Source organism: Streptomyces sp. NPDC127092, from assembly GCF_042722475.1.
In the GTDB taxonomy this organism is placed as follows: domain Bacteria; phylum Actinomycetota; class Actinomycetes; order Streptomycetales; family Streptomycetaceae; genus Streptomyces.
Window position 1 is genome coordinate 20,892 of the sequence record NZ_JBHXFE010000031.1, and the last position, 57,671, is coordinate 78,562.

At 73.3% G+C, this 57,671-nt stretch carries 42 protein-coding genes and 1 pseudogene (1 of these 43 only partly in view); 21 read left to right on the plus strand and 22 right to left on the minus strand.

Features of this window, described 5'->3' with window-relative positions:
• The coding region (locus ACFWJO_RS24455; protein WP_386868287.1) for a TetR/AcrR family transcriptional regulator at positions 1-617 on the minus strand (617 nt) is incomplete at its 3' end.
• A gap of 274 nt (positions 618-891) precedes the next feature.
• Between ACFWJO_RS24455 and ACFWJO_RS24460 the strand changes: the two genes are divergently transcribed.
• The 4 genes from ACFWJO_RS24460 (at position 892) to ACFWJO_RS24475 (ending at position 5,100) form a co-directional block, all read left to right on the plus strand.
• On the plus strand, positions 892-1,857 hold the full coding sequence (locus ACFWJO_RS24460; protein WP_386868289.1) for a tetratricopeptide repeat protein: 966 nt from the start codon (positions 892-894) through the stop codon (positions 1,855-1,857).
• 617 nt (positions 1,858-2,474) lie between these two features.
• Positions 2,475-3,119 (plus strand): DUF6230 family protein, encoded by a 645-nt coding sequence (locus ACFWJO_RS24465; RefSeq protein WP_386868291.1) that lies wholly within the window; start codon positions 2,475-2,477, stop codon positions 3,117-3,119.
• 126 nt (positions 3,120-3,245) lie between these two features.
• Positions 3,246-3,863, plus strand: coding sequence for a DUF6114 domain-containing protein (locus tag ACFWJO_RS24470; protein WP_386868293.1), 618 nt, complete (start codon positions 3,246-3,248; stop codon positions 3,861-3,863).
• The gene (locus ACFWJO_RS24475; protein ID WP_386868295.1) at positions 3,853-5,100 is read left to right on the plus strand and encodes a hypothetical protein; all 1,248 of its coding nucleotides are present in this window, start codon (positions 3,853-3,855) and stop codon (positions 5,098-5,100) included. The genes ACFWJO_RS24470 and ACFWJO_RS24475 overlap by 11 nt, the downstream gene beginning before the upstream one ends.
• An 81-nt stretch (positions 5,101-5,181) precedes the next feature.
• Here ACFWJO_RS24475 and pyk read toward each other — a convergent pair whose 3' ends face one another.
• The 3 genes from pyk to pta all read right to left on the minus strand — a co-directional run bounded on the left by pyk (position 5,182) and on the right by pta (position 10,050).
• Entirely contained in the window at positions 5,182-6,612 is a 1,431-nt protein-coding gene (gene pyk / locus ACFWJO_RS24480; protein WP_386868296.1) for a pyruvate kinase, read from the minus strand.
• A gap of 106 nt (positions 6,613-6,718) precedes the next feature.
• Entirely contained in the window at positions 6,719-7,960 is a 1,242-nt protein-coding gene (locus tag ACFWJO_RS24485) for an acetate kinase (protein WP_386868298.1), read from the minus strand.
• A complete protein-coding gene (pta, locus tag ACFWJO_RS24490) occupies positions 7,957-10,050 on the minus strand; it encodes a phosphate acetyltransferase (RefSeq protein ID WP_384413521.1) in 2,094 nt (697 codons plus the stop codon). Before pta ends, ACFWJO_RS24485 begins: the two co-directional genes overlap by 4 nt.
• A 269-nt stretch (positions 10,051-10,319) precedes the next feature.
• Between pta and ACFWJO_RS24495 the strand changes: the two genes are divergently transcribed.
• Complete coding sequence (locus tag ACFWJO_RS24495; RefSeq protein ID WP_384413518.1) at positions 10,320-11,345, plus strand: 6-phosphofructokinase; 1,026 nt, start codon at positions 10,320-10,322, stop codon at positions 11,343-11,345.
• Positions 11,346-11,677: 332 nt separating this feature from the next.
• A complete protein-coding gene (locus tag ACFWJO_RS24500; RefSeq protein WP_386868301.1) occupies positions 11,678-12,847 on the plus strand; it encodes a helix-turn-helix domain-containing protein in 1,170 nt (389 codons plus the stop codon).
• On the opposite strand, the gene ACFWJO_RS24505 is transcribed toward ACFWJO_RS24500, so the two are convergent.
• From ACFWJO_RS24505 to ACFWJO_RS24520, 4 genes are all read right to left on the minus strand, one after another.
• On the minus strand, positions 12,844-13,293 hold the full coding sequence (locus tag ACFWJO_RS24505) for an ester cyclase (protein WP_386868303.1): 450 nt from the start codon (positions 13,291-13,293) through the stop codon (positions 12,844-12,846). The genes ACFWJO_RS24500 and ACFWJO_RS24505 overlap by 4 nt on opposite strands.
• A 71-nt stretch (positions 13,294-13,364) precedes the next feature.
• Positions 13,365-13,973 (minus strand): XRE family transcriptional regulator, encoded by a 609-nt coding sequence (locus ACFWJO_RS24510; RefSeq protein ID WP_386868411.1) that lies wholly within the window; start codon positions 13,971-13,973, stop codon positions 13,365-13,367.
• A gap of 163 nt (positions 13,974-14,136) precedes the next feature.
• Positions 14,137-14,844, minus strand: a complete 708-nt coding sequence (locus ACFWJO_RS24515; RefSeq protein ID WP_386868304.1) for a response regulator — start codon at positions 14,842-14,844, stop codon at positions 14,137-14,139.
• Positions 14,841-16,712 (minus strand): ATP-binding protein, encoded by a 1,872-nt coding sequence (locus tag ACFWJO_RS24520; protein ID WP_386868306.1) that lies wholly within the window; start codon positions 16,710-16,712, stop codon positions 14,841-14,843. Before ACFWJO_RS24520 ends, ACFWJO_RS24515 begins: the two co-directional genes overlap by 4 nt.
• A 225-nt stretch (positions 16,713-16,937) precedes the next feature.
• Between ACFWJO_RS24520 and ACFWJO_RS24525 the strand changes: the two genes are divergently transcribed.
• A complete protein-coding gene (locus tag ACFWJO_RS24525) occupies positions 16,938-18,353 on the plus strand; it encodes a cation:dicarboxylate symporter family transporter (RefSeq protein WP_386868308.1) in 1,416 nt (471 codons plus the stop codon).
• 187 nt (positions 18,354-18,540) lie between these two features.
• Here the strand turns inward: ACFWJO_RS24525 and ACFWJO_RS24530 are convergent, their stop codons facing one another.
• Both ACFWJO_RS24530 and ACFWJO_RS24535 read right to left on the minus strand, forming a co-directional pair.
• A complete protein-coding gene (locus ACFWJO_RS24530) occupies positions 18,541-19,422 on the minus strand; it encodes an aldo/keto reductase (protein WP_386868309.1) in 882 nt (293 codons plus the stop codon).
• Positions 19,422-20,339, minus strand: coding sequence for an NAD-dependent epimerase/dehydratase family protein (locus tag ACFWJO_RS24535; RefSeq protein WP_386868311.1), 918 nt, complete (start codon positions 20,337-20,339; stop codon positions 19,422-19,424). Before ACFWJO_RS24535 ends, ACFWJO_RS24530 begins: the two co-directional genes overlap by 1 nt.
• A gap of 44 nt (positions 20,340-20,383) precedes the next feature.
• On the opposite strand from ACFWJO_RS24535, the gene ACFWJO_RS24540 reads away from it, so the two are divergent.
• From ACFWJO_RS24540 to ACFWJO_RS24560, 5 genes are all read left to right on the plus strand, one after another.
• A complete protein-coding gene (locus ACFWJO_RS24540) occupies positions 20,384-20,905 on the plus strand; it encodes an Lrp/AsnC family transcriptional regulator (RefSeq protein ID WP_386868313.1) in 522 nt (173 codons plus the stop codon).
• Between the two features lie 78 nt (positions 20,906-20,983).
• Positions 20,984-21,406: a MerR family transcriptional regulator gene (locus ACFWJO_RS24545; protein WP_386868315.1), complete on the plus strand. Its 423-nt coding sequence runs from the start codon at positions 20,984-20,986 to the stop codon at positions 21,404-21,406.
• A 5-nt stretch (positions 21,407-21,411) separates the two neighbouring features.
• Positions 21,412-21,744, plus strand: a complete 333-nt coding sequence (gene trxA / locus ACFWJO_RS24550) for a thioredoxin (RefSeq protein ID WP_386868317.1) — start codon at positions 21,412-21,414, stop codon at positions 21,742-21,744.
• Positions 21,745-21,793: 49 nt separating this feature from the next.
• Positions 21,794-22,369 (plus strand): hypothetical protein, encoded by a 576-nt coding sequence (locus ACFWJO_RS24555; protein ID WP_386868319.1) that lies wholly within the window; start codon positions 21,794-21,796, stop codon positions 22,367-22,369.
• Positions 22,326-23,363 (plus strand): nucleotidyl transferase AbiEii/AbiGii toxin family protein, encoded by a 1,038-nt coding sequence (locus ACFWJO_RS24560; protein ID WP_386868321.1) that lies wholly within the window; start codon positions 22,326-22,328, stop codon positions 23,361-23,363. The genes ACFWJO_RS24555 and ACFWJO_RS24560 overlap by 44 nt, the downstream gene beginning before the upstream one ends.
• Here the strand turns inward: ACFWJO_RS24560 and thrS are convergent.
• Both thrS and ACFWJO_RS24570 read right to left on the minus strand, forming a co-directional pair.
• On the minus strand, positions 23,360-24,595 hold the full coding sequence (gene thrS, locus ACFWJO_RS24565) for a threonine--tRNA ligase (RefSeq protein WP_386868323.1): 1,236 nt from the start codon (positions 24,593-24,595) through the stop codon (positions 23,360-23,362). The genes ACFWJO_RS24560 and thrS overlap by 4 nt on opposite strands.
• Positions 24,596-24,780: 185 nt before the next feature.
• Entirely contained in the window at positions 24,781-25,335 is a 555-nt protein-coding gene (locus tag ACFWJO_RS24570; RefSeq protein ID WP_386868325.1) for a DUF6817 domain-containing protein, read from the minus strand.
• A 134-nt stretch (positions 25,336-25,469) separates the two neighbouring features.
• Here ACFWJO_RS24570 and ACFWJO_RS24575 point away from each other — a divergent pair, with 134 nt between their 5' ends.
• The gene (locus tag ACFWJO_RS24575; protein WP_386868327.1) at positions 25,470-27,710 is read left to right on the plus strand and encodes a HelD family protein; all 2,241 of its coding nucleotides are present in this window, start codon (positions 25,470-25,472) and stop codon (positions 27,708-27,710) included.
• A gap of 3 nt (positions 27,711-27,713) precedes the next feature.
• Here ACFWJO_RS24575 and glgB read toward each other — a convergent pair whose 3' ends face one another.
• The 5 genes from glgB to ACFWJO_RS24600 form a co-directional block, all read right to left on the minus strand.
• Entirely contained in the window at positions 27,714-29,996 is a 2,283-nt protein-coding gene (gene glgB / locus ACFWJO_RS24580; RefSeq protein ID WP_386868329.1) for a 1,4-alpha-glucan branching enzyme, read from the minus strand.
• Between the two features lie 231 nt (positions 29,997-30,227).
• Entirely contained in the window at positions 30,228-31,577 is a 1,350-nt protein-coding gene (locus tag ACFWJO_RS24585; RefSeq protein ID WP_386868331.1) for a maltokinase, read from the minus strand.
• A 243-nt stretch (positions 31,578-31,820) separates the two neighbouring features.
• Positions 31,821-33,515: a maltose alpha-D-glucosyltransferase gene (treS, locus tag ACFWJO_RS24590; protein ID WP_386868333.1), complete on the minus strand. Its 1,695-nt coding sequence runs from the start codon at positions 33,513-33,515 to the stop codon at positions 31,821-31,823.
• Positions 33,512-35,506 carry an alpha-1,4-glucan--maltose-1-phosphate maltosyltransferase gene (locus ACFWJO_RS24595; RefSeq protein ID WP_386868335.1) on the minus strand — a complete coding sequence of 665 codons (1,995 nt, stop codon included), beginning with the start codon at positions 35,504-35,506 and terminating at the stop codon, positions 33,512-33,514. Before ACFWJO_RS24595 ends, treS begins: the two co-directional genes overlap by 4 nt.
• A 444-nt stretch (positions 35,507-35,950) precedes the next feature.
• A complete protein-coding gene (locus tag ACFWJO_RS24600; RefSeq protein WP_386868337.1) occupies positions 35,951-36,880 on the minus strand; it encodes an SDR family oxidoreductase in 930 nt (309 codons plus the stop codon).
• Between the two features lie 127 nt (positions 36,881-37,007).
• Here ACFWJO_RS24600 and ACFWJO_RS24605 point away from each other — a divergent pair, with 127 nt between their 5' ends.
• The 7 genes and pseudogenes from ACFWJO_RS24605 to ACFWJO_RS24635 all read left to right on the plus strand — a co-directional run bounded on the left by ACFWJO_RS24605 (position 37,008) and on the right by ACFWJO_RS24635 (position 47,608).
• Entirely contained in the window at positions 37,008-38,006 is a 999-nt protein-coding gene (locus ACFWJO_RS24605) for an AraC family transcriptional regulator (protein ID WP_386868412.1), read from the plus strand.
• A gap of 172 nt (positions 38,007-38,178) precedes the next feature.
• Positions 38,179-39,609: a 4-hydroxyphenylacetate 3-hydroxylase family protein gene (locus ACFWJO_RS24610; protein ID WP_386868339.1), complete on the plus strand. Its 1,431-nt coding sequence runs from the start codon at positions 38,179-38,181 to the stop codon at positions 39,607-39,609.
• Positions 39,606-41,075 carry an MFS transporter gene (locus tag ACFWJO_RS24615; protein ID WP_386868341.1) on the plus strand — a complete coding sequence of 490 codons (1,470 nt, stop codon included), beginning with the start codon at positions 39,606-39,608 and terminating at the stop codon, positions 41,073-41,075. Before ACFWJO_RS24610 ends, ACFWJO_RS24615 begins: the two co-directional genes overlap by 4 nt.
• Before the next feature lie 62 nt (positions 41,076-41,137).
• Complete coding sequence (locus ACFWJO_RS24620) at positions 41,138-42,235, plus strand: monodechloroaminopyrrolnitrin synthase PrnB family protein (protein WP_386868343.1); 1,098 nt, start codon at positions 41,138-41,140, stop codon at positions 42,233-42,235.
• A 16-nt stretch (positions 42,236-42,251) separates the two neighbouring features.
• Positions 42,252-43,580, plus strand: coding sequence for an FAD-dependent monooxygenase (locus ACFWJO_RS24625; RefSeq protein WP_386868345.1), 1,329 nt, complete (start codon positions 42,252-42,254; stop codon positions 43,578-43,580).
• 75 nt (positions 43,581-43,655) lie between these two features.
• Positions 43,656-46,229 (plus strand): alpha-glucan family phosphorylase, encoded by a 2,574-nt coding sequence (gene glgP, locus ACFWJO_RS24630; RefSeq protein ID WP_386868347.1) that lies wholly within the window; start codon positions 43,656-43,658, stop codon positions 46,227-46,229.
• Between the two features lie 150 nt (positions 46,230-46,379).
• Positions 46,380-47,608: pseudogene (locus tag ACFWJO_RS24635) on the plus strand (alginate lyase family protein).
• 13 nt (positions 47,609-47,621) lie between these two features.
• Here ACFWJO_RS24635 and ACFWJO_RS24640 read toward each other — a convergent pair.
• The 5 genes from ACFWJO_RS24640 to ACFWJO_RS24660 all read right to left on the minus strand — a co-directional run bounded on the left by ACFWJO_RS24640 (position 47,622) and on the right by ACFWJO_RS24660 (position 56,412).
• Entirely contained in the window at positions 47,622-49,286 is a 1,665-nt protein-coding gene (locus ACFWJO_RS24640) for a histidine kinase (RefSeq protein ID WP_386868349.1), read from the minus strand.
• Positions 49,279-49,935: a response regulator gene (locus tag ACFWJO_RS24645; protein WP_386868351.1), complete on the minus strand. Its 657-nt coding sequence runs from the start codon at positions 49,933-49,935 to the stop codon at positions 49,279-49,281. The genes ACFWJO_RS24640 and ACFWJO_RS24645 overlap by 8 nt, the downstream gene beginning before the upstream one ends.
• An 86-nt stretch (positions 49,936-50,021) precedes the next feature.
• Complete coding sequence (locus ACFWJO_RS24650; RefSeq protein ID WP_386868353.1) at positions 50,022-52,043, minus strand: M4 family metallopeptidase; 2,022 nt, start codon at positions 52,041-52,043, stop codon at positions 50,022-50,024.
• 530 nt (positions 52,044-52,573) lie between these two features.
• Positions 52,574-54,586 carry an ATP-binding cassette domain-containing protein gene (locus tag ACFWJO_RS24655; protein WP_386868355.1) on the minus strand — a complete coding sequence of 671 codons (2,013 nt, stop codon included), beginning with the start codon at positions 54,584-54,586 and terminating at the stop codon, positions 52,574-52,576.
• Positions 54,583-56,412, minus strand: a complete 1,830-nt coding sequence (locus ACFWJO_RS24660) for an ABC transporter ATP-binding protein (RefSeq protein WP_386868357.1) — start codon at positions 56,410-56,412, stop codon at positions 54,583-54,585. Before ACFWJO_RS24660 ends, ACFWJO_RS24655 begins: the two co-directional genes overlap by 4 nt.
• A gap of 78 nt (positions 56,413-56,490) precedes the next feature.
• Here ACFWJO_RS24660 and ACFWJO_RS24665 point away from each other — a divergent pair, with 78 nt between their 5' ends.
• On the plus strand, positions 56,491-57,671 hold the 5' portion of the coding sequence (locus tag ACFWJO_RS24665) for a hypothetical protein (protein ID WP_386868359.1). Its footprint extends 88 nt past the window's final position; 1,181 of the gene's 1,269 nt are visible here — the first part of the coding sequence; its start codon is at positions 56,491-56,493; its stop codon lies beyond the right edge, outside the window.

The window sequence follows — 57,671 nt, forward strand, 5'->3', positions numbered from 1 at the left end:
CCCACCCTTCTCGCGCCCCAGAAGACGGTTCCTTTCACCCCCCCCCCCCCCCCCTTCTCCCCCTCCTCGCCCCCCCCAGGTGGGCTGCGCCCCCCCCCCCCCGCGACCACGTCGAAGATGAGGTCGTCGACGGCCGCCACGGTGGCCGGATCGCGCTTGTCGGGGAGCTCGCCCCGCTCCTGTGCGCGCTGGCGGCCCTCCAGGACCAGGCGCTTCTGGCGGTCCACGATCGAGGCGCGGATGCGCTCGCGCAGCGGCTCGTCGCGGGTGGACTCGGCGACCACCGCCATCAGGGCCGTCCTGGTCTCGGGGCGTTCGAGGAGCGCGCCGAACTGCAGCACGACGTTTTCGATGTCGGCCTGGAGGGAACCCAGATCGGGCAGCTCGAGTTCGTCGAAGAGGACGGCGACGGCGTCCACCACGAGTTCGTTCTTGTTGGCCCAGCGCCGGTAGAGCGTGGTCTTGGCGACTCCGGCCCTGGTCGCCACGTCGCCCATGCTCAGCTTGGACCAGCCCAGCTCCACGAGAACCGCCCGGGTCGCCTCCAGGATGGCCGTGTCGGCCTCCGCGGAGCGCGGTCGTCCGGTGCGGTTGCGGGAACGGGTGCGGCTACACATGGACGTCGACCATACCCGCCGGTAGGTATTGCGCCAGAGGCCAGTGATGTGAGGCAGTTCACGGCCCGACTCTCCCCGCGGGGCGGGGCTCACCATTACGCTACGACCCGTAGCGAAAGGCATGAGCAGCCCTCGCGACAACCACTGCGCCAGGTGGGGACCCGGCGCACAAGAACAGCGGAACACGCAGGCGGAACCGTGCTGTCCGGCCACCGGGCGGCACGGTTCGGCCATGGCTTACCGGTTACGCGCGCGGAGGGGGGAGGATGTAGGCATGCAGCCCCGAAACATGTCCATGAGCGGCGTCGTCGACCTCGCCGCGGTGAAGGCGGCCGGCGAGGCCAAGGCGAAGGCCGAGGCGGCGCGCGCCGAGGCCGCCCGGCACGGCGGTACGGCCGCCGTCGCCCCCTCTGCCCTGGTGATCGACGTCGACGAGGCGGGCTTCGAGCGCGACGTGCTCCAGCGCTCCGCCGAGGTCCCGGTCGTCATCGACTTCTGGGCCGAGTGGTGCGAGCCGTGCAAGCAGCTCGGCCCGCTCCTCGAGCGCCTGGCCGTCGAGTACAACGGCCGCTTCCTGCTGGCCAAGGTCGACGTCGACGCCAACCAGATGCTGATGCAGCAGTTCGGCATCCAGGGAATTCCGGCCGTTTTCGCGGTGGTCGCCGGTCAGGCGCTGCCGCTCTTCCAGGGCGCGGCCCCCGAGGCGCAGATCCGCCAGACCCTCGACCAGCTGGTCCAGGTCGCCGAGGAGCGCTTCGGCCTCACCGGCATCCAGGTCGACCCCGACGCCGAGGGCGCGCCGAGCGCCGGCGTCCCGGCCGGCCCGTACGACGCCCTCCTGGAGGCGGCCATGTCCGCGCTCGACGCGGGCGACCTGGCCGGCGCCGTCCAGGCGTACAAGAACGTGCTCGTCGACGACCCGGAGCACCCCGAGGCCAAGCTGGGGCTCGCCCAGGCGGAGCTGCTGTCCCGGGTGCAGGGCGTGGACCCGCAGGCGGTGCGGAAGAACGCGGCCGACAACCCGGCGGACGTCGCCGCGCAGATCGCCGCCGCCGACCTCGACCTGGTGGGCGGTCACGTCCAGGACGCCTTCGGGCGACTGGTGGACGCGGTGCGCCGCACGTCCGGCGAGGACCGGGACACGGTGCGGCTCCGGCTGCTGGAGCTCTTCGAGGTGATCGGCCCCGAGGACCCGCGCGTGACGGCCGCCCGGCAGGCCCTGGCGAGCGCCCTCTTCTGAGCCGACCGCCGCTTCCCGTACGGGCTCCTGAGGGGCCCGCGGAACGGGACGATTTGGCGACACGGTGACATTCGGCGGCCGCGTTTTACCAAAACTTGGTAATCGCGGCCGCTGTTACTTGCAGTAAATCGAACCCGGAAATCTGTCCGTATTTCTCCGTCCTCATCATCCTTTGTCGCGTCACGCGGCGGCACCCTGCGTTGCCGGACGGTACCGGCCTGTCGTGCCGTGGTTATCAGGCCGTTACTAGCCAGTAACGAACCCCCTTGTGCGGGCGCCGGGAATGGACCACGATCGGCGACGCTCGGTCCGACACCGCACCAGCCCGGCCCACCCGCCGGCTGCGCGCGGCGGAGGGTCCCCACCGGGCGGGCCGGCGGCGACGTCGCCGGTCGTGGACAGGGGGGTTCCTGCTCTCATCGGCAGGGCCTGTCCAATCCGGCCGCGCGGACCGCGCGGCCAGTGGTTGTCGCTCGGGGGTGATCGCCGGTGATTCGGACGCGCGTCGTGCCGCCTGAGCCCTCGGCGCTCTCCTTCCCGAGGACGTAGCACTTCTCCCATCCCAGGACGGGCCCTGGGCCCATCCGGAGATGTACGTCCGAGAAGGAGGAATTCTCATGAAGTCCCAGGTTCGTGGCGGGACCAGATGGAAGCGGTTCGCCGTCGTCATGGTGCCGAGCGTGGCCGCGACGGCCGCCATCGGTGTCGGCCTGGCCCAGGGCGCGCTCGCCGCGTCCTTCAGCATCTCCGGCCAGGAGTTCAAGGTGAAGGCCGACAGCCTCGTCGGCAACGACTTCGTGCAGTACGGAAGCGTTGACGTCGGCAAGGACCTGGAGGGCAAGGACTTCGCCGCTCCGGTCGCCGTGTCCGGCTTCTCCGAGGCCTGGATCACCAAGATGTGCCAGTCCGTCGTGACGCCGAACGTCCCGTTCATCGGTGACGTGACGCTGCAGCTGACGGCCGGCACGGGCGAGGAAAAGGTCTACGCGAAGAACATCTACCTGGATGTCTCCTCGCTGAAGACCGACGCCGAGTTCGGCAACATCGACATCGGCGTGGCCGCCGGCAACCTGGCGAAGGCCCCGGGCAAGCCGGGCATCCAGCCGGGCACCAAGGCCAACCCGTACGGCTTCGGCCAGCGCGCCGAGACCGCGAAGCTCTCCAACGTCGAGCAGAAGGCGTGGGCGACCACCGCCGGCACCTTCAAGCTGCCCGACCTCAACCTGTCCCTGCACCGGGGCAAGTCGGCCGAGTGCTTCTAAGGCAGACGTCCCTCCAGGACTGACGCCCCCAGGGTGAGGGGCCGTCGAGTGCGGCCCCCACCCGCTCCGGCTGTACGCCCTTTTCACCACTTCTCTCAGCAACACCGCTTTCAGGGAGCTGTTTCCATGAGCGCCGAGACCACTGCTTCCAGCGGAGTCCCCCACGAGAACCGGTTCCGGGTCTGGCGGCAGTCCCGGCCCTTCTGGGCGGGCCTGTTCACCATCATCGGCGGCATCCCGATCGCCTACCTCCCGTACGGGGACATGCGCCTCGGCAACGTCACGCTCGCCATGAAGACCACCGCCGGAGCCGGTGCGCTGATCATCGGCGTCCTGCTCATCACGCTCGGGCTCACGATGTGGTTCCAGCCCATCGTCCGGGTCTTCGCGGGTGTCGCGGCGATCGTGCTCGGGCTCATCTCCATCCCCGTATCGAACTTCGGCGGCCTGGTCGTCGGCTTCCTCTTCGCGCTCGTCGGCGGAGGCATGTCCGTCTCGTGGGCACCGGCCGATCCGGCCGCGGCAGAGGCCGAGGCCGAGGAGCACGCCGGGGCGGCCGTGCCGGAGCAGGCCCTGGCGGCGGGCCCGGTGGACGGCGACGGGCAGCCGGAGACCGACCCGGGCGAGCACATGCACGACGGCACGACCGGCACGACGCAGCCCCTGATTCCCCAGCAGGGCTCCGAGGCTCCGGTGGCCGGAAAGACGATCGAAGCCAACGGCGGGAGGAACAGTGCGGGGTGACGAGACACAGTCGGCGGCGCAGACGCCGAGAGGACCGCGCCACGCGGCCCCGCGCAAGTCGCTGCTGACCAAGATGGGCGTGCCCGCGGGCAAGGCGATGGCCCTCGCGGCCATGCCGACCGCGGTGCTCGTGGGCATGGGCCTGGCCCCCCGGCTCGCCCTCGCCGACGACGCCACGGACATCCCGTTCGCCCCCGGTCCGTGCGTGACCCGCTCGGACGAGCCGACGGCCGACGAGACCACCAAGCCCGCGCAGACGGAGAGCCCGAAGCCGACGGCGAGCGCGAGCGCGAGCGGGAAGCCCGAGCCGGAGACCTCGGCCACCACCGAGCCCCGGCCGACGGCCACCTCCGGCGCGACGACGCCGCCGCAGGCGCCCGCGCCCAACGTGACCACCACGGCGAGCCCGGCCCCGACCCCCACGGCGACGAAGTCGGCCAACCCGCTCGACCCGCTGGGCGTCGGCGACGCGCTCAAGGACCTCTTCGACGGACCGGACAAGACCACGGCGGCGCCCACGCCGACCGCGACCACGTCCGCGCCCAGGCCGACGGCGACGGCGACGACCGCCACCCCGGACGCCCCGAAGGAGACGACGGCCCCGAAGACGGACACGGTCACCGACAGGACCAAGGAGGCCATCAAGGCCGCCGCGGACAAGGCCGGTGCCGCCACCGAGGAGCTGTCCGAGGACGCCAAGGGCCTCGACGCCAAGAAGGACGAGGACATCCCCGACGGCGCCAAGCCGCGCTTCCCGTGCCCCGAGGCCGACCCGGAGGCGCTCGCCGCCGCCGAGCTGGAGAGCGGCATGCCGCTCCTCCCGGACGAGGCGTGGATCCTGCAGACCACCCGGCTGGAGCTGCGCGGTCTCAAGTACCACGGCATCGTCGAGGTGAAGACCGCCGGCGGAAAGATCAAGAAGGTCCTCAAGTTCACCGCGGACGAGGTGGACATCAAGGACCTGCACCAGCTGACGGTCCACTCCGACGGTCTGACCGGCCACGTCCGCTCGAACCCGGGGTCGACGTCGACCATGCGCGGCGGCACGGTGACCATGTACACGGAGGAGCTGAAGGGCAACCTCTTCGGCCTCATCCCGGTCACCTTCAGCCCCCAGACCCCGCCGCCGCTCGACGTGCCGTGGGCCGTGTTCACCAACGCCCGCGTCGAGCAGGCCGGCCAGTTCGGCGGCACGCTCAAGGTCCCGGGCCTGCGCAACACCATCGAGCCGAGCTGACCGCCCGCTCACCAGGACCCTTCCGGGAGCCGCACATGACGAGGGCCCCCGTCCGGATCGGACGGGGGCCCTCGTCATGCCTCACTTCTTGTCGCCGCCACCGAGGTGGTGGACCCGCACCATGTTGGTGCTGCCGGGGACACCGGGCGGGGAACCGGCGGTGATGACCATCGTGTCGCCGGCGTTGTAGCGCTGGAGCTTGAGCAGCTCCGCGTCGACCAGGTCGACCATCGCGTCGGTGTTGTCCACGAACGGGACGAGGAAGGACTCGACGCCCCAGCTCAGCGTGAGCTGGTTGCGGGTGCCCTCGTCCGTCGTGAAGGCCAGGATCGGCTGGGACGCGCGGTAGCGCGAGAGCCGGCGGGCCGTGTCGCCGGACTGGGTGAAGGCGATCAGCGCCTTGCCGCCCAGGAAGTCGGCGATCTCGCAGGCCGCGCGGGCGACCGAACCGCCCTGGGTGCGCGGCTTCTTGCCCGGGACCAGCGGCTGCAGGCCCTTGGAGAGCAGCTCCTCCTCGGCCGCGGCGACGATCTTCGACATCGTCTTCACGGTCTCGATCGGATAGGCGCCGACCGAGGACTCGGCGGAGAGCATGACCGCGTCCGCGCCGTCCAGGATCGCGTTGGCGACGTCGCTCGCCTCGGCGCGGGTCGGCCGCGAGTTGGTGATCATCGACTCCATCATCTGGGTGGCGACGATGACCGGCTTGGCGTTGCGGCGGCACATCTCGACGAGGCGCTTCTGCACCATCGGGACGCGCTCCAGCGGGTACTCCACGGCGAGGTCGCCGCGGGCCACCATGACGGCGTCGAAGGCGGCGACGACGTCCGCCATGTTCTCGACGGCCTGCGGCTTCTCGACCTTGGCGATGACCGGGACCCGGCGGCCCTCCTCGTCCATCACCTTGTGGACGTCCTTGACGTCGTCGGCGTCGCGGACGAAGGAGAGGGCGACCATGTCGCAGCCCATGCGCAGCGCGAAGCGGAGGTCCTCGACGTCCTTCTCGGACAGGGCCGGGACGTTGACCGCCGCGCCGGGCAGGTTGATGCCCTTGTGGTCGGAGATGACGCCGCCCTCGACGACGATCGTCTTGACCCGCGGGCCCTCGACCTCGACGACGCGCAGCTCGACGTTTCCGTCGTTGATCAGGACCTGGTCGCCCTTGGAGACGTCGCCGGGCAGGCCCTTGTACGTGGTGCCGCAGATGGACTTGTCGCCGGGGACGTCCTCGGTGGTGATGGTGAACTCGTCACCGCGCACCAGCTCGACGGGTCCCTCGGCGAAGGTCTCCAGACGGATCTTGGGGCCCTGGAGGTCGGCGAGCACACCGACGGCGCGGCCGGTGTCCGCCACCGCCCTGCGGAGACGGTCGTACCGCTCCTGGTGCTCTGCCTGGGTCCCGTGGCTCATGTTGAATCGGGCCACGTTCATGCCGGCCTCGATGAGAGCCTTCAGCTGCTCATAGGAGTCGACGGCGGGGCCCAGCGTGCAGACGATTTTGGAACGGCGCATGAGGCGGATCCTATCGGTTTGTTTCACGGCGGAATATTCCGTCTGGTGGAAAGTACAAATGGGCGGGGGGCCGCTCAGGCGTTCACTCCTCCGGGCGACACGCCGCTCACCTGTCGCTCACGAGCGCGTAGCTCTGACGGGCGATCTCCAGCTCCTCGTCGGTCGGTACGACGGCCACCGCGACCCGTGCGTACTCCGGCGAGATGATCCGGGCCTCGTCCGACCGCTCGGCGTTGAGGCCTGCGTCCACCGCGAGGCCCAGCTCCTCCAGACCGGCGACGGCGGCCTCCCGCACGGGCGCCGCGTTCTCGCCGACACCGGCCGTGAACGCCACCGCGTCGACCCGGCCGAGCACCGCGTAGTAGGCACCGATGTACTTCTTCAGCCGGTGGACGTAGATGTCGAAGGCGAGCGCCGCACGCGCGTCGCCCTCGTCGATCCGCCGCCTGATCTCCCGCATGTCGTTGTCGCCGCACAGCCCGACCAGGCCGGACCGCTTGTTCAGCAGGACGTCGACGTCGTCCTCCGACATCCCCGCCACCCGCTTCAGGTGGAAGGTCACCGCCGGGTCGATGTCACCGGAACGGGTACCCATGACCAGGCCCTCCAGCGGCGTCAGGCCCATCGAGGTGTCCACGCAGCGGCCGCCCGCCACCGCCGAGGCGGAGGCCCCGTTGCCCAGGTGCAGCACGATCACGTTCACCTCCTCCGGCGCCTTGCCCAGCAGCCTCGCCGTCTCCCGCGAGACGTACGCGTGGGAGGTGCCGTGGAAGCCGTAGCGGCGGATCCGGTACGCGTCCGCGGTCTCCACGTCGATCGCGTAGCGCGCCGCCGCCTCCGGCATCGTGGTGTGGAAGGCGGTGTCGAAGACCGCGACCTGCGGCAGGTCGGGGCGCAGCGACATCGCCGTACGGATGCCCGTGAGGTTCGCCGGGTTGTGCAGCGGCGCCACCGGCACGAGCCGCTCGATCTCGGCGAGGACCTCGTCGTCGATCACCGTCGGCGCGGTGAAGCGGAGCCCGCCGTGCACCACGCGGTGGCCGATCGCGGCCAGCTCGGGGGAGTCCAGGCCGAGCCCGTCCGCCGCCAGCTCCTCGGCGACCGCCTTCAGGGCCGCCGCGTGGTCGGCGATCGGGCCGCTCTTCTCGCGCTTCTCGCCACCGCCGCCCAGCAGCGGAGTGTGCACCAGGCGCGAGGTCTCCTCGCCGATCCGCTCGACCAGACCGACCGCGAGCCGGCCGCCGTCCTTCATGTCGAGCAGCTGGTACTTGACCGACGAGGAGCCGGAGTTGAGGACGAGGACGCGCGTGGGGGCCTGCGGGCCGGCGGTCGGGACGGGGTGGGTCATGCGGTGGCCTCCTGACCCTCGGCGGGGACCTGGGACTGGATCGCCGTGATGGCGACGGTGTTGACGATGTCGCTGACGAGCGCGCCGCGCGAGAGGTCGTTCACGGGCTTGCGCAGACCCTGCAGGACCGGGCCGACGGCGACCGCGCCGGCCGAGCGCTGCACGGCCTTGTAGGTGTTGTTGCCGGTGTTGAGGTCCGGGAAGATCAGCACGCTGGCCTGCCCCGCCACCTCCGAGCCGGGCAGCTTGGTCGCCGCGACGGAGGGCTCGACGGCCGCGTCGTACTGGATCGGGCCCTCGATCTTCAGCTCGGGACGGCTCTCCCGGACCAGCTTCGTCGCCTCGCGCACCTTGTCGACGTCGGCGCCGGAGCCGGAGGTGCCGGTCGAGTACGAGAGCATCGCGATCCGCGGCTCGACGCCGAAGCGGGCGGCGGTGGCCGCCGACTGCACGGCGATGTCGGCGAGCTGCTCGGCGTTCGGGTCCGGGTTGACCGCGCAGTCGCCGTACACGAGGACCTTGTCGGCCAGGCACATGAAGAAGACCGAGGAGACGATCGACGCGTCCGGCTTGGTCTTGATGATCTCGAAGGCCGGGCGGATCGTCGCGGCCGTCGAGTGCACCGAGCCGGAGACCATGCCGTCGGCCAGGCCCTCCTCGACCATCAGGGTGCCGAAGTAGTTCACGTCCGACACCACGTCGTACGCGAGCTCGACGGTGACGCCCTTGTGGGCGCGCAGCCGCGCGTACTTCTCGGCGAAGGCGTCGCGCAGTTCCGAGGTCTGCGGGTCGATCAGCTGGGTGTCGCCGAGGTCCACGCTCAGGTCGGCGGCCTTCTTGCGGATCGCCTCGACGTCGCCGAGCAGCGTCAGGTCGCACACGTCCCGGCGGATCAGCACGTCGGCGGCGCGCAGCACCCGCTCCTCGGTGCCCTCCGGGAGCACCACCCGGCGCCGGTCGGCCCGGGCCTGCTCCAGGAGCTCGTGCTCGAACATCATCGGGGTGACCCGGCCGCTGCGGGCGACCGAGAGCCGCCTGAGGAGGTCCGCGGTGTCGACGTGGCGCTCGAAGAGGCCGAGCGCGGTCTCCGCCTTGCGCGGCGTGGCCGCGTTCAGCTTGCCCTCCAGGGCGAAGAGTTCGGCGGCGGTGGGGAAGCTGTTGCCCGGTACGGAGATCACCGGGGTGCCGGGCGCGAGGCGGGCGGCCAGGGTGAGGATCTCGTCGCTCGGCCGCTCGTTCAGCGTCAGCAGCACACCGGCGATGGGCGGCGTGCCCGCGGAGTGCGCGGCGAGCGCGCCGACGACCAGGTCGGCCCGGTCCCCGGGCGTGACCACCAGACAGCCCGGCGTCAGCGCGTTGAGGAAGTTCGGCAGCATGGCGCCGCCGAAGACGAAGTCGAGGGCGTCGCGCGCCAGGCCGGAGTCGTCGCCGAGGACGACGGTGGCGCCGAGCGCGTGGGTGATCTGGGAGACGGTCGGCGCGGCGAGGGCCGGCTCGTCGGGCAGCACGTAGCAGGGCACCGGCAGCCGGGCGGCCAGCCGCTCGGCGATCGCCGCCCGGTCGTCGCCCGCGACCCGGTTGACGACCATCGCGAGCACGTCGCAGCCGAGGCCGTCGTAGGCCCGGAAGGCGTTGCGGGCCTCGGCCCGCACGGACTCGGCGGGCTGGCCCTTGCCGCCGACCACCGGGATCACGGAGGCGCCGAACTCGTTGGCGAGCCGCGCGTTGAGCGCGAGCTCGTCGGGCAGCTGGGTGGCGGCGAAGTCGGTGCCGAGGACCAGGACCACCTCGTAGTCCCGGGCCACCGCGTGGAAGCGGTCCACCAGCCGGGAGACCAGCTCGTCGGTGCCCCGCTCGGCCTGGAGGGCCGAGGCCTCGTGGTAGTCCATGCCGTACACGCTGGCCGCGTCCTGGGTCAGCCGGTAGCGGCTGCGGAGCAGGTCGAACAGGCGGTCGGGCCCGTCGTGGACCAGCGGGCGGAACACTCCCACCCGGTCCACCTGGCGGGTGAGGAGCTCCATGACCCCCAGCTCGACGACCTGCCGGCCGTCCCCGCGGTCGATCCCGGTCACGTACACGCTGCGCGTCACGCCGTGCTCTCCTGTTCGCATCGCTACGGGTTGTCCGTCAAGCGAGTGTGTTCAAAAACCATCGATAGGGTGGCAATGCCCTCTTGACAATACCCCTGCGGCTGGATAGGACGCCCGCTGGGCGAAGGGCCCGAAGGAGTGGGACCAAAGGCCCCGGAAGGCCCTTCCACGCCGGACGCGCGGAGCAGCAGCGAGCGCGCCCGCACCGCCGACCGTGTGAGAATCGACGCGGCTCACACGTACCACTACCGAGCAGGAGACAAGGCACGATGCGCATCGGAGTTCTGACAGCGGGCGGCGACTGTCCCGGCCTGAACGCAGTGATCCGGTCGATCGTCCACCGGGCCGTGACGCACTACGGAGACGAGGTCATCGGCTTCGAGGACGGCTACGCGGGCCTGCTCGACGGGCGCTACCGCCCCCTCGACCTGAACGCCGTCAGCGGCATCCTCGCCCGCGGCGGCACCATCCTCGGCTCCTCCCGCCTGGAGCGCGCCCGCTTCGCCGCCGCCTGCGACAACGCCAAGGAACTCATCGAGAAGAGCGGCTTCGACGCGCTGATCCCGATCGGCGGCGAGGGCACGCTCACCGCCGCCCGGATGCTGGCGGAGGCCGGCGTGCCCGTCGTCGGCGTCCCGAAGACCATCGACAACGACATCTCCTCCACCGACCGCACCTTCGGCTTCGACACCGCCGTCGGCGTCGCCACCGAGGCCATGGACCGGCTCAAGACCACCGCCGAGTCGCACCAGCGGGTGATGGTCGTCGAGGTGATGGGCCGGCACGCCGGCTGGATCGCCCTCGAGTCCGGCATGGCCGGCGGCGCCCACGGCATCTGCCTGCCCGAGCGCCCCTTCGACCCGGCCGACCTGGTCAAGATGGTCGAGGAGCGCTTCGACCGCGGCAAGAAGTTCGCCGTCATCTGCGTCGCCGAGGGCGCCCACCCGGCCGACGGCACCATGGACTACGGCAAGGGCGCGATCGACCAGTTCGGCCACGAGCGCTTCCAGGGCATCGGCACCGCCCTCGCCTACGAGCTGGAGAAGCGCCTCGGCAAGGAGGCCCGGCCCGTCATCCTCGGCCACGTCCAGCGCGGCGGCACCCCGACGGCGTACGACCGCGTGCTCGCCACCCGCTTCGGCTGGCACGCCGTGGAGGCCGTGCACCGCGGCGAGTTCGGCAACATGACCGCGCTGCGCGGCACGGACATCCAGATGGTCCCGCTCGCCGAGGCCGTCACCCAGCTGAAGACCGTCCCCGAGGACCGGATGCGCGAGGCCGAGTCCGTCTTCTGACGGCCGGACTGCCGGACGGCGGGAGGCGGCGGGAGGCAGCGGGAGGCGGAGAGACGGCGGTACGCGGCGGTACGGCCTTCCGGCCCGCGGTACGGGACCTCCGTCCCGAATCCGCCCGGTTGTCCGACCGGCGATCCACCCTGCGATCCACCCGGTGATCCCCGTTTTCCGTCCCGGGAAGCGCGCACACGACCAGCGGCCCCGACCGTCCCCCCGTGGACGATCGGGGCCGAATCCATGCTTGAGCCAGGCGCCGCGATCAACAAGGCTTGAGCCTGTCCCGGACATGTCCCAACCCCGTCCGGGCCGGTCGGACGAGGGGAGCGGCGCGCATGACGACGGGGGAGACGGCTCCCGGCCCCAGAGGGGCACGGAACCCGGCCGAGTTCGTCGCGCGGCTGCAGCTGCTGAAGGACTGGTCCGGACTCACCTACCGCGAGCTGTCCGCCCGCTCCGCCGCACTCGGCGACGTGCTGCCCCGCTCGACCGTCGCGAACATGCTCGCCCGCGCCACGCTCCCGCGCGAGGAACTCCTCGCCGCCTTCGTGCGCGCGTGCGGGGTGGACCCGGACGGACAGGCGGACTGGGAGGCGGTACGCAAGGAGCTCGCGGCGCGCGGGGCGTACGGGGCGGGGACGGCCGAGGCAGGGACGGCCGAGGCGGGGACAGCCGAGGCGGGGACGGCCGAGGCGGGAGCGCTCGTCGGCGCGCGCGCCGGGGCTGACGCGGAAGAGCTCGCGGAGGCGGGGCTCGGCGCCGGGGGTGAGGCGTTCGGCGACGGCGGGGCCGGAGGCGGGGGCGGACCGCTCGTGTGGCCCGGTTCCGAGGGCCGTCCGGCGGCCGGGCCGCCGCCCCGCGAGGACGGGCCGACCCCGGTCCCTGACCCGCGCTCCCGGCTGCGCCGCACCCTCGTCGGCGCGGTCGGTGTGGCCGCCCTCCTCCTCGCCGCCGCCACCGTCATCGCCTTCGTACGCGAGGACGCCCCGGCGCACGGCCGGGCACACGGCCACGCCCCCGCTCCCGCCCCGGCCCCCGGGCTTGCCGCTCCCGCCGAGGGACCGGTCCACATCCGGGTGATCGGCTCCGGGCTCTGCCTGGGCGAGCGGCGCGGCAGCCGCAGCGGCCAGATCCACCAGCGTGACTGCGCGGGCGCGGACGTGCCGCTCTACTCGCTGAAACGTCTCCCCGGCGACCGGTGGCGGATCGTCTCGGATCACCCCGACTACGGCCCCGGCTGCTCCGGGATACCCTCCGGCGGCCGGATGCCCGACGCCGCGCTCGAGGACTCCGAGTGCGGCGACCCCAGCCGCGTCGAGCGCTTCGCCCTGGAGCCGTACGGCACCCCGGTCGCCGGCTACCGCATCGTGCCGGCCGGTTCCGCGACCTCCGGCAGCTGCGTCACGGTCACGGGCGACCGTACGGCCGAGTGGTCCCGGCTGGCCCAGGCGCCCTGCACTCCGGACGCCGCCGGCCAGCTGTTCTCCTTCGACCGCCGCGCCTAGGAGGCGTCCGGCGAGGGGAGGGCGCCGAGCTGGCGCAGCTGCGTGAGGACGTCGACCACGCCCCTGATCTCCGTGATCCGGCCGTCGACCACGCGGAAGATGAAGATCTCGCCGTAGGTGACGGTCCTGCCGGTGGGCGGCAGGTCCCGGTAGGGCCCGAGGTGGGTCCCGGTGACCGTGTTCCGCGAGACGACCCTGTCGCCTTCCGTCACCGTCTCCTCGACGGTGACGTGGATGTCCGGGAAGGCCCGCAGGAGCGCCTCCCACACCCTCTTCAGGGCCTCCGCCCCCGTCGCGCCCATCGGCACCGGCGCCCGGAAGTCCACGTCCGGTGCGACGAACTCGTCGATCGCCCGCGCGACGAGATGCGGGTCCCCGCTGTTCATCGCCGCGTGGAAACGGTCGAGCATCGCGATGTTCCTGCTGCCGGTTTCCGTTGCCGTCATGGCCCGTCTCCTCCTGTCGGATGGCCGTCCCGGCATGAGGACGAGACAGCCACCCGCTCTGTGACACGGGCTCAGGGGCCGACGGCCGCCCAGAAGTGGTCGGTGATCTCGTCGAGGTACGCCCTGCCCTCGTCGCCCGTCGCCCCCGAGGCGCCCCAGCTGCTCGTGGCCGCCATCTTGGCGTGGTAGTCGGTGTGCAGCCGCTGCAGCGCGTTCTCGACCGCCCGCCTGGGCAGCGGCAGCAGCTTCCCGACGGGTTTCACGTAGGCCTGCCAGCGGGTGGTGGCGGCGTCGCGCAGCAGCTCGGCCAGTTTGTCGTCGCCGCCGGTCGCGGTGAGCAGCGCGCGCGGGTCCAGGCCGAGCGTCGCGGCGAGGGCGGCGGTCTGCCGTTCGTTGCCGCGCCAGGTGCCCGACTCCTCCATGCGGAGGTACGCGGCCGGGTCCAGGCCCACGCGGCGGGCCAGGTCCTCGGGGGCGATGCCGCGGGCGATCCGGTGCTCGCGCAGGGTGGTCGCGGCGACGAGGAGGTCGACGGGCGAACACCACAGCACGCCGGCGAGGGCGCCGAGCTCCTGCGCGGTGGGCGCGAGGCGCCCGCGCTCCCAGCCGATGACGGTCTCGGGAGTGACGTACATGCCGTACTGGGCGCGGAGCCCGTAGGCGACGTGCTCGGGGGCCATGCCGAGCCCTTCGCGCAGACGGCGCGCGGCGAGGGCGTTGAAGGGAGGGGAGGGTTGGTGCACCCGGCCACGGTAGGAGCGGAGGGTGACTCCTGGCTACGGTGCGTTCACCCAACGCTTCCGGTCGTAGGAACGTGGGAACCGCTCGGTAACCGTCGGCCCGTCAGGCCCGCGGCGGACGACCGGGCGCGTCGAGCCAGCGGTACTGCAGCTCGGGGCGGCCGATCTGCCCGTACTGCGGGGCACGGGCCGCCCGGCCCGCCGTGACCAGGTGCTCCAGATAGCGGCGGGCGGTGATGCGGGAGATGCCGACGGCCGCGCCCGCCTCCGCCGCCGTGAGCCCGTCGGGCGCGCCCCGCAGCGACCGGGTCACCGCCTCCAGGGTGGGCCCGCTCAGTCCCTTGGGCAGCGCCGCCGGCTGGGGTGCGCGCAGCGTGGCGAGGGCCCGGTCCACCTCGTCCTGGCCCGAGGCCTCACCGGCGGCCGCGCGGAACTCCGCGTACCGGACGAGCCGGTCGCGCAGGGTCGCGAAGGCGAAGGGCTTGAGGACGTACTGGACGACGCCGAGCGACACGCCCTCGCGCACGATCGCGAGGTCGCGCGCCGAGGTCACCGCGATGACGTCCGCCGCGTGGCCGGCGGCCCGCAGCGCCCGCAGCAGCTGGAGGCCGTGCCCGTCCGGCAGGTAGAGGTCGAGCAGCAGCAGGTCCACCGGAGTGCGGTCGAGCATCCGCACCGCCTCGGCGCGCGAGTGCGCCACCCCGACCACGCTGAAGCCGGGCACCCGCCCCGCGTACAGGGCGTGCGCGTCGGCGGCGACGGGATCGTCCTCGACCACGAGCACCCGGATGTCCCGGCCCGCCGTCGTCACGCGACCACCTCCGTGCGGGCCGCGGCCAGGGGCACCCGTACGGTGAACTCCGCGCCGCCCAGCGGGGACCGCGCCAGCGTCAGGGTGCCGGAGGCCCGGGTGACGGCCTGCTGGACCAGGGCCAGGCCGAGGCCCCGCCCCGGACCGCGCGTCGACCAGCCCCGGTCGAGCACGGCGGCCCGGTCCTCGGGGCGCACCCCGGGCCCGCTGTCGCCGACCTGGAGCAGCAGCTCCCCGCCCTCGGCCAGCGCGGTCACCACCACACGGGCCCCCCGCGCCGCCACCTCGGCCCGCGGCTCGGCCAGTACGCCGGCGGCACCACCGTCGCCCGGGGCGGCGTGCGCCGACGCCGGAAGGCCGGGGGCCGGCAGGCCGGGTGCCGCGGTGGTGGGCTCCGCGAGGGCCGGCTCTGGAAGACCGGGGGCCGGCAGGCCCGGTGCCGCAGGTGTGGGCAGGTCGGGTGCCGTGACGGTCGGCGTCGCGAGGGCCGGCTCCGGCGAGGCCTGCGGCGCGAAGGCAGGTGCGCCGACCGCTGCCTCGACCGCGTTGTCGACGAGGTTGCCGAGGATCGTCACCAGGTCGCGGGCCGGCAGCGACACCGGCAGGACGCCGTCGTCTATGCGGCTGTCCTCGGTCAGGACCAGCTCCACGCCCCGTTCGTTGGCCTGGGCCGCCTTGCCCAGGAGGAGGGCGGCGAGGACCGGCTCACCGACCGCGGTCACCACGCGGTCGGTGAGGGCCTGCGCCAGTTCGAGCTCGGCCGTGGCGAAGCCGACCGCCTCGTCGACGCGCCCCAGTTCGATCAGGGAGACCACGGTGTGGAGCCGGTTCGCCGCCTCGTGCGCCTGGGAGCGCAGCGCCTCCGTGAAGCCGCGCTCCGAGTCCAGCTCGCCCGAGAGCGCCTGGAGTTCGGTGCGGTCCCGCAGGGTGACCACCGTGCCGCGACGCTCGCCGCCGACCACCGGGCGGGTGCTGAGGACCAGGACCCGCTCGTCCGTCAGATGCAGCTCGTCCACGCGGGGCTCCGAGGACAGCAGCGCCCCGGTCAGCGGCGCCGGGAGCCCGAGCTCCGCCGCCGAGCGGCCCACCACGTCCTCCCCGGCCAGGCCGAGCAGCTCCCGCGCCCCGTCGTTGATCAGTGCGATCCGCCGCTGCCCGTCCAGCATCACCAGGCCCTCGCGCACCGCGTGCAGGGCCGCCTCGTGGTAGTCGTGCATCCGGCTCAGCTCGGTCGCGTTCATGCCCTTGGTGTGCCGGCGCAGCCGCGCGTTGATCACGTACGTGCCCGCCCCGCCGAGCGCCAGCGCCGCGCCCGCCATGCCGAGCAGCGCCGTGACCTGCTCGCGTACCTGCTGACTGATCCGCTCGATGGTGATGCCGGAACTGACCAGGGCGATCACCCGGCCGCCGTCCCGGTCGTCGAAGACCGGCGCGACCGTGCGCACGGAGGGGCCGAGCACGCCCATGTGGGTCTCGGAGAAGGTCTCGCCGCGCACCGCCCGGTCGATGTGCCCGAGGTACGTGCGGCCGATCTGCTCCGGCTCCGGGTGGGTCCAGCGGGTGCCGTCCGGCGCCATGATCACCACGTAGCTGACGCCCGCGTCGCGCCGCAACGCCTCGGCGTACGGCTGGAGCGAGGCCGTCGGGTCCGTCGTGCCCGCAGCGCGTGCCGCCGCCACCACCGCCGGCGAGGCGGCGACGGCCGTCGCGGTCGCCGTCGACTGCCGGCGCGCGGTCTCCTCCGCCTGGGCGCGGTCCGTCACGTACGCGAAGACGGCGCAGCCGACGACGACGGCGGCCACGAGCACGACCTGCATCGCGAACAGCTGACCCGCGAGGCTGCGGGGACGGGGGAGGGGGAGGCGCATGCGAGCAAGTGTGCCTGGGGCGGCGGACGAGCCCGTACGGGCGTGCCCGAATCGTTCCGCTAACGAGACGAACGCCCTGCCCAGGGCCGGGCCGGCCGTCCGCCCGAGCCGGAACGGCACTCCGCTGCCGGCCCGGGACGGCAGCCCGCCCCGAGCCGGATTCGCGCCGTCGATCCGTCGGCCGTGAACGAAACGTACGCAAGCGTGACCCCGGTCACAGGCGTGATGGATAGTCGCGGGGATCCACCGGGACGTGGACACCCTGAGTACGAGGAGGACCCCGTGGCCGCAAGACGGGACCGCACCCACTATCTGTATCTGGCCGTGATCGGCGCCGTCCTGCTCGGCATCGTCGTCGGCTTCGTGGCTCCCGGCGTCGCCGTCGAGCTCAAGCCGCTCGGCACCGGCTTCGTCAACCTGATCAAGATGATGATCTCGCCGATCATCTTCTGCACGATCGTGCTCGGCGTCGGTTCCGTGCGCAAGGCCGCCAAGGTCGGCGCCGTCGGCGGCCTCGCCCTCGGCTACTTCCTGGTCATGTCGACCGTCGCCCTCGCCATCGGCCTGGTCGTCGGCAACATCCTGGAGCCCGGCTCCGGCCTCCACCTGACCAAGGACCTCGCCGAGGCCGGCGCCAAGCAGGCCGAGGGCGCGAGCGAGGGCACCGCCGACTTCCTCCTCGGCATCATCCCGAAGACGCTCGTCTCCGCCTTCACCGAGGGCGAGGTGCTGCAGACCCTGCTCGTCGCGCTCCTCGCGGGCTTCGCGCTCCAGGCGATGGGTTCGGCGGGCGAGCCGGTGCTGCGCGGTATCGGCCACATCCAGCGACTGGTCTTCCGCATCCTCGCCATGATCATGTGGGCCGCCCCGGTCGGCGCGTTCGGCGCGATCGCCGCCGTCGTCGGCGCGACCGGCGCCGCCGCCCTGAAGTCGCTCGCCGTCATCATGATCGGCTTCTACGTCACCTGCGCGCTGTTCGTCTTCGTGGTGCTCGGCACGCTGCTGCGGCTGGTCGCGGGCGTGAACATCCTGTCCCTGCTCAAGTACCTGGGCCGCGAGTTCCTGCTGATCCTGTCCACCTCGTCGTCCGAGTCGGCGCTGCCGCGCCTGATCGCGAAGATGGAGCACCTGGGCGTCTCCAAGCCGGTGGTCGGCATCACCGTCCCGACCGGCTACTCCTTCAACCTCGACGGCACCGCGATCTACCTGACGATGGCCTCGCTCTTCGTCGCCGAGGCGATGGGCAACCCGTTGTCGGTCGGCGAGCAGATCTCCCTCCTCGTCTTCATGATCATCGCCTCGAAGGGTGCGGCGGGCGTCACCGGCGCCGGGCTCGCGACCCTCGCGGGCGGCCTCCAGTCGCACCGCCCCGAACTGGTCGACGGCGTCGGCCTGATCGTCGGCATCGACCGCTTCATGAGCGAGGCCCGCGCCCTCACCAACTTCGCGGGCAACGCGGTCGCGACCGTGCTCGTCGGCACCTGGACCAAGGAGATCGACAAGGCGCGGGTCTCCGAGGTGCTGGCCGGCCGCGTCCCCTTCGACGAGACGACGCTGGTCGACGACGGCCACGGCGACCCGTCGGCCGTCCCGGACCAGCGGGCCGACGAGGGCGAGGAGAAGGCCCGCGCCGGCGTCTGACAGACCCCGGGTCCCGGGTCTTGAGCCGGATCCGGGCCCCGGCAGCGGAACGCCCCCGCGCACGAGCGTGCGCCGGGGGCGTTCCGTGTGACGGCACCGGCCCGCCCGGCCGGCGTCGGCCGTCCGCCCGCCCGCCCGAGGTCCGTCCGTCCGCCGACGTCCGCCCGCCCCGCGCCCCCGCCGCCGTTCAGGCGTTCAGTTCCGCCAACTCCTCGGCCGTGAGGGCGAGGTCGGCGGCCTGTGCCGAGTCGCGCGCTGTTTCCGGGCGGCTCGCGCCCGGGATCGGGAGGACGTGGCCGCCCGGGCGGGCCAGCAGCCAGGCGAGGGCGACGCGCTGCGGCGAGACGCCGTGTGCCCGCGCCACCCGGTGGAAGGCGCCGAAGCGCGGGTCCGCCTCCTGCGCGGAGCTTCCGTCGAGCGAGCTGCGGGAGATGCCGCCGAGCGGGCTCCAGGGCAGGAAGGCGAGTCCCAGTTCGGCGCAGAGCCGCAGTTCGGGCTCGCTGTCACGGACCGCCGGCGAGTACCGGTTCTGCACGGACACCAGGCGCTCGCCCAGGATCTCCCGGGCCAGCAGGATCTGGTCGCGGTCCACGTTGGAGACGCCCGCCAGCCTGACCGTGCCCGCGTCGAGCAACTCCCGTACCGCGCCGAGGGATTCGGCGTACGGGACGGCGGGGTCCGGCTTGTGCAGCTGGTAGAGGCCGATCGCGTCGCCGCCGAGCCGCCGGGCCGAGGCCTCGGCCGCGCGGCGCAGGTGCCCGGGCCTGCCGTCGACGGTCCAGCCTCCGTCGGCGCTCCGCCCGCGTCCGCCCTTGGTGGCGACGAGCACCGCGTCGCGGTCGCCCCCGTACGTGGCGAGGGCGCGGGCCACGAGCCGTTCGTTGGCGCCGGTCTCGCCGCCCGGCGGGTGGTACGAGTCGGCGGTGTCCAGCAGGGTCACGCCGGAGTCCAGGGCGGCGTGGACGGTGGCGAGGGCCCGGGCCTCGTCGGGGTGGCCCTCGATGGACAGCGGCATCGCGCCGAGTCCGATCGCGCCGACGGTCGTGCCGCCGAGCGTGCGGTACCGCATCACGCCTCCGCCTTCCCGTCCGCCGCGATCCCGGAGACCGTTTCGGAAATCGCCTGCCGCAGCCATTGCGAGGAATGCGAGAAGCGATATCCCAGGCCTTCCGCACGGGAATTGTCCATCGCGTACGAACGGGCGAAGGAGAACGGCGACACCTCGCCCACCTCCACCTCCTGGAAGACGGTCCGGCCGCCCACCAGTTCCTCGATCGCGGTGCAGATCTCCGCCGTCGTCAGCGGGCCGTGGGAATGCGCGTTCACCGGCCCGGTGAACGCGGCCTCCGCCGCCCACGCCAGGAACGCGGCGATCTCCTCCACGTACACGTAGGTGGCCGCCCGGTTCGCCGTCGGCACCGCGATCGGCTCGCCCGCCGCGATCCGCCGCGCGTAGTGCCCGACGCGGCCGGTGAAGTCGTCGGCGCCGCCGAGGACGTGCGCCACCCGGACCGAGGCCCACGGGAACTCCGCGCCGGCCGCGAACACCGCCTCCGCCTGCCGCTTTCCCTCCCCGTAGTGCGCGTCGAGGAACTCCGGTTCCTCCCACGGCAGTCCGAGGTCCACGGGGACGGTCGCCGGATCGACGGCGCCCTCGGCGACCGGGTCGGCCGAGTCCTCGTACTCGTACACCTCCACCGTCGAGGTCATCACATAACGCCGGGTCCTCCCCGCGAAGACCCGCCGCGCGATGTCCGCCTGGCGCGGGGTGTAGCAGACCTGGTCGATCACGACGTCGAATTCCCGCCCCGCGAGAACCCTTTCCAGCGCCGTTTCGTCATTGCGGTCGGCAATCAGCGGAACCGTCCCCGCATGCGCGGGTGCGGAACCGCGGTTGAGAACCGTCACGCGATGTCCGTCGGCGAGCAGCCGCGTGATCAGTCGCTTTCCGAAATAGCGCGTCCCGCCGATGATCAGAATCTCCATGCCTCAAGTGTTACGTTGTGGCCTCGCCGACTGAAGGGGGAAACATGGGAGTCCAGGCGGTCACACCGAAGGAACCACGGCCCGCGCGCCCGGCCACCGTCGAAACGACGGCGGGCGCCTTCGACCCCATCGACCGGCAGATCCTGGACCTCCTCCAGAGCGACGGCCGCATCAAGCTCAGCGAACTCGGCCGCCGCGTCCGGCTCAGCCCGGCCGCCGTCACCGAACGGGTCCGCCGCCTGGAGGCCTGCGGCGCGATCACCGGATACGGCGCGCAGGTCGCCCCCGCCCGCCTCGGCTACGGCATCCAGGCCTTCATCCGCGTCAACCCGCACGGCGGCTACAACCTCAGGCACCCGCGCACCCTCGAACTGATCGCCCGCCCCGAGATCCGCGAGGTGCACCACGTGGTGGGCGAGGACTGCTGGATCCTCAAGGTCGCGGTGACCGACACCGTCCACCTGGAGGAGATCCTGGAACAGACCTCCGCCCTGGGCCGGACCACGACGTCGATCGTGCTGTCCTCACCGGTGGAACGGAAACCGCTGCTCCCGCCCGGGGCCTGACCCCGCCGGCCTCCCGGAAACCGCGCCGGGAGCCCGCCGCTTGCCCTGACGCGGACGTCAAGGCTTACGTTCGGAGGCATGCGAATCGGCGAGCTTGCCGAGCGGGCGGGCACGACCACGCGGACTCTGCGCTACTACGAGTCCCGGGGCCTGCTCACCGCCCGGCGTACGGAGAACGGCTACCGCACCTACGACGAGGACGACCTGCGGCTGCTCCAGCAGATCAGGACCCTGCAGGACTTCGGGTTCGAGCTGGAGGAGACGCGGCCGTTCGTGGACTGTCTGCGGGCGGGCCACCCGGCGGGCGACGCGTGCCCCGCGTCCCTCGCCGTCTACCGGCGCAAGCTCGCCGAACTCGACGGGCTCATCGACCAGCTGCAGAACGTGCGCGCCCAGGTCGGGGCGCAGCTGCTGCGCGCCGAGGCGGAGCTGGCGGGCGGGCCCGAGCCGCGGTGCGAACTCGCGCCCGGACACGACGAGCGGACCGAAACGGGAGGGTGAGGAAGATGATCGCAGCGAAGGGTGTGGCCGAGGTCACCGACGCCGACTTCGAGGCGGAGGTGCTCGGCGCGGACCTGCCGGTCCTCGTGGAGTTCACGGCGGACTGGTGCGGCCCGTGCCGCCAGCTGGCGCCGGTGCTGAGCGCGGTCGCGCGGGAGGAGGCCGGCCGGCTGAAGGTCGTCCAGATCGACGCGGACACCAACCCGGAGACCGTCACCAGATACGGCGTCCTGTCGATGCCGACCATGCTGGTCTTCCGGGCCGGCGAGCCGGTGAAGTCGATGGTCGGCGCCCGCCCGAAGCGCCGGCTCCTGGAGGAGCTGTCCGACCTGCGCTGACCCGGTAACCCGGGTGAGGCGGCGCGGCCGTTCTGCCAGAATCGCTCCGGTGTACGAGACGCATGTGACGGTCCGGTGCCGGACCGAGGCGGAGCGGGACCGGCTCGCCGGCTGGGCCGCGGACCGGGGCCTGAAGCTCACCACCATCGTCCTGGCCCGCGGCCGGACGCCCGTCCAGCCGATGCTGACCCTGCCCGACCGCACCGGTCACCCGGAGGTCGTGGCGGGGCTGCGGGACGCCGGCTTCGAGCCGGTGCGGGTCAAGGTCGAGACGGTGCCATGGAGCGCGGAGCCCGCGGGGCCGGGCGGCGGCTACTACGAGCACCACCTGAAGCTGGCGCTGCCCGCCGCCTACGACCGGGGCGGGCTCGAAGCCCTCGTCGTGCCGCACGGCGCGCACGTCTCGTGGAACGCCCGCCGGGTCCTCCCGGGCCCGGGAGGACGGCACGAGCGCTTCGTCACCCAGCGGCACCCGGGGCCGGCCGACGCGGCGGGCACGGCGTGCGACGGGCTGGTCGCCGCGCTGGCCGGGGCGGGGTACGAGGTGGTCGCGGAGGAGCGGGAGTTCGTCCTGTCCGACAGTGACCTGTCGCTGGACGAGGGCTGGCTGGAGGAGGCCGTATGAGCGGGACACAGGACGGGACGCGGGGTGGGCCGGCGGGGGGACTGCCGGGCACGCGGGCGAGTCCCGCGCCGACTACGAGCGCCGCAGGGACGGGCTGCCGCGCACCCTGACCGCCGGTATCGGCGACGCCGCCCTGCGGCACCAGGTCTTCGACCCGGCCCTCAAGCACTTCGGGCGGGCCTTCGGGCCCGGCGACGGGGTGATCGAGGACCCGGCGCTGCGGGCCCGCTGGCAGGAAGCCCGCGTCACGGCCCTTGACCTCGTCCTCGCGGCGGTCGCCGGCTCGCCGTGGGCGGACTCCCTGGTGCTGCGCGGCAGCATGCTGATGTCCGCCTGGTTCGGCGACGCCGCCCGTACGCCCAAGGACATCGACTTCGTCGTGGTCCCCGAGACCTGGCGCGTCGAGGAGCCCCGTACCGCGGACATGCTCGCCGGCATCGCCGAGGCCGCCGAGCGGCTCGCCGAGGAGCGGGGCACGAACCTCTCGATCTCGGCGGCCGGTGCCGTCTCCGAGTACATCTGGACGTACGAGCGGGTGCCGGGCCGCCGTCTGGTCATCCCGTGGGCGGCCCCCGGGCTGCCCGGCGGCCAGGTCCAGCTGGACTTCGTCTTCGACGAGCCGCTTCCGCTGCCCGCCGAGCCGGCCGAGGTCGCGGGTGTGGGCCTGATGGCCGCGAGCCGCGAACTCTCCCTCGCCTGGAAGCTCATGTGGCTGCTCAGCGACATGTACCCGCAGGGCAAGGACCTGTACGACGCGGTGCTGCTGGCCGAGAGCTGCCCGCCGCCCCTCGCGCTCGTGGAGCGGCTGCTGCGAGAGGCGGACGAGTGGCCGGGGTACCACGACGAGCCGCTGAGCCTGCGGATGTTCGAGGCCGTGCTCGGTGAGGTCGACTGGGACGGCTTCGACGACCCGCACGCGGAGACCGCGGAGGCGCGCCGCGAGCTCGGCCCTCGCCTCCTCGCGGTTCTCTCCCCGCTCTTCGAGGCGTCCTAGCCGCCCCACAGCGCGGTCGAGTGGCCGTCCACCAACTCCCGTACTCGGCCGAGGAGTTCCCCGGTCGGCATCGGGTCCAGCCGTCGTCCGTCCCGCAGTCGTACCGCCACCAGGTCGCCGGCCGCCTCCTTCGCGCCGATCACCGCCTGGTACGGGACGAGCCGGGCCGCGCGGACGCGGGCGCCGAGGGTGCCCTGGGCCTGGTCCAGGAGCTCGGCGCGCAGGCCGAGTTCGGCGGCTCGGGCGACGAGGCGGGCGGCGGCGCCGTGTTCGTCGTCCGAGACGGGCAGGACGGCGAGCTGGACCGGGGCGAGCCAGGCGGGGAAGGCCCCCGCGTGCCGCTCGACGAGGTGGGCGACGGCGCGTTCGACGCTGCCGATCACGGAGCGGTGGATCATCACGGGGCGGTGCCGGGCGCCGTCGGGGCCGATGTAGTGCAGGTCGAACCGCTCGGGCTGGTGGAAGTCGACCTGGACGGTGGAGAGGGTCGACTCGCGGCCGGCCGGGTCGGCGACCTGCACGTCGATCTTGGGGCCGTAGAACGCGGCCTCGCCCTCCGCCTCCTCGTAGTCGAGCCCGGAGGCGTCGAGGACCTCCCGCAGCAGGGCGATCGACCGCTCCCACTTCTCGGGCGCGGCGACGTACTTGCCGCCGGGTCCGGGCAGCGACAGCTGGTACCGCACCGGCACGATCCCCATGGCGGCGTGCGCCTCCCGGATCAGCCCCAGCGCTCCGGCGGCCTCCTCGGCGACCTGGTCGAGGGTGCAGAAGATGTGGGCGTCGTTGAGCTGGATGGCCCGTACCCGGGTGAGCCCGCCGAGGACACCGGACAGCTCCGACCGGAACATCCCGCCCAGCTCGGCCATGCGCAAGGGCAGTTCGCGGTAGCTGTGCGCGCGGGAGCGGAAGATGACGGCATGGTGCGGGCAGAGGCTGGGCCGCATCACGAACTGCTCCCCGCCGACGTCCATCGGCGGGAACATGTCGTCGCTGTAGTGCGCCCAGTGTCCGGAGATCTCGTAGAGCTCGCGCTTCCCGAGCACGGGCGAGTACACGTGCCGGTACCCGGCCCGCCGCTCGGCCTCGCGTACGTACTCCTCCAGCGCCTGCCGTACGGCGGCGCCGTCGGGCAGCCAGTACGGCAGGCCGGCGCCGATCAGCGGATCGGTGTCGAACAGCTCCAGCTCGCGGCCGAGCCTGCGGTGGTCGACGGCGTTCGGGGACTCGCTCATGGTCGTTCCTCGTTTCGGCGGGTGGGCGAGTCCGGCCGGCACGACGAAGCCCCGGGGCACTCGCCCCGGGGCTTCGGACAAAGACAGCTGTCAGCGCGCCGGGACACTCTCCGGCGTCGTCGTGAGATCGGCAGCGCGCTTCATGGCCCGGACGCTAGCAGGGGCCCGGGCGCGCCCGCACCCGGTTATCCGCGCGGTGCGAGCACGTTCCGTACGTCGGCGAAGGCCGCCTCGCTCAACAGCGGCCGCCAGCGGGTGAAGAGCCGCAGCAGCGGATCTCCCCAGCGGGTGCGGAATTCGGGGTTCACGGCCGCCAGGTCCAGTTCGTTGGCCGCGGTGATCTCGGCGAAGTCCGCCCGCTGCCGGGCGGTCGGGGTGAAGGTCTCGTCCGTGAAGCGGTCGCGGAAGGGGCCGGCCGGGTCGGGCAGCGCGGTGTACGAGAAGTCGCGGTCGCAGCTCGCGTAGAAGTGGACGAGGTTCTCCGCCTCCTCGCCGATCACCGCCGCCAGCTCCGGCCGGCGTTCCCGGGGGAGCAGGCTTTCGTCGAAGCCGTCCGTGCCGTAGAAGGCGTGGCAGAGGCCGGCGAGGCGGAGGGCGGGGCGGGCGCCCCAGGCGGCGAGGCGGGTCTCGACGCGGTCGAGGTGGGACAGGAGGGTGCCGCCGGGGTGCGGCACGGTGTCCGCGCCGTGGGTGAGCAGCAGCGCGCGGGCCGCCGGGAAGGAAGGTGCGTCATTCGTCATGGGGACACGAAAACACCCCGGACTAGAATTGACAGCCGGGGTGATGTTCCACGTATATTAGTGAGTTCCGTTTCCGGGCATACCGGAAACGCGGAGCACTTCACTAAAAGCACAGTATCGCGCCGGGAGTCGAATTGTCAACCGAAGAATTTCGGAACGAGCAGAAATTCATCACCGAGCTTTACGCACGACTCGACGACCTCCGGGACCAAGCCGAGGCCGGTGTCGCGGCGGCGCTCGGCACGCCCGGTGCCGGCAACGCCCAGGCGCGGCTCGAGCGCGACGTGCTCGTCGCCGAGCAGTCCGGCCTGCTCGCCGCCCTGAACGCGGGCGAGAGCGGCCTCTGCTTCGGGCGGCTCGTCTTCCGGGACGGGCGCGACCACCACATCGGGCGGATCGGGATCCGCGAGGACGACGCCCAGCGCACGCCCCTCGTCGTCGACTGGCGCGCCGACGTCGCCCGGCCCTTCTACCTCGCCACCGGCTACGAGCCCATGGGTCTCCGGCGCCGTCGGCACATCACCACCCAGGGCCGCGAGGTCGTCTCGCTCCACGACGAGGTGCTCGACCTCCACGACTCCACCCGCACCGGCCACGAGAACCGCGACGCCGACGAGGTCCTGCTCGCCGCGCTCGACGCCGCCCGCACCGGCCGCATGCACGACATCGTGCAGACCATCCAGGCCGAGCAGGACGCCATCATCCGCTCCCCGCACCGCGGCGTCCTCGTCGTCGAGGGCGGCCCCGGCACCGGCAAGACCGCCGTCGCGCTGCACCGCGCCGCCTACCTGCTCTACGCGCACCGCGAGCAGCTCGCCCGGCGCGCCGTGCTCATCGTCGGCCCCAACCCCGCCTTCCTCGGCTACATCGGCAACGTCCTGCCCTCCCTCGGCGAGACCGGCGTGCTGCTCGCCACCCCCGGCGAGCTCTTCCCCGGCGTCCGTGCCACCGGCACGGACACTCCCCGCGCCGCCGCCGTCAAGGGCTCGCTCCGCATGGCCGAGGCGCTGGCCGCCGCCGTCCGCGACCGGCAGCAGGTGCCCGAGCGCGGCGAGCCGCTGATCGTCCCGCACGAGGACGGCGACCTGGTCATCGACTGGGACATGGCCCTGGAGGCCCGCCACAAGGCCCGCGAGACCTTCCTGCCGCACAACCTGGCCCGCCCCTACTTCGTCTTCGCGATCCTCGACGCGCTCGCCGAACAGCTCGCCGACCGCATCGGCGCCGACCCTTACGGCGGCCCCAACTTCCTCGGCCCCGACGACCTGGCCCTGCTCGCCAAGGGCGTCGCCGCCAACCCCGAGGTGCACGCCGCCCTCGACACCCTCTGGCCGCCGCTCACCCCGCAGGAGTTCCTCGCCGACTACCTCGCCGAGCCCACCCACCTCGACGACGAGGAGGACCTGGCGGCCATCCGGCGGCCCGCCGGCGCGGCCTGGACGGCCGCCGACGTGCCGCTGCTCGACGAGGCCGCCGAGCTGCTCGGCGAGGACGACTCCGCCGCCCGCGCCGCCCAGGAGGCCGAGCGGCAGAAGCAGATCCAGTACGCACAGGGCGTCCTCGACGTGTCGTACGCCTCCCGCACCTACGAGTTCGAGGACAAGGAGGAGGTCGACAAGGACGCCTCCGAGGTGCTGTCCGCGCACGACATCATCGACGCCGAGCGCTTCGCCGAACGGCACGAGGAGGCCGACCACCGCAGCGCCGCCGAACGCGCCGCCGCCGACCGCACCTGGGCCTTCGGCCACATCATCGTCGACGAGGCCCAGGAGCTCTCCGCGATGCTGTGGCGGCTCCTGATGCGCCGCAGCCCCACCCGCTCCATGACCCTGGTCGGCGACCCGGCGCAGACCGGCGACCCGGCCGGTGTCGGCGCGTGGGACGAGATCCTCGCGCCGTACGTGGAGGACCGCTGGGAGCTGGTCAGGCTCGGCGTCAACTACCGCACCCCGGCCGAGATCATGGCCGTCGCCGCGGACGTGCGCCGGGAGGACGACCCGGAGTTCGAGCCCCCGAGCTCCGTCCGCTCCACGGGTGTGGCGCCCTGGGACCGCACCGCGGAGGACCCGGTGAAGGAGACCGCCGACGCGGTGGCGGCGGAGCTGCGGCCCGAGGGCCGGCTCGCCGTCATCGCGCCCGCCGAGCTGCACCCGGAGCTGATCGCCGCCCTGCCCGGCGCCTCCTACGGGCCGAAGCCCGACCTGACCCGGCCGCTCGTCCTGCTCGACCCGCGCCAGGCCAAGGGCCTCGAGTTCGACACGGTCCTCGTCGTCGACCCGGACGGCATCCGGGCCGGCGCCACGCACGGCACCAACGACCTGTACGTGGCGCTGACCCGGGCCACCCAGCGCCTGGGCGTGATCAGGCGGGCCTGAGGCTCATGCCGGCCTGAGCCACACGGTCGCCAGCGGCGGCAGCGTCATCCGCACGCTCGCCGCCCGGCCGTGCCACGGCACCGACTCGGTCTTCACCGGGTCGGTGCCCACCACGCCGCTGCCGCCGTACCGCACCGCGTCCGTGTTCAGCACCTCCGACCAGGCCGCGAAGGTGTCCGGCACCCCGAGCCGGTAGTCGTGCCGCACCACCGGCGAGAAGTTGCACACCGCGAGCAGCGGCGAGCCGATCGCGTCGAAGCGCAGGAACGCGAAGACGTTGTCCTCCGCCGCGTCGCCCGCGATCCACTGGAAGCCCTCCGGCGAGGTGTCCCGCTCCCACAGCGACGGCGTCGCCGTGTACACCGTGTTGAGGTCGCGCACCAGGTCCCGTACGCCCCGGTGGTCGCCGGCCGAGTGGTACGTCTCGTCCATCAGCCACCACTCGGGGCCGTGCTCCGCCGACCACTCCGCGCCCTGCGCGAACTCCTGCCCCATGAAGAGCAGTTGCTTGCCCGGATGGGCCCACATGAAGCCCAGGTAGGCGCGGTGGTTGGCGCGCCGCTGCCACCAGTCGCCCGGCATCTTCGACACCAGGGCCTGCTTGCCGTGCACGACCTCGTCGTGGGAGATCGGCAGGATGTAGTTCTCGCTGTACGCGTACACCATCGAGAAGGTCATCTCGTGGTGGTGGTACTTGCGGTGCACCGGGTCCTTCGCGACGTAGCCGAGGGAGTCGTGCATCCAGCCCATGTTCCACTTCATGCCGAAGCCGAGCCCGCCGAAGCCGCCCGGCCCCACCTGGTCGGTCGGCCGGGTCACGCCGTCCCAGGCGGTCGACTCCTCGGCGAAGGTGATCACGCCCGGGCAGCGCTTGTACACGGTGGCGTTCATCTCCTGGAGGAAGGCCACCGCGTCCAGGTTCTCCCGGCCGCCGAACTCGTTCGGCAGCCACTCGCCGCCCTCGCGCGAGTAGTCCAGGTACAGCATCGACGCGACCGCGTCGACCCGCAGGCCGTCGAGGTGGAACTGCTCGCACCAGTACACCGCGTTGGCGACGAGGAAGTTCCGCACCTCCTTGCGCCCGTAGTCGAACTCGAGCGTGCCCCAGTCCGGGTGCGCCGAACGGCGCGGGTCCTCGTGCTCGTACAGCGGACGCCCGTCGAACTCGGCGAGGGCCCAGTCGTCGCGCGGGAAGTGCGCCGGCACCCAGTCCATCAGGACGCCGATCCCGGCCCGGTGCAGCGCGTCCACCAGGTGGCGGAAGTCGTCCGGGGTGCCCAGGCGGGCCGTCGGCGCGTAGAAGCCGGTGACCTGGTAGCCCCACGAGCCGTGGAAGGGATGCTCGGCGACGGCCATGAACTCCACGTGCGTGAAGCCGAGATCGCTGACGTACGCGGGCAGCTGCTCGGCGAGCTGGCGGTACGTCAGGCCCGGGCGCCAGGACGGCAGGTGGACCTCGTACACGGACAGCGGCGCCTCGTGGTGCGGGCGCGCGCCGCGCCGCGCCATCCACTCCGCGTCCTGCCACACGTGGTGGTCGGCGGTGACGACGGAGGCGGTGTTCGGCGGGCACTCGGTGCGGCGGGCCATCGGGTCGGCGCGCAGCGTGTGCGAGCCGTCCGGGCGGGCGATGTCGAACTTGTAGACCGCGCCCTCTCCGATGCCCGGCACGAACAGCTCCCACACGCCGGTCGCGCCGAGCGAGCGCATCGGCAGCGCGGTGCCGTCCCAGTACGTCCAGTCGCCGGTGACGCGGACGCCGCGGGCGTTCGGCGCCCACACCGTGAACCGGGTGCCGGTCACTCCCTGGTGGGTCATGACCCGGGCTCCGAGCGCCGTCCACAGCTCCTCGTGGCGGCCCTCGCCGATCAGGTGCAGGTCGAGCTCGCCGAGAGCGGGCAGGAAGCGGTACGGGTCGTCGACGGCCAGCTCGTCGCCGTCGTAGCGGACGCGGAGCTCGTACGCGGGAACCTTGCGCAGCAGCGGGACGAGGGCGGAGAAGATGCCGTCGCCCTCGTCGTGGAGTTCGACGCGCCGCCCCCTGGGGAGCAGCACGGCGACCGACTTCGCCCACGGGCGCAGCACCCGCACGGCGATCCCGCCCTTCACCGGGTGCGCGCCGAGCAGCCCGTGCGGGTCGTGGTGCTCACCGGCGAGCAGCCGGGCCCGGTCGCCCGGGTCGAGCGGGGGCGCCTGGCGCACGGCGGCCCGGTCCGGCGTGGCCTCCGCCCGGGGAGCGGGCGTCTTCGGCTTGCGGGCTGTCCTGCCTGCGGATCGGGCGGTCACGGGGATGCCTCCTGGAGGGGGAGAGGGGGATGGGCAGAGGGGGGTGGATGGAGTCCACCGGGCGCACCCGGCGGATTCCACGCAAGCGCAACGGCGCCGGGAGCGCACCGGACACTCGGCCGAACGGGCCCCGTCCTGTGCCCCGCAGGCGGGACGCGGCCGCGTCCCGGCCGGGACTGGGCCGAACGGGGGACACCCGCCGGACGGGTGACCGCCCGGCGGGCGCCGCGGTCACGCGCGGGTCGCCAGACGCTCGATGGCCGCCATCGGGACCGGCAGCCAGTCCGGCCGGTGGCGGGCCTCGTACACGACCTCGTAGACCGCCTTGTCGGTCTCGTAGGCGTGCAGCAGGGCCGGGTGGTCGCGCGGGTCCGTGCCCGCGGCCTCGGCGTAGCCGGTGCAGTAGGCGGCCCGGCAGCGGGCCGCCCACTCGGCGTTCCAGGGCCGGTGGGTGCGGGCCGCGTAGTCGAAGGAGCGGAGCATGCCGGCGATGTCGCGGACCGGCGGCTGCGGGCTGCGACGCTCGTCCAGCGGCTTCGCCGGCTCGCCCTCGAAGTCGATCACCGCCCAGGCCCCGTCGGAGCCGCGCAGCGTCTGTCCGAGGTGCAGGTCGCCGTGGATCCGCTGGAGCGGACCCGCGCCCAGCGCGTCACCGGCCGCCGCGAACACCGCCCGCAGCCCCGGCACGTACGGCAGGAGCGCGGGCACCGCCTGGGCGGCGGCGTGCAGCCGGGCGTCCATCGCGGCCGCCAGGTGCGCGGCCCGGTCGCGCCGGATCCGTTCGGTGGGCAGGGCGGTGGCGAGGGCCAGATGGACCTCGGCCGTCGCCCGGCCGAGGGCGCGGGCCTCGGTGGTGAACTCCCGCCCGTCGGCGAGCGCGTCGAGGGCGAGCCGCCACCCGTCGCGCGAGCCGCGCAGGTACGGCTGCAGGACGCCCAGGGTGGCGGCGCCCGTCTCGAACCAGGCGACCGGCGCCGGGACCCGTTCGCAGCCGGCTCCGGCGAGGGCGAGCGGCAGTTCCAGGTCCGGGTTGGCGCCCGGGCTGACCCGCCGGAAGATCTTGAGGATGAACGAATCTCCGTAGACGAGGGACGAGTTCGACTGTTCCGCGTCCAGCATCCGGGGCGCGAGCGCCGGTGGCAGCGGGGCCGTGGCGTGGAAGCGCAGCGGGCCGATCCGGCCGGGGCTGCGCAGCCGTTCGTAGAGCAGGCCGGCGAGGCGCGGGTCGCGCAGTCCCTCGTAGACGGCCCGCCCGGCGAGCGGGCCCTGGCGGATCCGCCCGATCAGGGCGGGGGCCAGGCGCGGCGGCAGCTGGGGCCGCACGCCGAGGAGCAACTGGTAGCAGTCGGCGGGTGTTCCGGCCGGGCGGCCCGGCTGTTCGACCCGTACGAGCAGATGGAGGAGTCCGGGTCCGGTGCCGTCCAGCGGCAGCAGCTCGGTGGCCGCGTCCAGGGTGAACCCGGTGACCCGGCGGCCCTTGCCGGCGAACCAGCGCTGCCGGGGCAGCCAGGTGTGCAGCAAGGGTGTGAGCGAGGCGAGGAGGGCGTCCGGGGCCCGGGTCGTGGATGCGGTCTCCGGCATGGCATCGCGTCCTTTCCCCGGGGTGCGCAAGGGGTATCCGTAAGCGTTCAAATGCGCAGAGTGTCCCGGATGGCGGCTTCGGCTGTCCGGCTGTGCGGGACGTGTCGGAAGGGGAAGATCCGTATGGGCCCGACAAGAAGGCCCGTATGGACCTGAGGTGACCTGAATCGTGTGTGGGACACAGTTCCCGGTGTGGGGCGGCGGAAACCGCCCCACACGGGACAGAACTGAACTGACGGTACTTCAGGATCGCTTGAGGCGGAACCAGTAGAACCCGTGCCCGGCGAGCGTGAGCAGATACGGCCACTGGCCGATGGCCGGGAACTTCACCCCGCCGATCAACTCCACCGGTTTCACGCCGTCGAAGCGGCGCAGGTCGAGTTCGGTCGGCTGCGCGAAACGGGAGAAGTTGTTCACGCAGAGGACGAGGTCATCGCCGTCCTCACGGAGGAAGGCGAGCACCGCCGGGTTGGACGAGTGCAGTTCGGTGTACGAGCCGGTCCCGAAGGCACGGTTCTGCTTGCGGATCTCGATCATCCGCTTCGTCCAGTGCAGCAGCGAGGACGGCGAGGCCATCCCCGCCTCCACGTTGGTCACCTGGTAGCCGTGGACCGGGTCCATGATGGCCGGCAGGTAGAGCCGTCCCGGATCGCAGGAGGAGAAGCCCGCGTTGCGGTCCGGGGTCCACTGCATCGGGGTGCGCACGCCGTCCCGGTCGCCCAGCCAGATGTTGTCGCCCATGCCGATCTCGTCGCCGTAGTACAGCACCGGCGAGCCGGGCAGCGAGAAGAGCAGCGCGGTGAACAGCTCCATCTGCTTGCGGTCGTTGTCGAGGAGCGGGGCGAGCCGTCGCCGGATGCCGATGTTGGCCCGCATCCGCGGGTCCTTGGCGTACTCGGCGTACATGTAGTCGCGCTCTTCGTCCGTGACCATCTCGAGGGTGAGCTCGTCGTGGTTGCGCAGGAAGATGCCCCACTGGCAGCCCGCCGGGATCTCCGGGGTCTTGGCCAGGATCTCGGAGACCGGGTAGCGGGACTCGCGCCGCACGGCCATGAAGATGCGCGGCATCACCGGGAAGTGGAAGGCCATGTGGCACTCGTCGCCGCCCGAGCGGAAGTCGCCGAAGTAGTCGACCACGTCCTCGGGCCACTGGTTCGCCTCGGCGAGCAGCACCCGGTCCGGGTAGTGCTCGTCGATCTCCCTGCGGACCCGCTTGAGAAGGGCGTGGGTGGCGGGCAGGTTCTCGCAGTTGGTGCCCTCCTCCTGGTAGAGGTACGGCACGGCGTCGAGCCGGAAGCCGTCGATGCCCAGGTCGAGCCAGAAGCGCAGCGCGGAGAGGATCTCCTCCTGGACCGCCGGGTTCTCGTAGTTGAGGTCCGGCTGGTGGGAGAAGAAGCGGTGCCAGTAGTACTGCTTGCGGACCGGGTCGAAGGTCCAGTTGGAGGTCTCGGTGTCGACGAAGATGATCCGGGCGTCCGGGAACTGCTTGTCGTCGTCGGCCCAGACGTAGTAGTCGCCGTAGGGTCCCTCGGGATCGCTCCGGGACTCCTGGAACCACGGGTGCGCGTCGCTCGTGTGGTTCATGACGAAGTCGATGATCACGCGCATGCCCCGCGCGTGGGCCGCGTCCACGAACTCCACGAAGTCGGCGAGGTCGCCGAACTCCGGGAGCACCGAGGTGTAGTCGGCGACGTCGTAGCCGCCGTCCCGCAGCGGGGACTTGAAGAACGGCGGCAGCCAGAGGCAGTCCACGCCCAGCCACTGCAGGTAGTCCAGGCGGGACGTGATGCCCTTGAGGTCGCCGACTCCGTCGCCGTTGCTGTCCTGGAAGGAACGGACCAGGACCTCGTAGAAGACCGCCCGCTTGAACCACTCGGGATCGCGGTCCTTGGCGGGGGTGTCCTCGAAGGTGTCGGGGACGGGCTCGTTGACTGTCATGATGTGGGTGACCCTCCGGTCTGCGGGGACGGTCGCAGGACGAGTACGTGTGCGGGCGTGACACCCGGCTCGAGGCGCACGTAGTTGGCCCTGCCCCAGTGATAGGTCTCGCCGGTGAGCTCGTCGCGCACCGGCACGGTCTCGTGCCACGCGAGGCCGAGTTCCGGCATGTTCAACGAGACCGTGGCCTCCTGGGTGTGGTGGGGGTCGAGGTTGGCGACCACCAGGACGGTGTTCGGACCCGAGCGCTTGGAGTACGCGATGACGGCGTCGTTGTCCGTCGCGTGGAAGGTCAGGTTCCGCAGCCGGCGCAGGGCCGGGTTGCGGCGCCTGACCCGGTTCAGGGTGGTGATGAGCGGGGCGATGGAGGCACCCGAGCGCTCCGCCGACTCCCAGTCGCGCGGACGGAGTTGGTACTTCTCCGAGTCCAGGTACTCCTCGCTGCCCTCCCGCAGCGGGGTGTTCTCGCACAGCTCGTAGCCGGCGTAGAGGCCCCAGGTCGGCGAGAGGGTCGCGGCGAGCACCGCGCGCACCTCGAAGGCCGGCCGGCCGCCGTGCTGGAGGTAGGCGTGGAGGATGTCCGGCGTGTTCACGAAGAGGTTGGGCCGCATGTGCGCGGCGGCGTCCCCGGACAGCTCCGTCAGGTACTCGGTCAGCTCCGCCTTCGTGTTGCGCCAGGTGAAGTACGTGTACGACTGCTGGAAGCCGATCGCGCCGAGCGTGTGCATCATCGCGGGCCGGGTGAACGCCTCCGCCAGGAAGATCACGTCCGGGTCGGTCTTGTTGATCCGGCCGATCACCCGCTCCCAGAACACCACCGGCTTGGTGTGCGGGTTGTCCACGCGGAAGATCCGCACCCCGTGGTCCATCCAGTGCCGCAGCACCCGCACGGTCTCGGCGACGATCCCGTCCATGTTGTCGCCGGCGTTGTCGAACGCGATCGGATAGATGTCCTGGTACTTCTTCGGCGGGTTCTCGGCGTACGCGATCGAGCCGTCCGGGCGGCGGGCGAACCACTCCGGGTGCTTCTCCACCCACGGGTGGTCGGGCGAGCACTGCAGCGCGAAGTCGAGGGCGATCTCCAGGCGCAGCTCGCGCGCCCGCGCCACGAACGCGTCGAAGTCCTCGATCGTGCCCAGGTCCGGGTGGACCGCGTCGTGCCCGCCCTCCGGCGAGCCGATCGCCCACGGCACGCCCACGTCCTCCGGGCTCGCCGACAGCGAGTTGTTCGGGCCCTTGCGGTGGGTGACGCCGATCGGGTGGATCGGCGGCAGGTAGACGACGTCGAAGCCCATCGCGGCGATCGCCGGCAGCCGCTCGGCCGCCGTGCGGAACGTGCCGGACACGGTCCGCCCGCGGACCTTCCGCACGCCCTCGGAGCGCGGGAAGAACTCGTACCAGGAGCCGAAGAGCGCCCGCTCCCGCTCCACCCGGAGCGGCAACGCCGGTGACTTCGACACCAGTTCGCGCAGCGGATGGCGCTCCAGGGTCTCCAGGACCCGGGGCGTGAGCGCCGCCGCGAGCCGGACCGCGGCCGGCCGGGACTCGTCGCGCAGCGTGTCCGCGACGGCGAGCACGGCCTCCCGGCCGCCGCCCTTCTTCGGCACGCCCTTGGCGGCCCGCTCGTGCAGCTCGGCGCCCTCGGCGAGGACCAGTTCGGAGTCGATCCCGGCCGGGATCTTGATCTTCGCGGTGCGCCGCCAGGTCGTCAGCGGGTCGCTCCAGGCCTCGACGGCGTACGTCCACGAGCCTTCGGCGTCCGGGGTGACCTCGGCGCCCCAGCGGTCGGTCCCGGGCGCCAGCTCGCGCATCGGGATCCACGGACCCGACCGGCCCGACGGGCCGCGCAGCACGACATTGGCGGCGACGGCGTCATGCCCCTCACGGAAGACGGTGGCCGTGACCTCGAAGGTCTCGCCCACCACCGCCTTCGCGGGGCGGCGGCCACAGTCGACCAGCGGGCGGACGTCCAAGACGGGAATACGTCCCATGAGCGGATTCACGGCATCACCTGACGGTTCGCGAGGGTGCGGGTGGTGTGCGCTCTTTCTAGCTCCGTCGGCGGCCGGTTAGTTGCGGGCATGGCCGCTCCTGTGCGCGTTCACTCGAATGGCGGGTCTAGAGGGAGTACGAAGGGGTACGGAAAGGAGCCTTCCCCCGGTTTTCGGGTGGGCAATCCGGCGCTTTGTTAACTACTAGGGCGTAGCCGGACCGGCAAGAACTCCTCCCGGACAAGAAACCGGCCCCGTCCTTGTGGGACGGGGCCGGTGGTGTCCCGGGTCCGGTCCGTGGCTCCGGACCCGGGAGGTGTGCGGGGCCACGCGACCGGCGCGCGGCGGGGCGGTCACGCCGCGGGGGCGGACTCCGGCCCGACGGGAGGTCAGGCGGTCGGGGCAGGCGGCAGGCAGGGCGGTCGGGGCCCGTCCGACGCCAGGTCAGGCGGGCTGTTCCTCCGTGTCGCTCGACCACACCTGCCAGGGCTGACGGGTCACCCACTCCTCCACCGGGGCCGGCGTCACGCCCAGGGCCTCCGCCGACACCCCGTCGTCGCCCGCCATCAGCAGCGGGTCGCCGCCCGTCGCCATGTAGTGGTAGATGCCCGCCACCCCGGCCGCCGTCTCCGGTCCGAGGAGCTGCGCCAGCCCCCGCTCGAAGTGCTCGGGCCGCAGCGGCACGTAGCGCACCGAGCGCCCCAGGCCCCGCCCGAACGCCGCCGCCAGGTCGGCGCCCGTCAGCGAGAGCGCCCCGCCGATGTCGAAGACCCTGCCCTCCAGGCCCTCCCGGGTCAGCGCGCCGTACGCCGCCTCCGCGAGGTCCCGGTGCGAGATCCACGCGGTCGGCGTCGCCGACGGCAGCGGATAGGCCAGCACGCCCTCGTTCACCAGGCCCGGCCCGTTCCACGGCGAGAACAGGTTGTCCAGGTACACCGGCGGCCGGACCACCACCAGCGGCAGGTCACGGCCGCGGAAGACCTCCTCCGCGGTCCGGCGGGTCTCGAACGCCGCCACCGTCGTCGCCGCCTGCGGCACCCGGGTGTTGGTGTTGAAGACCAGCCGCTCGACGCCCGCGTCGAGCGCCGCGTCCGCGATGTGCGTCGCGTACGCGCGGACCCGCTCGGCCTCGTACACCAGGGGCAGGGTGACGAACGCGTGCGTGACGCCCTCGAACAGCCGGCGCACCGCCCCCGCGTCCGCGAGCTCGCCCGCCACGAACTCCGCCCCGGGCAGCGGCGGCCGGTCGCCCTCCGGGCGCCGCGTCAGCGTACGGACCCGATGGTGCCGCTCGGCGAGCAGCCGCGCCACGGCACCGCCCTGGAAACCGGTCGCTCCCACGACCGCCACCCGCATCGGATTCTGACTGGACATGTGTCGATGAGGCCCTTCGATAGGCTGTGACCGCTGCCGGTTCCGGTTCCCTTCCAGGCTGGTCCCGGCTTTTCATCCGTTCAATTAACAAACAGGGGCGGAAGTTGAGGGATCGTCCATGGCCACCGTGGGAACCCAGGGCACTGACCGTCAGGCCGACCGCGCCACCTGGTCCGAGCGCAGCGAGGCCGAGCACGAGGACCTCCTGAGCGAACTCCTCAAGCCGCTCCGGCTCACCGGAGTCTTCGACAGCCGCTGGCACGTCAGCGCCCCCTGGGCCATCGAGGGCGACGCCGAGCAGAGCTGCGCCGTGCTCCACTACATCGTCGAGGGCGGCTGCTGGATCACCGGCGACGGTCACACCCCGATCGAACTGCGGGCCGGCGACCTCATCGTCTTCCCCACCGGCGTCGCCCACCGGCTCTCCGACTGCCCCGACCGTCAGGGCATCCCGCTCAAGGCCGTGCTGCCCGAGCGCAAGGCCGGCACCTCGGGCGAGATCCGCATCGAGGGCACCGGGGCGGAGAGCCGGCTGCTCTGCGCCGGACTCCACTACGACGCCAGCGCCGCCACCGGCCTCTACCGCGCGCTGCCCTGGGCCCTCGTCCTCGACCGCGCCCAGGTCGACCGCGAGCCGCTGCTCCGCGACACCCTGCGGCTGCTGGCCTCCGCCGACCGGCCCGTGGAACCCGGCGACCGGCTCATCACCCTGCGCGCCTTCGAGATGGCCCTGGTCCTGGCACTGCGCCCGCTGCTCCGCGAACTCGCCGGGAACCCCGCCTCGCTGCCGGTGCTGCGGCACCCCGGCATCAGCCGGGCCCTGGTGATGATCGCGACCCGGTTCGCCGAGCCCTGGACCATCGACTCGCTCGCCCGCGAGGTCGGCATGTCCCGCTCCGCGTTCACCGCCGCCTTTCGCGAACTCGTCGGCGAGTCGCCCGCCCGCCACCTCACCGCCCGCCGCATGCAGGAGGCCGCCCGGCTGCTCACCGAGACCTCGCTCCCGCAGTCGGCGGTCCCGGCCCGGGTCGGTTACCAGAGCGCCGTCGGGTTCCACCTCGCCTTCCGCAAGTGGTACGGCATGACGCCGGGCGAGCACCGGTCCGGGGTCGCCAGCGCCGCCTGACCGGGGCCGCCGCGCGGCCGGCGTCCGAACCGGGCGTTTCCTCCCGTCGGCCTGGCCGGTTCTTAAGGAGCCCTGGACGGACGTTCATTGCCCTCGGGGGCACGCGCCGGGAGGCTCGGGACGGCACAGCCGCACCACCACCCCCGTGCACCCCGAGGAGAGGCGACCACCGGTGACCAGGTCCGGGCAGGAGTATCTGGAGGCCCTGCGCGACGGGCGGGAGGTGTGGCTGGACGGCGAGCGCGTCAAGGACGTCACCGTCCACCCCGCGTTCCGTTCGGCGGCGGCCTCGTTCGCCCGGCTCCACGACCTCGCCGCCGACCCCGCCCACGCCTCCGTCCTGCGCGCCGGCGGCGTGCACCGGGCCTACGCCGTGCCCCGCTCGTACGAGGACCTGGTCGCCCGGCGGCGCGCCTACAAGCTGTGGGCGGAGGCCAGTTACGGCTTCCTCGGCCGCACGCCGGACTACATGGCCTCCGGCGCCGCCGGGTTCGCCGCCGTCCCGGACGTCTTCACCGGAGAGGGCTTCGACGGCGCCCCGAACGCCCTGGCCTTCCACCGCCGGCTCGCGGAGTCCGACCTCTTCTGCGCCTTCACCATCACCAACCCGGCCTCCGGCACGGGAGAGGACGACCTGCTCGTCCGGGTGGTCGAGGAGCGCGACGACGGGATCGTGGTGCGCGGCGCGAAGACCGTCGGCACCGGCGCCGTCTTCGCCGACGAGATCCTCGTGGGCACCATCGAACCGCTCGCCGCCGACGACACCGAGCACGCCCTCGCCTTCTCCGTGCCCGTCGACACCCCCGGCCTCCGGCTGGTCTCCCGCACCTCCTACGAGCAGCGCGCCCGCTCCGTCTTCGACCAGCCGCTGTCCGCCCGCTACGACGAGAACGACGCGCTGCTCGTGTGCGACGACGTCTTCGTGCCGTGGGAGCGGGTGCTCACCTACCGGGACCCGGCCACCACCGCCGGCATGTGGTGGCGCACGCCCGCCTACCTCAACTTCACGCACCAGTCCGCCACCCGCTTCTGGACCAAGCTGGAGTTCCTCACCGGCCTCGCGATCCTGATCGTCCGCTCCAACGGCACCGACAAGCTGCCCGCCGTCACCCAGGCCGTCGGCCGGCTCCTCGGCATGGTCGCCCAGGCCAAGGCCTTCGTGCTCGGCGCCGAGGCCTCCTGGGAGGAGGTCGACGGCGGGCGCGGCGGAGTGCGGCCCGGGCAGGAGATCTCCTTCGCCCAGCGGATCATGGCGGGCGAGATCCACCCCCGGGCCGTCGCGGACATCCGGCTGCTCGCGGGCGGCGCGCTGATCCAGCTCCCGGCGAGCGGCCGTGACCTGCTCCACCCCGAACTCGGGCCGCTGCTGCGGAAGTACGTCCGCACGCCCGGCGAGACCGCCGAGGACCGGATCAAGCTCCTCAAGCTGGCCTGGGACGCGCTGGGCTCCGAGTTCGCCGGCCGGCACGAGCACTACGAGCGCTTCTACCAGGGCGCCCCGCACGTCTACCTCACCATGCAGACCTGGGCGGGCGGCGCCGACGACTGCGAGGCGCTGGCCCGCGCCTGCCTCGACGGCTACGACCTGGGGACCGTCCGGTGAGCCCCGCCGCGGCGCCCCGGGGCGCCCTGGGCGTGCTCGCCGCCACCCAGCTGCTGCTGATCATGGACACCGCGATCGTCAACGTCGCGCTGCCCTCGGTCGGCGCCGACCTGGGCTCGGGAGCGGCGGGCCTGTCCTGGGTCGCCAACGCCTACCTCATCACCTTCGGCGGGCTGCTGCTCCTCGGCGGACGCGCCGCCGACCTGCTCGGCCACCGGCGGCTCCTCCTCGCCGGGCTGGCCCTCCTCGCCACCGCCTCCGCGGCCGGCGGGCTCGCCCCGAACCCGGCCGCCCTGGTCGCCGCCCGGGCCGCGCAGGGCACCGGCGCGGCGCTCGCCGCGGCCGCCGCCTTCGCCCTGCTGCTCGTCCTCTTCCCCGACGGGCCCGCCCGCCACCGGGCGCTCGGCGTCTTCGCGGCGATGGGCGGCCTGGGCGGCGTCCTCGGCACGGCCCTCGGCGGCGCCCTCACCGCCCTCCTCGGCTGGCGCTCCACCTTCTGGCTCAACGTCCTCGCGGCGGCCGCCCTGGCGGCCCTGACCCCGGCGGTGCTGCGCGGAGCGCCGCCCCGCCCGGGCGGCTCCGCCGGCTCCGCCGCTCCCGCCCGCCGGCCCGGGTTCGACCTGGCCGGTGCCGTCACCGGCACCGCCGGCCTCGGGCTCCTCGCGTACGCGCTCGTCGGCGGCGGCGAGCACGGCTGGCTCGCTCCCGCGACCCTCGCCACCGCCGCCGGCGGGCTCGTCCTGCTCGCGGCGTTCGGTCTCGTCGAGCGGCGGGCCGCCGCACCGCTCGTACCGCCCGACGTGCTGCGCAGGCCCGTCCTGCGGCGGGCCAATCTGCTGGCGGGGCTGGCCCAGACGGCGCTGTTCCCGATGTTCTTCCTGGTCAGCCTGTACCTGCAGCACGTGCTCCACCACTCGCCGCTCGGCGGCGGACTCGGGCTCCTGCCGCTGTCCCTGGTCGTCGTCGCCGTCGCCCCGCAGACCGGGCGGATCGTCTTCCGGCTCGGGCTCGCCCGCACCATGACCCTCGGCTTCGTGCTGCTCGCCGCCGGCACGGCCTGGCTCGGGCTCGCGCTCTCCGCCGACGGCGGCTTCGCCGGGACCGTGCTCGCGCCCAGCCTGGTCCTGGGCCTCGCCCTGCCGCTCGTCGTCGTCACCACGAACGTCGCCGCCACCGCCGACGCGCTGCCCGAGGAGACCGGGCTCGCCTCCGGACTCGTCAACACCAGCCAGCAGTTCGGCTCGGTGCTCGGACTCGCCGTCCTCGTCGCCGTCGCCACCGCCGTCACCGGCACCCCCGGCACCACCGGAACCCCCACGCCCGCCGCCGAGACCGGCGGCTTCCGCGCCGCGCTGCTCTGCGGCGCGGCCCTCGCAGCCGTGGCCGCACTCCTCGCCGTACGGCTGTGTCCGCCCGCCCCCGTCACGGCGCCACCGCGCCGCGACCGGGTGGGCGAGCCGCGCTGACCGCCGCCCCAGCGGTCAGCGCCCACCCCGACACCTCACCTACCTCTCCCGAGGGGGCTTCCGTGACGCTGTACGAACTCGTCGTGCCCGGACTCGACGAACGAACCGACCCGCGCTACCGGGTGGCCGACATCCGCGCCGCCGACCCGCTCGGCGCGGACGCCGTGATGGCCGCCGTACCCGCCATGAACGCCGACGCCGACACCGCCGCGCTCGCCGTCGCCCTGCGCGCCCTCGTCCCCGACCCGGAGCTCGCCGCCGGCTGGAGCGTGGTCGACGCGCTCGCCGCGATGCGCGACCTGGGCGTGCTCCTCGGCTCGCTGAAACGTCACGGCATCCAGCCCGTCGCCGCCGTCCCCGAGGTCCTGCCGGTCCTGGAACTCCTCGGCCGGCGCACCGACATGGTGCCCCGCGACACCGTCCACCACTACACGGCCTGGAACCCGCCCGGCCCCCGCCGCCGCACGTACACCGGGCACCCGATGGAGGCCCACCTCCAGGAAGCCGTACGGATGTCCTTCCCGGCCCTCGTCGCCGCCCTCGACGCCTGCGCCAGGACCGCCCGGCTCGAACCGTACGACCCCGGCTTCGCGCTCGCCCTCGACCGCACCGCCCACCACGTCCAGTCCCTGGTCGACGCCATCGACCTCACCGTCGCCCAGGTGACGCCCGAGTACTTCGCCCGCACCCTGCGCCCCTACTTCGAGGAGATCGACGTGGCCGGGCGCGCCTACCTCGGCCCCGCCGCCGCCCAGGTCCCGCTCTGGCTGGTCGACCTGACCCTCTGGCAGTGCGACCGCTCCGACCCGGCCTACGACGCCTTCCTCGCCGAGTCGCTCCCGTACGCCCTGCCGTCCTGGCGCGACTTCCACGCCCGGCACCACGGCGGCGTCTCCGCCGTCAGCAAGCTCTCGGCCGCCCTCAGCTGGGAGAGCGGCGACCGGATCCCGCCGCAGCTCGCCGCCTCCGCCGACTCGCTCGCCCGCGTCCTGCGCATCCTCAAGTCCTTCCGCGCCCGCCACTTCACCCTGGCCCGCAAGGCCTACCGCGACGACCTGCGCCTGTACGAGGAGGGCAGCGGCGGCGCCCCCGTCGCCCTGCTCCGCACGCTCCTCGACCTCACCCGCGCCAACGAGACGCTGGTGCGCCAGACCCTCTGACCCCCGGAGAACTCCCATGGCCCCCCACACCCCGCACGTCGTGATCGCCGGCGGCGGCATCGCCGGGCTCACCGCCGCGCTCGCCCTGCACGCCGTCGGATTCCCCCGGATCACCGTCGTCGAGGCCGCCCGCGCGCCCCGGCCGGCCGGCGCGGGACTCAACCTCATGCCGGGCGCCGTCCGCGAACTCGACGCGCTCGGCCTGCTGCCCGCCCTGGAATCGGGCGCCGCCCTGCGCACCCGGGAACTGCGCTACTACCACCGCTCCGGCGGCCTGATATCCCGCGAACCGCGCGGCCTCGGCGCCGGATACCGCTGGCCCCAGCTCTCCGTCCACCGCGCCCACCTCCAGCGCGTGCTCGGCGACGCCGTACGCGAGCGGCTCGGCCCCGCCGCCGTCCTCACCGGCGTCCGCGTGACCGGCGTGGACGTCCGCCCCTGCGGGCAGCCGCTGTTGCGCCTCGAGCACCGCGACCGCGTCGGCCGGCACGGCCGGGCCTCGCTCGAACCCGACGTGCTCGTCGGCGCCGACGGCATCCGCTCGGCCGTCCGCGCCGCGCTCAACCCCGGCGAGGGCCGCCCGCCGTGGAACGGCATGCTCGTCTGGCGCGGTGTCTCCCGGATGCCCGCCCGCACGGCCCCGCCCTTCATGCTCATCGCCGGCGACGACCGCCAGAAGGCCGTCGTCTACCCGATGAGCCCGCCGGCCGACGGCAGCGTCCTCGTCAACTGGGCGCTCGCCCGGCCCGCCGGCACCGCGCCCGACCCGGGCGACCTCGGCGACTGGAGCCGCGCCGTCGACGTGGAGACCTTCCTGCACCACTACGAGGGCTGGGAGTTCGACGGCGTCCGCGTCACCGACGTGCTGCGCGCCGCCGACACCGCCCACGCCTACCCGATGGTCGACCGCGACCCGCTCGACCGGTGGAGCCACGGCCGCACCACGCTCATCGGCGACGCCGCCCACGCCATGTACCCGATCGGCTCCAACGGTGCCAGCCAGTCGGTCGTCGACGCCCGCGCCCTCGCCCACGCCCTCGCCGCCCACCGCGACCCCGCCGAGGCACTGCGCGCCTACGAGGCGGACCGTCGGCCCATCACCACCGCGCTCCAGGAGGCCAACCGGCGACAGGGTCCCGAGGTCGTCATCGACCTCGCCCACCGGCGGGCCCCGCACGGCTTCACCGACGTCCACCAGGTCATCCCCGCCGAGGAACTGGCCGCCATCGCCCGCCGCTACGCCGCCACCGGCGCCTTCGACCCGGCCACCGTCAACCAGGGCTCCCCCTACGGGCCGCCGCACCTCCCCGCGCGCGCCGTGGTGGGACCCGCGGGCGTCGCCTAGGCTCCAGGGCGGAACCGCGGAGGCACAGCGTGGTGCTTCCGCTCCGCTCCGTCACGGCCTGCGAAGGTGGAACACGTGAAGGCAATCCGTCGATTCACCGTGCGTCCCGTCCTCCCCGACACCCTTCGACCCCTCGCCGACCTGGCGCACAACCTGCGCTGGTCCTGGCACGACCCCACCCGCGAACTCTTCGAGAGCGTGGACCCGGAAGGGATCCGCGCCGCCGACGGCGACCCCGTCCGCGCGCTCGGCGCCATCGGCAGCGGGCGGCTCGCCGCGCTCGCCGCCGACCAGGACTTCCTGGACCGGCTGCGCGCCGCGGCCGAGGACCTCGACCGCTATCTGACCGAACCCCGCTGGTACCAGGAGCAGCCGGGCGAGCCGCCCGCCTCGGTCGCGTACTTCTCGCCCGAGTTCGGCATCACCGCGGCCCTGCCCCAGTACTCCGGCGGCCTCGGCATCCTGGCCGGCGACCACCTCAAGGCCGCCAGCGACCTGGGCGTCCCGCTCATCGGCGTCGGACTGCTCTACCGCCACGGCTACTTCCGGCAGTCGCTCTCCCGGGACGGCTGGCAGCAGGAGCACTACCCGGTGCTCGACCCCGGCGAGCTGCCGCTCACCCTGCTCCGCGAGCCCGACGGCGCCCCCGCCCGCATCACCCTCGCGCTGCCCGGCGGGCGCAGTCTGCACGCCCACGTCTGGATCGCCCAGGTCGGCCGGGTCCCGCTGCTGCTGCTCGACTCGGACGTCGAGGAGAACGCGCCCGGCGAACGCGAGGTCACCGACCGCCTCTACGGCGGCGGCAGCGAGCACCGGCTGCTCCAGGAGATGCTGCTCGGCATCGGCGGCGTCCGCGCCGTCCGTACGTACTGCCGGCTCACCGGCGCCCCGCAGCCGGAGGTGTTCCACACCAACGAGGGCCACGCCGGCTTCCTCGGGCTCGAACGCATCCGTGAGCTCGGCGAGCGGCCGGGCCCCGGAGGACTCGGGCAGGGGCTCGACTTCGACGCCGCCCTGGAGGCCGTACGCGCCGGGACCGTGTTCACCACCCACACGCCCGTCGCGGCCGGCATCGACCGCTTCGACCGCTCGCTCGTCGCCCGCCACTTCGGCGAGGACGGCGCGCTGCCCGGCGTCGACACCGGCCGGATCCTCGCGCTCGGCGACGAGACGCCGCTCGGCGGCGAGCCCGGACTGTTCAACATGGCCGCCATGGGGCTGCGGCTCGCCCGCCGCGCCAACGGCGTCTCCACCCTCCACGGCTGCGTCAGCCGCGCCATGTTCGCCGGCCTCTGGCCCGGCTTCGACGCCGAGGAGATTCCGCTCACCTCGGTCACCAACGGCGTCCACGCCCCCACCTGGACCGCCCCGGAGGTCGCCCGGCTCCGCCCGGACGCGAGCGACCACGAGCTGTGGGAGCTGCGCCGCACCCTGCGCGAACGGCTCGTCCTCGACGTGCGGCAGCGGCTGCGGGCCTCGTGGCGGCAGCGCGGCGCGGCCGCCGCCGAACTCGGCTGGACCGACGGCGTCCTCGACCCCGACGTCCTCACCATCGGCTTCGCCCGCCGGGTCCCCTCGTACAAGCGGCTCACCCTGATGCTGCGCGACAAGGACCGGCTGCGGTCGCTGCTGCTGCACCCGGAGCGGCCGGTGCAGCTGGTCGTCGCGGGCAAGGCGCACCCGGCGGACGACGGCGGCAAGAAGCTGGTGCAGGAGCTGGTGCGGTTCGCCGACGACCCGCGGGTGCGCCACCGGATCGTCTTCCTGCCGGACTACGGCATGGGCATGGCCCGCGGCCTGTACCCGGGCTGCGACGTGTGGCTCAACAACCCGCTGCGGCCGCTCGAGGCCTGCGGCACCAGCGGGATGAAGGCCGCGCTCAACGGCTGTCTGAACCTGTCCGTCCTGGACGGCTGGTGGGACGAGTGGTTCGAGCCCGACTTCGGCTGGGCGATCCCGACCGCCGACGGTGCCGCCGCGCTCGACGAGGAGCGTCGCGACGACCTGGAGGCCGCCGCGCTCTACGAGCTGATCGAGCGCCGGGTCGCGCCCCGCTTCTACGACCGGGGCCCGGACGGCGTGCCGGCCGGCTGGACCGCCATGGTCCGGCGCACCCTCGCCGACCTCGGCCCCAGGGTGCTCGCGGACCGGATGGTGAAGGAGTACGTGGAGCGGCTCTACGCCCCGGCCGCCGCGGCCCACCGGGCGCTCGGCCCGGACGCGGCGCGCTCGCTCGCGGCCTGGAAGGCCCGGGTGCGCGGGGCCTGGCCGAAGGTGTCGGTCGACCACGTGGAGGTGGGCGACGACCTCCAGGACGCGGAGCTCGGCGCGACGCCGGCCGTCCGGGTCCGGGTGTCGCTGGGTGAGCTGCGTCCCGAGGACGTCGAGGTGCAGGCGGTGACCGGGCGGGTGGACGCGGACGACCGGCTGCTCGATCCGCGGATCGTGGTCCTCAAGCCGGCGGGCGGGCCCGACCTGGAGGGCCGGCTGCCGTACGCGGGCGCGCTGTCCCTGGACCGCACCGGCCCGTTCGGCTGCACGGTCCGGGTGCTGCCCTCGCACCCGCTGCTCGACCACCCGGCGGAGCCGGGCCTGGTGGCACTGCCGGCGGAGACGACGGGGGAGGGGGCGGGAGTCCTGATGCGCTGAACTCCTGTGCCGGAGCGGCGCGTTGATTGGTCTGGACCGGGGTCTTGACGTGTCCATGGGGTGCCTCTACGTTCCACGCTCGACGCGGAGTTCATTCTCCCGACCTGCGTTCACATGACGGAACATCAGCGAACGAGAGGCACCCCCCACATGCGCCTGCGATCCCTGGTCCTGACCGTGACGGCGGCCGTCGCGCTCCTAGCGGCCCCGACGGCCGCCGCCGGTCCCTCCGCCGGTCCGTCCGCCCCCGCGGCCGGCCGCCCCGCCGCCGCGGCGGCGGAGGCACCCGCGGCCTTCACCCACCCGGCGTCCTCGTCAGCGCCGCCCAGCTCGACTTCGTACGGTCCCGGGTCCAGGCCGGGGCCCAGCCCTGGAAGAGCGCCTTCGACCAGATGATGGCGAGCCCCTACGCCTCGCTCACCCGCACGCCCAGGCCCCGCGAGATCGTCGAGTGCGGCTCCTCCTCCAACCCCAACTACGGCTGCACCGACGAACGCCAGGACGCCGTCGCCGCGTACACCCAGGCCCTCGCCTGGTACATCACCCGGGACGCCCGGCACGCCAAGAAGGCGATCGAGATCATGGACGCCTGGTCGGCCGTGATCAAGGACCACACCAACTCCAACGCCCCGCTCCAGACCGGCTGGGCCGGCTCCTCCTGGCCCCGCGCCGCCGAGATCGTCAAGTACACCTACACCGGCGGCTGGCCGAACGCCGGACGCTTCGCGACCATGCTCCGCGACGTGTACCTGCCGGAGGTCTCCGGCGGCGCCGCCCTCACCAAGAACGGCAACTGGGAACTCATCATGACCGAGGCGGCCATCGGTATCGCCGTCCACCTGGAGGACCGCGCCGCCTACGACAAGGCCGTCGCCACCTACCTCGGCCGCGTCCCCGCCTACGTCTACCTCGCGGGCGACGGCGCCCTGCCCGCGCCGCCGCCGAACAGCTCCATCGACACCCGCGACGAGATCGTGAAGTACTGGCAGGGGCAGACCACCTTCGTCGACGGCGTCTCCCAGGAGACCTGCCGCGACTTCGGCCACACCGGCTGGGGCCTCGCCGCCGCCGTCCACACCGCCGAGACCAGCCGCATCCAGGGCCAGGACCTCTACCCGCGGGTCTCCGAACGGCTCCGGCACGCGCTCGGCTTCCACACCAGGTACGAGAACGGGACCGCGGTCCCGTCCTGGCTGTGCGGCGGCACGGTCAGGACGGGCCTCGGCCCGGTCACCGAGGTCGGCTACAACGCCCTGCACTTCCGCCTGGGCATCGGCATGACCAACACCGGGATCTACACCGAGGCGCGCCGCCCCGCCGGGACGGACAACTACTTCGTCTCGTGGGAGACCCTGACCCACGCCGAGAACCCCAGCTGAGCCCTCCGCCCGGCTACGGGACCCTCGCCTTGTCCGCCAGGCGCCCGTCCGCGTAGCACAGCCGGTACACCGGGATCGCCGCCAGCATGGTCGAGCGGTAGTACAGACACTCGTCCATGCCGGGCGGCTCCGCCGGGGCCCGCTGCGGGCGCCCGTCGAGATGACGGTCCGGCAGGTGCTCGGCGACCTCCGCCCGCGGCCGGCCGACGTGGATCCGGGCGTAGTCCTCCGGCTCCAGGAACGTCTGGTGCTGGGTGTACAGGGCGACGCCCGCCATCAGCAGCCCGAGCCCGGCGAGCAGGGCCAGCGGGATCCAGATCGCCCGGGCGAGCCCCCGCCGCACCTGCCGCCGCGCCAGGTCCAGCTCCCGCGCCGACCGGGGGGCGGCGGGCCGCGGGGCCGGCCGCCGCAGCGGCAGCACGGCGGACAGCTCGAACCCGCCCTCGGCGGTGGCCCGGTGCCGCAGCGAACCGCCCGCGAGCCGCACCCGCTCGTCGAGCCCCACGAGCCCCGTACCGCCGGACACCGGCCGGGAGCCCTCGGCCGGGCGGCGGCCGTCGCCGTCGGGGCGGGGGCCGTCGCCGCCCGGCCCCCAGCCGTCGCCGCCCGGGACCGGGCCCTCGCCGTCCGGCCCGCGGCCGTCGCCGACCGGGCCCGCCGGCCCGCTGGTGACCCGCACCCGCACGGTGCTCGCGTCGCCCGTCACCGCGACCGCCACCGGCGCTCCCGGTGCGTGCTTGGCCGCGTTGGTCAGGCCCTCCTGCACCACGCGGCGCAGGGCGCGGGCGGCCATCTCCGACGACGGCTCCGCCGCGTCCTCCAGGGCGACCGCCATGCCGGAGGCGCGGGCCCGGGCCACCAGCTCGGCCACCGACTCGTCCGGCGGCGCGACCGGAGCCTCCTCGCCGTCCTCGCGCAGCACGCCGATGATGTCCCGCAGCCGGGCCGTGGCGTCCGCCGCCGCACGCCGCAGCTCGCCCGCCGCGCGCTGCTGGTCGGGTCCGAGGGCCGGGTCGAGTTCCAGCGCGCCCGCGCGCAGCGCGAGCAGCGCCAGGTCGTGGCCGAGGGAGTCGTGCATGTCGCCCGCGATCCGGGACCGCTCGCGCAGCCGCTCCCGGTCGGCGACCGCCTCCTGCTCGCGCTCCATCCGGTCGGCCAGTTCCCAGCCGCTGCGCACCAGCCGGTCGTACTGCCGCACGTAACGCCCGATCAGCCAGGGCGCGACGACGGCCAGCGCCATCGAGAGCAGCAGCGCGAACCAGTGCGCCAGGGCCACGCCGGTCACCAGGACCAGGACGAGCCCCGCGACCGGAACCGCCGCGAACAGCCACAGGGCCGTGCGGGTCCGCTCCTCCCGGCGCCCGGCGAGATAGCCGAAGGCGACCAGCGGCAGCACCGACGAGGGAGTGAAGAGCTCGGGCGCCAGCGCGAGCGACACCGCGACGGTGAGGGCGAGCGGCGCCACCGGCCACCGCCGGCCCAGCGCCACGCACACCGCGAGCAGCGCCACGCCCACGGCCACCGCGGTCCACGAGCCGCCGTCGTTCGGGTCGGACTTCAGCAGTACCGGTACGCACAGCAGCAGCCACAGCAGGACGTCGAAGGTCCGCTCGAAGCCCTGCCCGAAGTCCCGTCGGCCGGGCCCCTCGGCGCCCTGCCGGGCGGCCCGCTCACGCATCGGGGACCAGACCCGCCTCGTACGCGAGGATCGCCAGCCGCACCCGGTTCCGCAGCCCGGTCCGGCCGAGGACCGCGCTCACGTGCGCCTTGACCGTGGCCTCCACGACGTGCAGCCGCGCGGCGATCTCCTGGTTGGACAGACCCGCGCCGACCAGGCCGACGACCTCCCGCTCCCGGCCGGTGAGCGAGGCGAGCCGGTCGCGCGCCTCGGCGGCCCGGCTGAACCGCGCGCCGCCCAGCGTGTCGATGACCCGCCGTGCGACAGCCGGCGAGAGGAACGCGGCGCCCCCGGCGACCGCCCGCACCCCGGCGATCAGCTCGCGCGGATCGCCGGACTTCAGGAGGAAGCCGCTGACGCCGCTGCCGAGGGCCCGTTCGATGTACGCGTCCTCGGAGAAGGTGGTGAGCATCACCACCGCCGCGCCGGGCGCGGCCCGCCGCAGTTCCTCGGCGGCGCCGAGGCCGTCGAGCCGGGGCATCCGGATGTCGAGGAGGACGACGTCGGGCCGGTGGGTGAGCGCGAGTTCGACGGCCTCGTGGCCGTCCCCGGCCTCGGCGACCACCTCGATCCCTGGATCGGTGGCGAGGATCGCCTTCACGCCGGCCCGGATCATCGCCTCGTCGTCCGCGAGCAGCACCCTGATCATCCGGCCAGCCTACGCAGACGCGCGGACGCCCGGAGGGAACGTTCCCTCCGGGCGTCCTCCGGATCACTTCCGGTGCGACCCGCCCCTTACGGGAAGGTCAGCTTGAAGCTGTTGATGTAGCCGGTGTCGATCGCCGCCTTGTCCTGGACGCGGAGCTTCCAGACGCCGTTGGCGACCTCGGAGGAGGCGTTCACGGTGTAGGTCTGGTTGATGTTGTCGGCGCTGCCGCCGGTGCGGTTGTGCAGGTTGTAGACCGAGCCGTCGGGGGCGATGAGGTCGACGACGAGGTCACCGATGTAGGTGTGGACGATGTTCACACCGACGGAGAGGTTGCTCGGCGCGTTGCCGCTGATGCCGGACACCGTCAGGGACGAGGTCACCGCGGTGCTGTTGTCCGGGATCGAGACGTCGGCGTCGTTGGTGAACACCGTGCCGCCGCCGGGGCCACCGGGACGGGAGCCGACGTTGATGGCGGCCCAGGCGTTCTCGACGGCCGTGACCTCGGCGCTGCCCGCGCCGTAGAGCTCGGTCGCCGCCGCGACGGTGCCCGTGCGGGCGCCGGCGTAGTTGGTGTTGGAGCTGAACTTGGTGGTGAGCGCCTTGAACCAGATCAGCGAGGCCTTGTCACGGCCGATGCCGGTGACGGGCAGTCCGTCGGAGGTCGGCGAGTCGTAGTTCACGCCGTTGATGGTCTTGGCGCCGCTGCCCTCGGAGAGCAGGTAGTACCAGTGGTTCGCCGGGCCCGAGGAGTAGTGGACGTCGATCGAGCCGATGCCCGAGTACCAGGCGTCCTTGGACGAGCCGTCCTTGCTCGGCTTGTCCATGTAGCGCAGCGGGGTGCCGTTGCCGCGGATGTCGATCTTCTCGCCGACGAGGTAGTCGCCCTTGTCGTTGGCGTTGTTGGCGTAGAACTCGACCGCCGCCGCGAAGATGTCCGAGGTGGCCTCGTTGAGGCCGCCGGACTCGCCGCTGTAGACCAGACCGGCGGTGTTGGAGGTGACGCCGTGCGTCATCTCGTGCGCGGCCACGTCGATGGAGGTCAGCGGCTTGGAGTTGTTCGAGCCGTCGCCGTAGGTCATGCAGAAGCAGGAGTCCGACCAGAAGGCGTTGACGTACGCGTTGCCGTAGTGGACCCGGGAGTACGCGCCGACGCCGTCACCGCGGATGCCGGAGCGGCCGTGCACGTTCTTGTAGTAGTCCCAGGTGAGCGCGGCGCCGTAGTGCGCGTCGGCGCCGGCGGTCTCCTTGTTGGAGGGGAGTCCGTTGCCCCAGACGTCGGTGCTGTTGGTGAACAGCGTGCCGGTGCCCGAGGTGCCGCCGTTGAGGTTGTACGTCTTGTGGTTGCCGCGGCCCGTGTCCGTCAGGGTGTACGACGGGGCGGTGCCGAGCGTGACCTGGCCGCTGTACATGGTGTTGCCGGTGCCGGTGTGGACACCCTCCCACTCGTACAGCTTCTGACCGGTCCTGGCGTCGGTGACGACGTGCAGCTCGCTCGGCGTGCCGTCGTGCTGGATGCCGCCGACGACCGTCTCGTACGCGAGGACGGGCGTGCCGTTCGCGGCCCAGACGACCTTGCGCGGGGCGCGCTCGGCCTTGGTGCTCTTGGAGCCCTCGGCGTTCGCGAGGCCGACCGCCTGCTTCTCGGCGGCGGCCGGGGCGACGGTCGCCGCGGCGGTGTCCACCTTCGTGATGTCGGCGCGGGTGGCCTTGGAGACGGACGTGGTGGCGCCGGCCTTGGTCTCGGCGACGATCAGGTCACCGCCGAGGACGGGCAGCCCGTTCAGCGTGCGCTCGTAGCGGGTGTGGGTCGTGCCGTCGCGGTCCTGGACCACGTCGCGGACGACCAGCTTCTCCTGCGCGCCGAGGCCGAGCTGCCGGGCCGTCTCGGCGGTGTCCGCCTGCGCGGCCTTGATGAGCGCGGCGCGCTGGGCCGGGGACAGGTCGGCCGGCAGCTTGCCGGGGTTGGCCTTGCCGGCGGCCTGCGCCTTGGGCGCGGCGCCGAACTGGTCGGCGGTGGCGGTGCCGGTCTGGACGCCGACGGCGATCATGGCGGCGGCAGCGATCAGGGCGCCGGTCGCGGTGGCGCGACGGCTGGGCGTGGATCTCACGCAGACTCCTTTTGCGAGGGGGGTACCGGGTGGCTGGGTGGGCCGCCCGGGCAGAGCAAGCAGAGCTGTGGAGCACGTACGGGTGAACTCGTGAACGCGATTGCGAAGAGCCGGGGGAGAGAGTGACAGGTGTGGACGGTGCCTGTCAGGAGCGCGTCAACAAGTTGACCGGAAATCGTCCGTTGCCCGAAAGGGCGTGTTCGTTAAGCGGACGTTTCGTCGGCCGTGACCGAGGCGCCGTCCGCCGTTCTCCGCCGGCCGAACGTGAAGAGCGACTCCAGGGCCGGCCCGAAGTCGCACGCGTCGACCAGGGAATCGAGCGGGGGAGCGGAACCGGCCGACCGGATCACGTCGTACCGTGGCCGGTTCCTTTCCCTCTCGCTGGCGCTGGAGGGTCCTGCTCTCCGGCGCGCCCGCACCCCCAAGCCGCCCTCCGGTCCCATCCCTTGGACACGCGGGCCACCTGAGGTACGGGCCGCCGGTGCCGGTCCTTCCGGGGCCGCCGAGGACGGACGGGCGCGGGAGCGGCCTCAGCCCACCAGGCTGTCCCGCCAGGCCCGGTGCAGGCCCGCGTAACGGCCCTCGCCGCCCACCAGTTCGGCCGGCGAACCGTCCTCCACCACCCGGCCCGCCTCCATCACCAGGACCCGGTCGGCGACCTCGACCGTGGACAGCCGGTGCGCGATGACCACCGCCGTACGGCCCGCGAGCACCGTGTCCATCGCGCGCTGCACCGCCCGCTCGCCCGGCACGTCCAGCGAACTCGTCGCCTCGTCCAGGATCAGTACGGCCGGATCGGCCAGCAAGGCCCTGGCGAAGGCGACGAGTTGCCGCTGGCCGGCCGAGATCCGGCCGCCGCGCTTGCGGACGTCCGTGTCGTAGCCGTCCGGCAGGCCCGCGATGAAGTCGTGCGCGCCGATCGCCTTCGCCGCCTGCTCGATCTCCGCCCGGCTCGCGTCCGGCCGGCCGATCGCGATGTTCTCCGCGACCGTCCCCGAGAACAGGAACGCCTCCTGCGTCACCATCACCACGCCCCGCCGCAGCTCGGGCGTCGACAGGTCCCGCAGGTCGACGCCGTCGAGCAGCACCCGGCCCTCCGTCGGGTCGTAGAAGCGGGCGAGCAGTTTCGCCAGCGTCGACTTGCCCGCGCCCGTCGCGCCGACCACCGCGACCGTCTGGCCCGCCGGGACCGTCAGGTCGAAGCGCGGCAGCACCTCGCCGCCCGTCCGGTACGCGAACCGGACGCCCTCGAAGACCACCTCGCGGCCCGGCGCGCCCCCGCTCCGCTCCGGCAGCGGGCGCGGCGCCGCCGCCTCCGGGACGCCCGGCTCCTGCGCGAGCAGTCCCGCGATCTTGGCGAGCGAGGCCGCCGCGGACTCGTACGAGTTGAGGAACATGCCGAGCCGGTCGATCGGGTCGTAGAGCCGCCGCACGTACAGCACGGCCGCCGCGAGCACACCCAGCTCCAGACCGCCGTCCGCCACGCGCCACGCGCCCCACAGGCACATCCCGGCCACCGCCGTGTTGGCGACGAGCCGCGAGCCCACCACATAGCGGGCCATCTCGAGCAGCGCGTCGCCGTTGCTGCGCGCGTGCCGGTCGTTCAGGACGGCGAACTCGGCGTCGTTGGCCCTTTCCCGGCGGAACGCCCGTACCGGCCGGATGCCGTTCATCGTCTCCGCGAACTTCACGATCACCCCGGCGATCGCCGTCGAACGCTCCGCGAAGACCACGGCCGAGCGGCGCCGGTAGAGCCGTACGAGCAGGTACAGCGGCCCGAAGGAGGCCACCGCGACCGCGCCGATGCCCAGGTCGAGCCAGAGCAGCACGAGCGAGATCGACACGAAGGACAGGACGACGCCGATGAGTTCCTGCAGGCCCTCCGAGAGCAGCTCGCGCAGCGACTCGACGTCGGTGGTGGAGCGGGAGATCAGCCGGCCGGAGGTGTAGCGCTCGTGGAAGTCCACGCTGAGCGCCTGCGCGTGCCGGAAGATCCGCCCGCGCAGGTCGAGGAGCACGTCCTGGTTGATCCGGGCCGCGGCCCGCACGAAGACGTACTGCAGCAGCGCGCCGCCCGCCGCGCACAGCAGATAGCCGAGGGCCACGACGACCAGCGGCCCGTGGTCGCCGACCCGGAAGGCCGGCACCCCCCGGTCGATCGCGTACGCCACCAGCAGCGGACCCGCCTGGAGCGCGGCCTGCTGCACGAGCAGGACGAGCGCGGCGACCACGACCCGCGCCCTGTGCGCGGCCAGCAGCGAGCGCAGCAGCCGGCCGGTGGCGCCGGGGGCGACGGGCAGGTCGTCCTGGTCGAAGGGGTCCGGCTGGTGGGCGGAGCCCGGGTCCGGAGCCTGGGCGGTGCCGGGGCCCGGGGTCTTCGCGTGCGGGCGCCGGGCGGTGCCGGGGTCCGGGGCCTCCGCGTCCGGGCCGCGAGGGGTGCCGGCGTCCGGGGCCTGGGCGGGCCCGGGGGCCGCGGTCTGCGCCGTCGGCGTCCGCGGTCCGCTCGCCTCCTGCCCGGACGCGGTGTCGGTGCCGTCCTTCATCGTGCCCCCTCGTGCTCGTCCGTCCCGCCCGACATCAGCCAGGCGTACTCGGCGCTGGTGCGCAGCAGTTCGTGATGGGTGCCCACCGCCGTGATACGGCCGCCGGAGAGCAGCGCCACCCGGTCGGCCAGCAGCACCGTCGACGGCCGGTGGGCCACCACCAGGGCCGTCGTGTCGCGGAGCACCTCACGGAGCGCCGCCTCGACGCGGGCCTCGGTGTGGACGTCCAGGGCGGACAGCGGGTCGTCCAGGACCAGGAAGCGCGGGCGGCCGACGACCGCGCGGGCCAGGGCGAGCCGCTGACGCTGGCCGCCCGACAGACTCAGGCCCTGCTCGCCGACCTCGGTGCCGGTGCCGTCGGGCAGCCGGTCCACGAAGCCGTCCGCCTGGGCGACGGCGAGCGCGCGCCGCAGCTCCGGCTCGCCGGCGTCGGGCCCGGCGCCCATCAGGACGTTCGCGCCGACGCTCGCCGAGAAGAGGGTCGGCTCCTCGAAGGCCATGGACACGAGGGACCTCAGCCGGTCCCGCGGCATCAGGGTGATGTCCTCGCCGTCGAGGAGGATCCGTCCGCCGGTCGCCTCGTGTAGCCGCGGTACGAGCGCGGTGAGCGTGGTCTTGCCGGAACCCGTCCCGCCGACCAGGGCCATGGTCTCGCCGGGCCGGATGTGCAGGTCGACGCCGTCGAGCACGGGCGGCGCGTCCGCCGGGGCGTCCGGGTAGCGGAAGGTGACGTTCTCGAACCGCACCCCGTCCGCCGTGCCGGACGCCGCCGGGCTGCCGGACGCGGCCGCCCCGGCCGCCTCCGGCTCCTCCGCGGCGTCCATCACCTCGAAGTAGCGTTCCGTCGCCGTCGCCGCCTCCTGGCTCATCGCCAGCAGGAAGCCGATCGACTCCACCGGCCAGCGCAGCGCGAGCGCCGTCGACAGGAACGCCACCAGCGTGCCCGCCGACAGCTCGCCGTCGGCGACCTGCACCGTGCCGAGCACCAGGGCCGCCCCCACCGCCAGTTCCGGCAGGAAGGTGATGAACGCCCAGATGCCGGCGAGCAGCCGGGCCTTGACCAGTTCCGTGCCGCGCAGCCGCTCCGCCAGGGTCCGGAACGCCTCCGCCTGGCTGCGGTGCCGGCCGAAGCCCTTGACGATGCGGATGCCCAGCACGCTCTCCTCGACGACCGTCGTCAGATCGCCCACCTGGTCCTGCGCCCGCCGCGCCGCCACCGAATACCGCTGCTCGAAGACGGAGGAGAGGATCACCATCGGCACGACCGGGGTCAGCAGCACCAGGCCGAGCGTCCAGTCCTGGGCGAACAGCACCCCGTACCCGGCCAGGATCGTCACGCCGTTGACCAGCAGGAAGGTCAGCGGGAAGGCCAGGAACATCCGGACCATCATCAGGTCCGTGGTGGCGCGCGAGAGCAGCTGTCCCGAGGCCCACCTGTCGTGGAAGGAGATCGGCAGCCGCTGCAGCCGCCGGTAGAGGGCGGCCCGCATCCCGGCCTCGACCCCGGCCAGCGGACGGGCCACCAGCCAGCGCCGGAAGCCGAAGAGGACGGCCTCGGCGATCCCGAGCAGCAGCAGGTACAGCGCGCCGAGCCACACCCCGGTCCCGTCGCCGTCCCTGACCGGCCCGTCCACCAGCCACTTCAGGACGAGCGGGATGACGAGCGACAGACAGGACGCGACGATCGCGACGACCGCGGCGGTGAAGAGGCGGACGCGTACGGGCCGTACGTACGGCCACAGGCGTAGCAGCGAGCGCACGGCGGAGTGCTCGGGAGCGGCCTCCGCCGGCTGCTTTTCCTTGGTGGGTGCATGTTTTTCGGGCATCAGGTCCGAGCGTAGGGTTCACCCCTGACATCGCTCATGTGGTTTTCCGGCCACGGGAACATCGTCAGGAGTACGAGGGTGGGGAACACCAACGACCACGGGACCGGGCGCCGCGCCGCCGCGGCCCTGCTGCCGCTGCTGCTCGCGGCGCTCACGGCCTGCCAGTCCGGCGGCGGGCAGGAGCCCGGCGGAGGGGCGAAGGCCACGCCGTCCGCGACGCCCGTGTTCGACGTGCGGCTCGACGACCAGCTCTCGGCTGCCACCCGGGCCACCCAGGCCGCCGGCACCGCCCGCTTCACCTCGACGCTCAGCTACGGCTCCGCCAAGGGCACCGCCGTGGACCGCGCGAGCGGAGAGCAGGACTACGCCCGTGACCTCGCCCGCGCCGGGCGCGAGCTGACGGTCCCGCGCCGCTTCCCCGCCGACGCCGCGGCCGACCTCGGCGCCCGGCCGGGCGAGAAGCCCGTGACCGAGTCGTACGTGGTCGAGGGCAACCAGGTCGACTACCGGACCCGGCAGGGCGGCTGGCTCCGCTACTCCTCGCAGGCCTCCATGGACGTCGTCGACCTCTACGACGGCATCCTCCAGCGGGCGGGCGACGCCGCCCCGTACGGGGGCACCCTCGCCGAGGTGGTCCGGAACGCCGACGCGACGAAGCAGCCGGTCAAGGCGGCCGACGGCAGCCGTACGTACGAGCTGACCGTCACGCCCCAGATCGCCGCGCCCGCGCTCCCGGAATCCCTCCAGGGCCCGCTGAAGTACGACAAGGGCAGCGCGCGGATCGCCCTGACCGTGGTCCTCGACGAGCAGGGCCGGCTCCGCCGGGCGAGCGCCGACTACACGCCCGCGCTCGAGCGGATGCACGAGGAGGGCCTCCTCAAGGGCGTGACCTCCCTCAAGGCGGAGTACTCCCTCACCGGCCTCGGCAGCACCAGGTCGCCCGGCCCGGCGGGCGGGGGCGCGAAGGCCGAGGACGCCGAGAAGGCCCTCACCCCGCTGACCGAGGTGGAGCCCGGCGCCTGCGGCTCGGCCGACACCGGCCTCGGCGGGAGCCTGCTCCTGGTCCGGGTCGTGCCCTGCGGGACCGAGGCCGACCTGCGGGTCTTCGGCCAGGTGAAGGTGAACGAGACCGTCCAGGGCGACCCGGACGGCGTCGCCCAGCGGAAGGCCGGGGACCGCTGCGGCGCGAAGTTCGACTCCGCGCCGCGGGCCTGGGTCGCCGACGCCCGGCCCAGGGGCACCTACTTCACCTACGGCGC

Bases quoted from the DNA above. Each gene is read 5' to 3' on its own strand.
- ACFWJO_RS24460 (WP_386868289.1), top strand. From the start codon at position 892: ATGCAGCCCCGAAACATGTCCATGAGCGGCGTCGTCGACCTCGCCGCG.
- ACFWJO_RS24465 (WP_386868291.1), top strand. From the start codon at position 2,475: ATGAAGTCCCAGGTTCGTGGCGGGACCAGATGGAAGCGGTTCGCCGTC.
- ACFWJO_RS24470 (WP_386868293.1), top strand. From the start codon at position 3,246: ATGAGCGCCGAGACCACTGCTTCCAGCGGAGTCCCCCACGAGAACCGG.
- pyk (WP_386868296.1), bottom strand. From the start codon at position 6,612: ATGCGCCGTTCCAAAATCGTCTGCACGCTGGGCCCCGCCGTCGACTCC.
- ACFWJO_RS24485 (WP_386868298.1), bottom strand. From the start codon at position 7,960: ATGACCCACCCCGTCCCGACCGCCGGCCCGCAGGCCCCCACGCGCGTC.
- ACFWJO_RS24495 (WP_384413518.1), top strand. From the start codon at position 10,320: ATGCGCATCGGAGTTCTGACAGCGGGCGGCGACTGTCCCGGCCTGAAC.
- ACFWJO_RS24500 (WP_386868301.1), top strand. From the start codon at position 11,678: ATGACGACGGGGGAGACGGCTCCCGGCCCCAGAGGGGCACGGAACCCG.
- ACFWJO_RS24505 (WP_386868303.1), bottom strand. From the start codon at position 13,293: ATGACGGCAACGGAAACCGGCAGCAGGAACATCGCGATGCTCGACCGT.
- ACFWJO_RS24510 (WP_386868411.1), bottom strand. From the start codon at position 13,973: ATGGCCCCCGAGCACGTCGCCTACGGGCTCCGCGCCCAGTACGGCATG.
- ACFWJO_RS24520 (WP_386868306.1), bottom strand. From the start codon at position 16,712: ATGCGCCTCCCCCTCCCCCGTCCCCGCAGCCTCGCGGGTCAGCTGTTC.
- ACFWJO_RS24525 (WP_386868308.1), top strand. From the start codon at position 16,938: ATGGATAGTCGCGGGGATCCACCGGGACGTGGACACCCTGAGTACGAG.
- ACFWJO_RS24530 (WP_386868309.1), bottom strand. From the start codon at position 19,422: ATGCGGTACCGCACGCTCGGCGGCACGACCGTCGGCGCGATCGGACTC.
- ACFWJO_RS24535 (WP_386868311.1), bottom strand. From the start codon at position 20,339: ATGGAGATTCTGATCATCGGCGGGACGCGCTATTTCGGAAAGCGACTG.
- ACFWJO_RS24540 (WP_386868313.1), top strand. From the start codon at position 20,384: ATGGGAGTCCAGGCGGTCACACCGAAGGAACCACGGCCCGCGCGCCCG.
- ACFWJO_RS24545 (WP_386868315.1), top strand. From the start codon at position 20,984: ATGCGAATCGGCGAGCTTGCCGAGCGGGCGGGCACGACCACGCGGACT.
- trxA (WP_386868317.1), top strand. From the start codon at position 21,412: ATGATCGCAGCGAAGGGTGTGGCCGAGGTCACCGACGCCGACTTCGAG.
- thrS (WP_386868323.1), bottom strand. From the start codon at position 24,595: ATGAGCGAGTCCCCGAACGCCGTCGACCACCGCAGGCTCGGCCGCGAG.
- ACFWJO_RS24570 (WP_386868325.1), bottom strand. From the start codon at position 25,335: ATGACGAATGACGCACCTTCCTTCCCGGCGGCCCGCGCGCTGCTGCTC.
- ACFWJO_RS24585 (WP_386868331.1), bottom strand. From the start codon at position 31,577: ATGCCGGAGACCGCATCCACGACCCGGGCCCCGGACGCCCTCCTCGCC.
- treS (WP_386868333.1), bottom strand. From the start codon at position 33,515: ATGACAGTCAACGAGCCCGTCCCCGACACCTTCGAGGACACCCCCGCC.
- ACFWJO_RS24595 (WP_386868335.1), bottom strand. From the start codon at position 35,506: ATGGGACGTATTCCCGTCTTGGACGTCCGCCCGCTGGTCGACTGTGGC.
- ACFWJO_RS24600 (WP_386868337.1), bottom strand. From the start codon at position 36,880: ATGTCCAGTCAGAATCCGATGCGGGTGGCGGTCGTGGGAGCGACCGGT.
- ACFWJO_RS24625 (WP_386868345.1), top strand. From the start codon at position 42,252: ATGGCCCCCCACACCCCGCACGTCGTGATCGCCGGCGGCGGCATCGCC.
- ACFWJO_RS24640 (WP_386868349.1), bottom strand. From the start codon at position 49,286: ATGCGTGAGCGGGCCGCCCGGCAGGGCGCCGAGGGGCCCGGCCGACGG.
- ACFWJO_RS24645 (WP_386868351.1), bottom strand. From the start codon at position 49,935: ATGATCAGGGTGCTGCTCGCGGACGACGAGGCGATGATCCGGGCCGGC.
- ACFWJO_RS24655 (WP_386868355.1), bottom strand. From the start codon at position 54,586: ATGAAGGACGGCACCGACACCGCGTCCGGGCAGGAGGCGAGCGGACCG.
- ACFWJO_RS24660 (WP_386868357.1), bottom strand. From the start codon at position 56,412: ATGCCCGAAAAACATGCACCCACCAAGGAAAAGCAGCCGGCGGAGGCC.